The 57,087-nt window shown below is 65.4% G+C and carries 51 protein-coding genes and 3 pseudogenes (1 of these 54 cut by a window edge); 21 read left to right on the forward strand and 33 right to left on the reverse strand.

Annotated features, from left to right (window positions below; translation table 11 throughout):
- A protein-coding gene (locus PSR88_RS38230) for an integrase (protein WP_237723850.1) crosses the window boundary here: on the reverse strand, positions 1-503 show its 5' end (the start). It extends 592 nt beyond the left edge of the window; 503 of the gene's 1,095 nt are visible here — the first part of the coding sequence; its start codon is at positions 501-503; its stop codon lies off the left edge, out of view.
- A gap of 1,697 nt (positions 504-2,200) precedes the next feature.
- Between PSR88_RS38230 and PSR88_RS38235 the strand changes: the two genes are divergently transcribed.
- Entirely contained in the window at positions 2,201-3,121 is a 921-nt protein-coding gene (locus PSR88_RS38235) for a ParA family protein (protein WP_011599367.1), read from the forward strand.
- A gap of 380 nt (positions 3,122-3,501) precedes the next feature.
- On the opposite strand, the gene PSR88_RS38240 is transcribed toward PSR88_RS38235, so the two are convergent.
- From PSR88_RS38240 to PSR88_RS38255, 4 genes are all read right to left on the reverse strand, one after another.
- Positions 3,502-3,807: a hypothetical protein gene (locus PSR88_RS38240; RefSeq protein ID WP_157180073.1), complete on the reverse strand. Its 306-nt coding sequence runs from the start codon at positions 3,805-3,807 to the stop codon at positions 3,502-3,504.
- A 1,003-nt stretch (positions 3,808-4,810) separates the two neighbouring features.
- Positions 4,811-5,668 carry a ParA family protein gene (locus PSR88_RS38245; RefSeq protein ID WP_005571224.1) on the reverse strand — a complete coding sequence of 286 codons (858 nt, stop codon included), beginning with the start codon at positions 5,666-5,668 and terminating at the stop codon, positions 4,811-4,813.
- A 110-nt stretch (positions 5,669-5,778) separates the two neighbouring features.
- Positions 5,779-7,392 carry a ParB/RepB/Spo0J family partition protein gene (locus PSR88_RS38250; RefSeq protein WP_237723851.1) on the reverse strand — a complete coding sequence of 538 codons (1,614 nt, stop codon included), beginning with the start codon at positions 7,390-7,392 and terminating at the stop codon, positions 5,779-5,781.
- Positions 7,393-11,477: 4,085 nt separating this feature from the next.
- Positions 11,478-11,705 (reverse strand): hypothetical protein, encoded by a 228-nt coding sequence (locus PSR88_RS38255; RefSeq protein ID WP_005262432.1) that lies wholly within the window; start codon positions 11,703-11,705, stop codon positions 11,478-11,480.
- Between the two features lie 3,647 nt (positions 11,706-15,352).
- On the opposite strand from PSR88_RS38255, the gene PSR88_RS38260 reads away from it, so the two are divergent.
- The 3 genes from PSR88_RS38260 (at position 15,353) to PSR88_RS38270 (ending at position 17,030) form a co-directional block, all read left to right on the forward strand.
- Positions 15,353-15,490 carry a hypothetical protein gene (locus tag PSR88_RS38260; RefSeq protein ID WP_016880596.1) on the forward strand — a complete coding sequence of 46 codons (138 nt, stop codon included), beginning with the start codon at positions 15,353-15,355 and terminating at the stop codon, positions 15,488-15,490.
- Between the two features lie 217 nt (positions 15,491-15,707).
- On the forward strand, positions 15,708-15,845 hold the full coding sequence (locus PSR88_RS38265; protein ID WP_237723853.1) for an ABC transporter: 138 nt from the start codon (positions 15,708-15,710) through the stop codon (positions 15,843-15,845).
- 408 nt (positions 15,846-16,253) lie between these two features.
- Complete coding sequence (locus PSR88_RS38270) at positions 16,254-17,030, forward strand: VOC family protein (protein WP_016880598.1); 777 nt, start codon at positions 16,254-16,256, stop codon at positions 17,028-17,030.
- A 222-nt stretch (positions 17,031-17,252) separates the two neighbouring features.
- Here PSR88_RS38270 and PSR88_RS38275 read toward each other — a convergent pair.
- Positions 17,253-17,481 (reverse strand): annotated as a pseudogene (locus PSR88_RS38275) (cold-shock protein).
- Positions 17,482-17,658: 177 nt separating this feature from the next.
- On the opposite strand from PSR88_RS38275, the gene PSR88_RS38280 reads away from it, so the two are divergent.
- Genes PSR88_RS38280 through PSR88_RS38290 form a run of 3 tightly spaced genes read left to right on the forward strand, consistent with a single transcriptional unit; the run spans position 17,659 to position 20,309 of the window.
- Positions 17,659-17,928, forward strand: coding sequence for a hypothetical protein (locus PSR88_RS38280; RefSeq protein ID WP_157180074.1), 270 nt, complete (start codon positions 17,659-17,661; stop codon positions 17,926-17,928).
- A 21-nt stretch (positions 17,929-17,949) separates the two neighbouring features.
- The gene (locus PSR88_RS38285) at positions 17,950-19,512 is read left to right on the forward strand and encodes a hypothetical protein (RefSeq protein WP_037196026.1); all 1,563 of its coding nucleotides are present in this window, start codon (positions 17,950-17,952) and stop codon (positions 19,510-19,512) included.
- A complete protein-coding gene (locus tag PSR88_RS38290) occupies positions 19,512-20,309 on the forward strand; it encodes a hypothetical protein (RefSeq protein WP_005567517.1) in 798 nt (265 codons plus the stop codon). The genes PSR88_RS38285 and PSR88_RS38290 overlap by 1 nt, the downstream gene beginning before the upstream one ends.
- Before the next feature lie 199 nt (positions 20,310-20,508).
- Here the strand turns inward: PSR88_RS38290 and PSR88_RS38295 are convergent, their stop codons facing one another.
- The 3 genes from PSR88_RS38295 to PSR88_RS38305 all read right to left on the reverse strand — a co-directional run bounded on the left by PSR88_RS38295 (position 20,509) and on the right by PSR88_RS38305 (position 23,703).
- Positions 20,509-21,000: a helicase associated domain-containing protein gene (locus tag PSR88_RS38295; protein ID WP_016880601.1), complete on the reverse strand. Its 492-nt coding sequence runs from the start codon at positions 20,998-21,000 to the stop codon at positions 20,509-20,511.
- A gap of 361 nt (positions 21,001-21,361) precedes the next feature.
- Positions 21,362-22,315: a hypothetical protein gene (locus tag PSR88_RS38300; protein WP_016880602.1), complete on the reverse strand. Its 954-nt coding sequence runs from the start codon at positions 22,313-22,315 to the stop codon at positions 21,362-21,364.
- Positions 22,316-22,530: 215 nt separating this feature from the next.
- Positions 22,531-23,703, reverse strand: a complete 1,173-nt coding sequence (locus tag PSR88_RS38305) for an ATP-binding protein (RefSeq protein ID WP_016880603.1) — start codon at positions 23,701-23,703, stop codon at positions 22,531-22,533.
- Positions 23,704-23,972: 269 nt separating this feature from the next.
- Here PSR88_RS38305 and PSR88_RS38310 point away from each other — a divergent pair.
- Positions 23,973-25,201 (forward strand): annotated as a pseudogene (locus PSR88_RS38310) (IS256 family transposase).
- Positions 25,202-25,638: 437 nt separating this feature from the next.
- Here PSR88_RS38310 and PSR88_RS38315 read toward each other — a convergent pair.
- From PSR88_RS38315 to PSR88_RS38330, 4 genes are read right to left on the reverse strand one after another with little or no spacing between them, the layout of a single operon-like run.
- A complete protein-coding gene (locus PSR88_RS38315; protein ID WP_016880608.1) occupies positions 25,639-26,673 on the reverse strand; it encodes a TniQ family protein in 1,035 nt (344 codons plus the stop codon).
- Positions 26,670-27,707 (reverse strand): ATP-binding protein, encoded by a 1,038-nt coding sequence (locus PSR88_RS38320; RefSeq protein WP_016880609.1) that lies wholly within the window; start codon positions 27,705-27,707, stop codon positions 26,670-26,672. Before PSR88_RS38320 ends, PSR88_RS38315 begins: the two co-directional genes overlap by 4 nt.
- On the reverse strand, positions 27,704-29,806 hold the full coding sequence (locus PSR88_RS38325) for a Mu transposase C-terminal domain-containing protein (RefSeq protein ID WP_016880610.1): 2,103 nt from the start codon (positions 29,804-29,806) through the stop codon (positions 27,704-27,706). The genes PSR88_RS38320 and PSR88_RS38325 overlap by 4 nt, the downstream gene beginning before the upstream one ends.
- Positions 29,803-30,585 carry a TnsA-like heteromeric transposase endonuclease subunit gene (locus PSR88_RS38330; protein WP_016880611.1) on the reverse strand — a complete coding sequence of 261 codons (783 nt, stop codon included), beginning with the start codon at positions 30,583-30,585 and terminating at the stop codon, positions 29,803-29,805. Before PSR88_RS38330 ends, PSR88_RS38325 begins: the two co-directional genes overlap by 4 nt.
- 380 nt (positions 30,586-30,965) lie before the next feature.
- Here PSR88_RS38330 and PSR88_RS38335 point away from each other — a divergent pair, with 380 nt between their 5' ends.
- Both PSR88_RS38335 and PSR88_RS38340 read left to right on the forward strand, forming a co-directional pair.
- Entirely contained in the window at positions 30,966-31,949 is a 984-nt protein-coding gene (locus PSR88_RS38335) for a histone-like nucleoid-structuring protein Lsr2 (RefSeq protein WP_016880612.1), read from the forward strand.
- A gap of 1,417 nt (positions 31,950-33,366) precedes the next feature.
- A complete protein-coding gene (locus PSR88_RS38340) occupies positions 33,367-33,576 on the forward strand; it encodes a hypothetical protein (RefSeq protein WP_157180076.1) in 210 nt (69 codons plus the stop codon).
- Positions 33,577-33,820: 244 nt separating this feature from the next.
- Here the strand turns inward: PSR88_RS38340 and PSR88_RS38345 are convergent, their stop codons facing one another.
- From PSR88_RS38345 to PSR88_RS38355, 3 genes are read right to left on the reverse strand one after another with little or no spacing between them, the layout of a single operon-like run.
- The gene (locus tag PSR88_RS38345; RefSeq protein WP_016880616.1) at positions 33,821-33,982 is read right to left on the reverse strand and encodes a hypothetical protein; all 162 of its coding nucleotides are present in this window, start codon (positions 33,980-33,982) and stop codon (positions 33,821-33,823) included.
- Positions 33,983-34,008: 26 nt separating this feature from the next.
- The gene (locus tag PSR88_RS38350; RefSeq protein WP_237723855.1) at positions 34,009-34,266 is read right to left on the reverse strand and encodes a hypothetical protein; all 258 of its coding nucleotides are present in this window, start codon (positions 34,264-34,266) and stop codon (positions 34,009-34,011) included.
- Positions 34,259-34,621, reverse strand: coding sequence for a WhiB family transcriptional regulator (locus tag PSR88_RS38355; protein WP_016880618.1), 363 nt, complete (start codon positions 34,619-34,621; stop codon positions 34,259-34,261). The genes PSR88_RS38350 and PSR88_RS38355 overlap by 8 nt, the downstream gene beginning before the upstream one ends.
- Positions 34,622-35,063: 442 nt before the next feature.
- Here PSR88_RS38355 and PSR88_RS38360 point away from each other — a divergent pair, with 442 nt between their 5' ends.
- Positions 35,064-35,327 (forward strand): LuxR C-terminal-related transcriptional regulator, encoded by a 264-nt coding sequence (locus PSR88_RS38360; RefSeq protein ID WP_016880619.1) that lies wholly within the window; start codon positions 35,064-35,066, stop codon positions 35,325-35,327.
- Between the two features lie 204 nt (positions 35,328-35,531).
- Here PSR88_RS38360 and PSR88_RS38365 read toward each other — a convergent pair whose 3' ends face one another.
- The gene (locus PSR88_RS38365; protein WP_083853020.1) at positions 35,532-35,762 is read right to left on the reverse strand and encodes a DUF2188 domain-containing protein; all 231 of its coding nucleotides are present in this window, start codon (positions 35,760-35,762) and stop codon (positions 35,532-35,534) included.
- Positions 35,763-36,437: 675 nt separating this feature from the next.
- Here PSR88_RS38365 and PSR88_RS38370 point away from each other — a divergent pair.
- Positions 36,438-37,115 carry a hypothetical protein gene (locus PSR88_RS38370; protein ID WP_237723858.1) on the forward strand — a complete coding sequence of 226 codons (678 nt, stop codon included), beginning with the start codon at positions 36,438-36,440 and terminating at the stop codon, positions 37,113-37,115.
- On the forward strand, positions 37,061-37,612 hold the full coding sequence (locus PSR88_RS38375) for a hypothetical protein (protein WP_342338974.1): 552 nt from the start codon (positions 37,061-37,063) through the stop codon (positions 37,610-37,612). The genes PSR88_RS38370 and PSR88_RS38375 overlap by 55 nt, the downstream gene beginning before the upstream one ends.
- Before the next feature lie 154 nt (positions 37,613-37,766).
- Here the strand turns inward: PSR88_RS38375 and PSR88_RS38380 are convergent, their stop codons facing one another.
- The 3 genes from PSR88_RS38380 to PSR88_RS38390 all read right to left on the reverse strand — a co-directional run bounded on the left by PSR88_RS38380 (position 37,767) and on the right by PSR88_RS38390 (position 40,110).
- Positions 37,767-38,111: a hypothetical protein gene (locus PSR88_RS38380; RefSeq protein WP_016880622.1), complete on the reverse strand. Its 345-nt coding sequence runs from the start codon at positions 38,109-38,111 to the stop codon at positions 37,767-37,769.
- Positions 38,112-38,648: 537 nt separating this feature from the next.
- Positions 38,649-39,854, reverse strand: a complete 1,206-nt coding sequence (locus PSR88_RS38385; protein ID WP_051004112.1) for an ATP-binding protein — start codon at positions 39,852-39,854, stop codon at positions 38,649-38,651.
- Positions 39,855-39,882: 28 nt separating this feature from the next.
- On the reverse strand, positions 39,883-40,110 hold the full coding sequence (locus PSR88_RS38390; RefSeq protein WP_016880624.1) for a hypothetical protein: 228 nt from the start codon (positions 40,108-40,110) through the stop codon (positions 39,883-39,885).
- Between the two features lie 597 nt (positions 40,111-40,707).
- On the opposite strand from PSR88_RS38390, the pseudogene PSR88_RS38395 reads away from it, so the two are divergent.
- Positions 40,708-40,842 (forward strand): annotated as a pseudogene (locus PSR88_RS38395) (hemin transporter); the annotation flags it as partial.
- 439 nt (positions 40,843-41,281) lie between these two features.
- On the opposite strand, the gene PSR88_RS38400 reads toward PSR88_RS38395, so the two are convergent.
- Together PSR88_RS38400 and PSR88_RS38405 are read right to left on the reverse strand one after the other, a co-directional pair.
- The gene (locus tag PSR88_RS38400) at positions 41,282-41,566 is read right to left on the reverse strand and encodes a hypothetical protein (protein ID WP_016880626.1); all 285 of its coding nucleotides are present in this window, start codon (positions 41,564-41,566) and stop codon (positions 41,282-41,284) included.
- Between the two features lie 140 nt (positions 41,567-41,706).
- Positions 41,707-42,324 (reverse strand): carbonic anhydrase, encoded by a 618-nt coding sequence (locus tag PSR88_RS38405; RefSeq protein WP_016880627.1) that lies wholly within the window; start codon positions 42,322-42,324, stop codon positions 41,707-41,709.
- Between the two features lie 207 nt (positions 42,325-42,531).
- Between PSR88_RS38405 and PSR88_RS38410 the strand changes: the two genes are divergently transcribed.
- Positions 42,532-43,026, forward strand: a complete 495-nt coding sequence (locus PSR88_RS38410) for a MarR family winged helix-turn-helix transcriptional regulator (RefSeq protein ID WP_016880628.1) — start codon at positions 42,532-42,534, stop codon at positions 43,024-43,026.
- A gap of 316 nt (positions 43,027-43,342) precedes the next feature.
- Here the strand turns inward: PSR88_RS38410 and PSR88_RS38415 are convergent, their stop codons facing one another.
- From PSR88_RS38415 to PSR88_RS38425, 3 genes are all read right to left on the reverse strand, one after another.
- Positions 43,343-43,816, reverse strand: a complete 474-nt coding sequence (locus tag PSR88_RS38415; RefSeq protein WP_016880629.1) for a hypothetical protein — start codon at positions 43,814-43,816, stop codon at positions 43,343-43,345.
- Between the two features lie 633 nt (positions 43,817-44,449).
- Positions 44,450-44,965: a DUF5994 family protein gene (locus PSR88_RS38420; protein ID WP_029538049.1), complete on the reverse strand. Its 516-nt coding sequence runs from the start codon at positions 44,963-44,965 to the stop codon at positions 44,450-44,452.
- A 158-nt stretch (positions 44,966-45,123) separates the two neighbouring features.
- Positions 45,124-45,978 carry a GTP pyrophosphokinase family protein gene (locus PSR88_RS38425; protein WP_016880631.1) on the reverse strand — a complete coding sequence of 285 codons (855 nt, stop codon included), beginning with the start codon at positions 45,976-45,978 and terminating at the stop codon, positions 45,124-45,126.
- 64 nt (positions 45,979-46,042) lie between these two features.
- Between PSR88_RS38425 and PSR88_RS38430 the strand changes: the two genes are divergently transcribed.
- Complete coding sequence (locus PSR88_RS38430) at positions 46,043-46,831, forward strand: HTH domain-containing protein (RefSeq protein WP_016880632.1); 789 nt, start codon at positions 46,043-46,045, stop codon at positions 46,829-46,831.
- A gap of 324 nt (positions 46,832-47,155) precedes the next feature.
- Here PSR88_RS38430 and PSR88_RS38435 read toward each other — a convergent pair whose 3' ends face one another.
- The 6 genes from PSR88_RS38435 to fdxA form a co-directional block, all read right to left on the reverse strand.
- The gene (locus tag PSR88_RS38435; RefSeq protein ID WP_016880633.1) at positions 47,156-47,566 is read right to left on the reverse strand and encodes a DUF952 domain-containing protein; all 411 of its coding nucleotides are present in this window, start codon (positions 47,564-47,566) and stop codon (positions 47,156-47,158) included.
- Positions 47,567-47,660: 94 nt separating this feature from the next.
- Positions 47,661-47,972: a dsRBD fold-containing protein gene (locus PSR88_RS38440; RefSeq protein ID WP_007300308.1), complete on the reverse strand. Its 312-nt coding sequence runs from the start codon at positions 47,970-47,972 to the stop codon at positions 47,661-47,663.
- Positions 47,973-48,048: 76 nt separating this feature from the next.
- On the reverse strand, positions 48,049-48,624 hold the full coding sequence (locus tag PSR88_RS38445; RefSeq protein ID WP_016880634.1) for a group III truncated hemoglobin: 576 nt from the start codon (positions 48,622-48,624) through the stop codon (positions 48,049-48,051).
- On the reverse strand, positions 48,612-49,058 hold the full coding sequence (locus PSR88_RS38450) for a hypothetical protein (RefSeq protein ID WP_029538052.1): 447 nt from the start codon (positions 49,056-49,058) through the stop codon (positions 48,612-48,614). The genes PSR88_RS38445 and PSR88_RS38450 overlap by 13 nt, the downstream gene beginning before the upstream one ends.
- A gap of 193 nt (positions 49,059-49,251) precedes the next feature.
- Positions 49,252-51,000 carry a cytochrome c oxidase subunit I gene (ctaD, locus tag PSR88_RS38455; protein ID WP_016880636.1) on the reverse strand — a complete coding sequence of 583 codons (1,749 nt, stop codon included), beginning with the start codon at positions 50,998-51,000 and terminating at the stop codon, positions 49,252-49,254.
- The gene (fdxA, locus tag PSR88_RS38460) at positions 50,997-51,383 is read right to left on the reverse strand and encodes a ferredoxin (RefSeq protein ID WP_020476740.1); all 387 of its coding nucleotides are present in this window, start codon (positions 51,381-51,383) and stop codon (positions 50,997-50,999) included. The genes ctaD and fdxA overlap by 4 nt, the downstream gene beginning before the upstream one ends.
- Before the next feature lie 60 nt (positions 51,384-51,443).
- On the opposite strand from fdxA, the gene PSR88_RS38465 reads away from it, so the two are divergent.
- Positions 51,444-52,133 carry a helix-turn-helix transcriptional regulator gene (locus tag PSR88_RS38465; RefSeq protein ID WP_016880638.1) on the forward strand — a complete coding sequence of 230 codons (690 nt, stop codon included), beginning with the start codon at positions 51,444-51,446 and terminating at the stop codon, positions 52,131-52,133.
- Positions 52,134-52,205: 72 nt separating this feature from the next.
- Complete coding sequence (locus PSR88_RS38470; RefSeq protein WP_016880639.1) at positions 52,206-52,742, forward strand: DUF488 family protein; 537 nt, start codon at positions 52,206-52,208, stop codon at positions 52,740-52,742.
- A 141-nt stretch (positions 52,743-52,883) separates the two neighbouring features.
- Here PSR88_RS38470 and folE read toward each other — a convergent pair whose 3' ends face one another.
- Both folE and PSR88_RS38480 read right to left on the reverse strand, forming a co-directional pair.
- A complete protein-coding gene (gene folE / locus PSR88_RS38475) occupies positions 52,884-53,480 on the reverse strand; it encodes a GTP cyclohydrolase I FolE (protein ID WP_016880640.1) in 597 nt (198 codons plus the stop codon).
- 128 nt (positions 53,481-53,608) lie between these two features.
- Complete coding sequence (locus tag PSR88_RS38480; protein WP_007300316.1) at positions 53,609-54,091, reverse strand: DoxX family membrane protein; 483 nt, start codon at positions 54,089-54,091, stop codon at positions 53,609-53,611.
- 91 nt (positions 54,092-54,182) lie between these two features.
- On the opposite strand from PSR88_RS38480, the gene PSR88_RS38485 reads away from it, so the two are divergent.
- From PSR88_RS38485 to tal, 3 genes are all read left to right on the forward strand, one after another.
- Positions 54,183-54,893 carry a helix-turn-helix transcriptional regulator gene (locus tag PSR88_RS38485; RefSeq protein WP_016880641.1) on the forward strand — a complete coding sequence of 237 codons (711 nt, stop codon included), beginning with the start codon at positions 54,183-54,185 and terminating at the stop codon, positions 54,891-54,893.
- Positions 54,894-55,186: 293 nt separating this feature from the next.
- Positions 55,187-55,861 carry a hypothetical protein gene (locus tag PSR88_RS38490; protein WP_016880642.1) on the forward strand — a complete coding sequence of 225 codons (675 nt, stop codon included), beginning with the start codon at positions 55,187-55,189 and terminating at the stop codon, positions 55,859-55,861.
- Between the two features lie 110 nt (positions 55,862-55,971).
- Positions 55,972-57,078, forward strand: a complete 1,107-nt coding sequence (tal, locus tag PSR88_RS38495) for a transaldolase (protein ID WP_016880644.1) — start codon at positions 55,972-55,974, stop codon at positions 57,076-57,078.
- Positions 57,079-57,087 lie beyond the last annotated feature (9 nt).

A 57,087-nucleotide genomic window follows, 5' to 3' on the forward strand; every position in this document is an offset into this window, starting at 1 on the left:
CGGCGACTCGTATCGACAATTCCCTCGACATCGTCGATACGAAGTGGGTGCGCCCGCTTAGTTGGGCGGTCGCCGTTCTGCCTGTATGCCTTACGCGCCTGCGCGAGCGCATCTTTGACGCACGGCGACCGACCGGGCAGGGGCAATCCAGATGCGCGGTGCCAATAGTTGATGGACGCCACCCACCGACTCAATGTCGCAATGGAGTACATCCGATCGCCCGCCTCGGACCGCGTCTCAGCGTTCACACGCACATAATCAGCGACAGCACGAGGATCGGTGGGCATCAATGAAACTTCACGGGGCGCACACCAACTTGCGAACCTGATCCAGTCCTGACGGTAGTTTCTCGCGGTACTGGCGGATTGCAACCGCTCGAGGTCAGCGACGATTCGATCGTCAACTCCCGGCAGCAACACCGACGTGTCGTCGCCCGACGGAACAGAAGGCATTGTCTCCGCTGACGTCGGGTTTGCAGGGCGTGACGCATCGTGATTGCTCACGTGCCCATCATTCCAGGCATAGTCGTCAATTCGTGGATACGCTACGCCGTGCCGCGGTGGCATTAGCTGCGGCCGTGACCGCCTCGTGTGCCGGGTGTGGTGATGCACGGTGCATCACCTACGAACACGCGGCTGACCGAAGTGTGCCCGCCCCACCATCACACAACCGCTCCCCGACGCTTCCTCCTGCTGTGGAGTCAACTCAGGACAGCCCCCTGCAACCCCTCGGTCGCAACTTCCAATGCTGGAGTGGCACCTATACTCTTGGAAGGGGTCCTGACCTGGGGACTCTTCCGCATATCGAGTTCTGAGTGCCTTTTAGCGTGGGTCTGATATCAGATTGCGGAAGCGACTGGGCGTAGCGTCCTTTCGGCTCTGTTTTCGTAGGATGCTTGTCGCTCACTGAGGAGCAGACGGACGTAGATCCGCTGCACCAGGCCACACCCGAACGTACTTGACCTGCAGTTTTGTTGTCACCAGACGCAGAGGCTGCGGTCCCGCACGACCTGTGCGGCGCTTCCCGTTTTGCCGCCATAACGCGATCACCGGTGGAGGCACTATGCCCACGTCATTGCGCTCGTTGACTATCGCGTTGCCAATTTCCTGACACTCCTCTTCTCGCTCGGCGCATCGATACCCGTTAGAAAGCGGCCGTCTCACCTCACCTGCGTGGTCAAATGTTTCGAAAGCAAAAGAACGAGCCCCTTCCGGAATTTCGTCAAGTGACGTAACCCAGGAGGGGGTACGGCTGGCCTAATGCGGGTCGGATCCCGGCGTCGCACCGGGCATCGGAGCGGATTCCACGACATTTCTCGGGACACGCTTCACTGATGTCCGACCAACCGAAGGCTTCCATAAACAATCATTCGCACGGCCAGTGATATGGCCTTGCATATGGCCTTAAGTAAGGTGTTCGTGGCCGCCAAGTCGGGCAGGTGAACACGGACGCCGATCGCGCGCCGATCGCGCTCGTGGTGGCGCAACAGTGGAAGCCGCAGCCGGCCCCAAACCCCCTCCCCCGGTCCGAGCAGGCCGGAGCGAAAGCCTTCTGACCCTTCTGAACAGGGGGTTCACGGGCCGCTCTCCACAAACCCGCGCCTGACCACGCGAACCTGCCGTCCGCACGACTGGATACGTACTTCGCCACTAATGCGTCGGAGAACAACTCACCGAGCCCCGCACACCAATGCCAAGCGGGCAGAGTCCGCTCCCCCACCGCGCAATTTCAGGGCCACAAGAGATTCGAAATTGCCACAAACTGCGACGTTCGGGGCCGCCTAGTCGAGCGTCAAAAATGTCCTTTGAACTGGCCTTATTTCTATGGCCTTAATTATGGCCTTGTCTACGTCCTTAATCATCACCGTCGAACCTGCGTGTGGCAGGATCGTCATACAAACCGCGTTAACGACCTATCAAATCACCATCTCAAGAACCTTAACCATGTCCTGGCGCATCACCCTTCGATAGGCCGTGTGCATGATCATCGACCCGACCTTTGACACGATGGCCGATGAGACCCGGGCCATCATCGCTTACTAAGGCCTAGAACAAGGCCTATTGCATCACCGTCGTAAAGGCTGTCGAACACGCCTGATAAGGCGCCCTACCAACGGCGATACCCATGACTTGTTGCACCCCCTTAGACAAGGGCGTGTCGTTGGCCATCTCGCCGACCGGCCAGCCGTACCCTCCTAGGCATGTCACCAACGCAGCCCCCGCGCAGTGTGCTTATCGCCAATCAAAAGGGCGGTGTCGGCAAAAGCTCGATCGTCGCAGCTGTCGCGGGCATGGTCTCAGCGGCCGGACGCCGGGTGCTCGTCGTTGACGCAGACCAGCAGGCAAACGTCACTTCCTCGGATCTCGGAGTCGAGGGGGACCGCGGGAAGGGCCTCAGCATGGCCCTTCAGTACGCGCACCCGCTCGAACCCACCCGAGAAGTCCGACCGAACCTCGACCTCATCCCCGGAGGGCCGGCACTCGCGGTCATCGGCGCGATCGCAGCGACCGCCGCCCAGTCAGGAATGGATCTGCGGGGCAATCTCGTCTCCACCCTCAACGATTTGCAGTCAGTCGAACACTACGACCTGATTCTGATCGACTCGGGCCCCGGAGACGCCCCATTGCTCGACGCACTGCTGGGCACCGCGCGGTACCTCCTCGTACCGACCAAGGATGACGATGCAAGCCTGTCGGGTGTGGAGCTCCTCGCTGCCCGCTACCTTCGGGCGCGTGAGAACGGTTCCCTCATTCAACTTCTCGGTGTCGTTCTCTTTGATGCGAACCCACGCGCGACAGCGCGGAACCGTGAGGTTTTCGAGCAGGTTGAGGATCTGCTCGAAGGTAGTGGTGCTGCGCCGTTCGAGACCTTTATTCGGTCCGATCGTGCAGCCGCTGTTGATCTCCGGATCCGTCACCTGACCCCGGCGGAACTGGTCGCCGCCGCCGAGGATCAGCTGAAGAATCGGATCCAGCGGCTGCGCGACAAGAAGCGCCTCGGTGAGCGTTTATGGTCCCGAGACCCGTCCGGTCTCGCGAGCGACTACCAATCCCTTACCCGAGAAGTTCTCAGCCGGTTGGCGTCGGCGGAGAAGGACGAAGTCTCCGGGGGAGTGGCGTGAGTGCACGGCGCCGGAAGGCTGCATTCGATCCCGGAGCTCTCGGAGACCTCGACGATTTGCTCCCCACGCTGAGCATTGTCGCCGAAACGGCCGACGAGACGCCAGCCCCGCAGCCCGCACCATCATCGAACGACCAACAAAGCGCGGAAGCGGAGACCGTACCGGAACCGTCACCCGTAACCTCGCCCGATCCTCCCGAGACGGACGACGCGACGCCAGAATTGACGGACGCTGAACCTGAAGCCCCCCAACCGCAGTCCGACGCCTCAAAGCCGATAGTCGCGACCCGCCGGAAGCCCAAAACACGCAGCGACAGCAGCCCCGTGCCGATCCGGACCGCCCCTCCCGAGGTCTATCTCCCCCCGGCGGTGTACACAGCCCTACGCCAACTCACGCTCGAGGAAAGACAGCGTGACCGCGCAACGGCGCGCCCCTACGGGCAAGTGGTCCTCGACGCTGTTGAGAGGCACGCCGGCGAACTTCAACGCCACTGGAGCACCGCAGAACCTCAAGCAAGCGCTGGTCTGTTCAAGCGGCGCGAGGCAGGTGCGCAACCGCGCCGCCGGCGGCACAGCGAGATTCAGGCTCGTGTTCCTCTTGCCGGGATCATCGCCTCCGATACCGCCACACTCGATGCTCTTGCCGAAGAGTGGTCCGCGGGTAGCCGTAGCGCGCTGGTCGAGCACGCACTCCGCCTGTATTTGGATGTCAGACCTGACTGAGACTGGCAACCGCGCTTGGACACGCGCGAATCGATGATCGAACGGGGCGGGGAACCGGGGGAGGGGCGTCCCGTCGTGGAGAGTGCGCGGCGCCCCTGGCCGTCGTCACCTCAGCAAAGTGGCGGTGGCGTCCCCAGCCCGTCGGACACCACATCGAATGCAGACCCTCCGGGAAAAGGTCGGCGCTGCGGACGCCTGCCCCGATATGGTGACGCGGTGGCCGAAACAACGTTCTCCCGAGACACGATCGTGGGTCTGGTCGTACTTCTCATGGTCGGTCTCGCGGCACTGGTGCCCGGTCTCTCGATGGGCTGGAATTGAGTCAGTGGCCATGGCGCCACGTCGACTACCGGGATCTTGTTTCTGATCATTCTGATCTTCGGCGGCAGTGCGGCAACCGCGTACGCATGCCGCGGACTGTGGAGCTGCTGCCGTCCATCACGCGATTGACGGCACCGGCCGGTACGGCACGATGAACTCGAAATCGATCCGCCCAGCTGCATGAAACGTGACGATGGGCCGCGTCGGGCGACCACACCGACTTGGCTCCATACCAATGCGCGGCTGGTGACACTCGCTTGGTAGCCCTCGCTAGCCTGTGACGATCCAGCAGAGGGCTCACCGCCCGGCGATTGCATCGATGGCTTGTCCCAAGCCCTTCCGGGTGCCCCGGGGCCTCTCCACGCCACCCGCCCTGCCTCACACCGCCTTACCAGGCTCCAGCGGCTCGGCGTCGGGCTGAATCGCGCGACCATCGTTGTAGGTCTCCGCAATCACTCTCAGTTGCGCTGCGAACGCCTCCTGTGTGAACTGCATAAGCGAGTACGGCCGCCCGGTCTTACGGCGTACGAGGCGTACGGCCGCCCGGGCTAGTGCGTGCAGATCATGGGGCACATTGACTGTGCTCGTCCCACGTGAAGGCCGCATGTGCCGCCCAACATCGTTCACCACAGGTGGCCTCCAGTCCCTACGCGACCACTGCCCGTTGTCCGAACAGCCCCAGCTTCTGCATGTGAGTCAGCGCAGCTCGGTAGTCGCTGGTGACCGTCTTTGCCCTGTAACCGTAGATCGGTACCGGAACATAGTTCGTGTAGGCCTCATCCACGATGCTCGCACGACGGATCGGGGGCGTCACCCTGTCCTCGTATTCACTGAGCAGATCATCCATCTGCTCACGGTAAACGTCGCCAATCGGGGGGACTGCGCAGGGGACGATAGACAGCAGCGGAACGTCGACGCGGTAGGTCCGCTTGATCTTCCGCAGTTCCTGCTCCAACGCCGGGATGCCTTCGTTCTCCTTGCCGGATGGCTTCGTGCAGGTGATCAGGCCCCACGATCCGTACGGCCCTTCCTCATCGACAGTTGTCGCGAGGATGCCGGCGATCACCAAAACATTCAAGGAGCCGGGGGAGTCAATCAAGGTGACGTCGACAGGATCCGCTTCCTCAAGCGCGTCACGCAGATGAAGGACACCACCCGTTACTGCGGGCAGCTCCACGATCAACTTGTCGAGTGTGTCGCGAGCGGCGGGGACGATTGTGAGGTTGGGGATCTCCTCGTACACGGGTTGGTCGGCTTCGTCGTACCCCCGCAGCACCCGCGCTGGGCGTTCGACTTCCTTGATCGAAGCGTTGCGCCGGAGGACGTCGGCCGCGGTCTTTCCGGAGGCTTCCGGGTATCCGAGCCAGGTGCTTGCGTTTGCCTGACTGTCCATGTCGAGAACACGGACGCGGTATCCGTCCTGGGCGAGCAACGTGGCGGTCGACGTGACCGTCGTCGTTTTGCCGGCACTGCCGGACAGGGTTGCTACTGCGTAGGTAGCCACGGGAACTCCTTGCGGTTTGAATGTCCTGGATTAATTGATGTCCGCTTCCGGGTGATGCACGGTGCATCACCCTGCGGCGTGGGAGGGTGATGCACCGTGCATCACCGACGTCAATCGGCGAGAGACAGTGCGCGGCGCGCAACGTCGAGGCGGGCTTCCTCCCACGCGGTCGGCTTGTAACCGGCACGCTCGGACAGCAAGTCCAAATACACGAGATCAGAACGGCCCCACTCCCGTGAGGGATCCGCCGCCGCAAGTTCGTAACCTGCAACCGCGCACGCCCAGGCAATCTCACTGCGGCGCTTCTCGTCGCCGTTCTCAGCGCTCACACGGAACTCAGTGGGGTCGAGACCTTCCAACCGCACAAATGCCTGCGCCAACCTCCATCCCTCCTGGCTCGTCGCCAGCGCGGAGACGCCAAAGGCATACTGGTCGATTAAGAAGGTCACCAACTTCTCTCGCGACGGAACAGAGGCCGCGAGCTTCTTGCCCGCTTCTCGACGCGCTTTCGCTGCCGCCGACCGCGCTTCCGCTTCTCGTCTCGCGGCCAACTCGTCGGCATCGTCGATTTCACGCGAGGGTTTGTCGACTGCATAGTAGACAAGCGTTCCCTGGCCGGGGTCGATCGCACCGACGACGTTGGCACTCGTGAGATCGACATCGGAAACCTCGAAAAGTCGATGCTCATGAAAGCTCTCACCGAACCGCTCCCGAGGATCCACGACATCGAGCCCCGCAGCCGATGCCTGCTCCCGAGACTTCCGCTCCGTCAACACACGTTCAGCCGCACGTGTCGGGCTCATTCCGCGTTCAGCAATCAGCGTGAACGCCGCAAGTTGCTCAGAACGACGAACATCCGTGCCCTGAGCCGGATCCGGCTTCTTCTGCCAGCTCCGCGCGGGACCATAGGGGAGCGCGCCAGCCAAAGCGGCCCCCTCGGCGCTACGAATCGCATCCTCCGCAATCGCGGCCTGAACCTCCGGCGCAAGGAGCAACAGCGACAGCCGCCTGGACACGGTCGCCTGATCGACACCTAGCTTCTCCGCGATCGCTCGCTGCCCCATCCCCAACTCCGAGTACCGAGCGAACATCCGGGCCTCGGCGATCTCTGAAAGGTCCTGGCGTCCGAGATTCTCCAACGTCATGGCGTCGAGGTCGCCGTGATCGTCCATCACGGCGTCATCAATTACCGCCGGAATTGTCGCCAAGCCGGCGGCAATGGCGGCCGCACGGCGGCGGTGGCCGTAGATGACTACATACTCGGCATCGTCGCCAAGAGCGTCGGCGAGCTCGGGTCGTTGCGCGAGGAAGCCCTCACGAGTTACCAGCAACCCCGGAACCTTGATGCCGTTTGCCCTGGCCCCGTTGACCAGCTCATCCCACTTCGGGTCACCAGCCTGGGGCTTTGACCTGTCCGGGTCGTTGAACGGGTGCGGTACGGTCTGAAGTACCGGAACGTGCACAACGGTTTGGCCGTCGGCGGCAGCTAATCCAGCAAGCGCTGCCGTAATGCCGCCTGTATTCGCGTCGCCGATCGTCTGCGTAGTTGCACCAGAAGAGGCTGCAGCCGCAAGTTCCTCGCTATCCTCGCCGCCAGCGTACTTTCGGAACCGACTAGCAGTCTTCCTGCCCGCCGGTTTACGCGCGGCCGGCTTGCGCTTGCTCGCAGCCGGACTGGTCGATGAGCTGGTGGCCACCATTTCGGATGTCACTCCGGCGCTCATAATCCTCCATTCTCTACGCATGCTTTGCATGTATTCAGAAGGAGCGTACTGGGAACGAACTGCCTGCTTTGGCATCTCCAGCGGCGTGTCGTGTTCGGGTGATGCACCGTGCATCACCCGGAAGGTTCCACCCATGGGCAAGTGCAATGTCCACCGCTGGCAGGCCAGGCCGCCACCAACAGTCCCGCAGCGCTCATGCGCGAGTGCAACCCGCACTCTCTCGACGGGGGTGATTCACCGATCCGACCCAGCACGGATGACCACGTGGGGTGAGTCCGCGGGTGATGCACGGTGCATCACCCTGAGTGATTTACCTTCATTCGAGCGTCATCGAGGCGGACGGTCCTTAGCCTCGCGGACACACACCTCCACGCAACACCGAGGTGATGCACGGTGCATCACCTCAGCGTGACAATGTGGGTGATGCACCGTGCATCACCCGCGGACAACCTATGCCCGGATCGGTCACCTGACGTGAGCGCAGGGCATTCAACGAGCTGCCACACAGGCTGGTGCGTACTGTGCCGCGTTCGACATCAAGGTCCATGCTTGGCGGGTCGCCAACATCCAACCCGCGTCGCGATCAGGCAGCATGGCCAGCGAACCGCGACCGCTCATGACGACGGCGCCGGGTCGGCGCGTGATTCACGCTTTGTTGCAAAACGTCAGAACCTAAGTATTGCTGCGTGTCCCGACACGCACATCGGTGCACGCGGTCGATGCAGGCGTCCCCGAAGGTGGTCACCGCGAAGGGGGTCGGGGTTGGGGTCCCGTCCTTCGCGCATGTTCCATCTGTTGCGCAACACCTTCGAGCGCCTACTGCACACCTACGGAAGAGCGCGGCAGTCGACCGAGAGGTATCGACGTTTACGTCGATCCAACTGCGCAGGGACGCGCACTGCCTGGCATGACAACACCCCAGTGAGTTTGTGCCCTCCCGCGACTTCGGCTGGCGACATGCAGATCGCCTGCACGGCCAGCCCGACCATGCCTGGGACTGCATGCAGGCGACGCAGGCGTGTACACGTTTGCCGGCTACCAGGCCGGCGCTCAAACGCTGCCGCCGTTCCATGGTATCGATTTCGCCCTGTGGGTGATGCACCGTGCATCACCCACAGGCCTAGCTGGATGGGAGCGGGCAGTCAAGCACCTACACGCCGAACTTCGAGCTCGAGGAAGCGGTCGACGACCAGCTGACCTCGTCGCCTCTCTACCGCAGGAAGGCTCAGCGCATTCGATGCCACGGCCGATCCGAAAACTGGTGAGATGGACAACTTCGGCGAAGATGACTGGTGGTGCGGATAGGTGCCCCGAATCGGCAGCGGGTTCCTAGGCGATCGGCGTGGATCTCCCTCACACCGTGTCCGCCGGTAGATCGGGGAGATACCAATAATTGCCCGGGAAGCGTCATCAGTTTCCCGCGGAGCCGTACCGGCGACTCCCACGACGCGACAAGTTTGTGCAGGAGTGGTGCATGGATCGGCGAGTGGATCCGTCGGCGCCTTCCTGGGTGCATCGGTCGATGTACTGATGGGGTGGGAATGAAGGTCGAGTCGACAGGAGCGTCCTGCCCCTTCGGCCCATCACCGACACGATTGTGGACGAGCCCGGATCCTCGAGACCCCGGAGACGGTCGGAGAAACGGTGGTGTGAGTTTCGCGGCATCCCGAAGTCGAGCACCTATCCCGATGGTGCGACCTCACGACCGGCTAGGACTGGGCCGTTGGAGGATGCCAGCAATATCGAGTCGCACACCACTCGCGTGCGGCTCCCGAGCCACATTTCCTTGCCCCGGGCCGAATCACCTAGCAAGCCTCGACACGGCACCCGCGGACGACCCACTGAAACCTGGTCAGCCACACCCTTAGCCGGCACCATTGCCGTTTCATTCGCGGGAAGGTCCGCCGCGCTCCTCGCCACCTGGTAGGACGCATTCTGACGTACACCTCTATCCCGCAGCGAGTTTGTACCGCAAAGTTGCACCCTTCGTCGACATGCTGGGGAACGCGCCCCTGGTCGCGTTCGCATGACGGCATGATCCCGACCGCGTACAGGATTGCTCTGTCGCCGCACGTCGGCAAACCGTCGGAGCCGGGCCGTGCACGGACGGCTTCGCCAGCAGGTGCTCAGCGAAATGTCGGCCCTATACCCGCAACAAAGCTAGCCTGCACCAACATTGAGGGTTGAGGTCCACTGCTCCGACACGATCGCGGACATTTCTTTTACGTCTTCGTCTCCAGCCGTAGGGCTCGATTCATGACCGAGGACATCCGGGTGACCTACCGTGCGGCGCTCGATGGTCGAAGCCAGCTCCGTTGAGCCCCATCGCCCTTCGTAACGCTGGTGCCGGGTTAGCGACCGTCATGCACCTGGTCACATCTCAGCGTCAGCCTTCTGCCGGTGGTTCAGTGTTGCTGCAAGCGCTTGTCGGCACCGCTGACGGTGCTCTGCAGACGCAATCAGGGCATCCCGGCGGCTGAGACGCGTATCGCGGTCGATAATGCGCTGACGGGCCTCCTGGGCCGCTTTTTCGGCCATCTCGGTCGGTGAGGGTCGAGTCCAATCGATGTGTGCCAGCCTCCAACGGAGAAATCCGACAGGTCGCTCGATGTGCGTCGGCCACGTCCAGCCTCGCTGCTGAGTATCACGCGTCAGTTCAGCAGCGATGTCACGACCACGCCACCGATTCGCATCAATGCCGGCATTTGCGAGTGTCTCGCAAATCAACCCCACATGCCCGGCTGAAGCGAAGACCGGGGCATGAACAAGCAGCTCAGCGGCGGTGCGTTGCAGTTCGATTGCCCGAGGCTGCGGCGGCGGGGTCTTCGAATTCTTCGATTGCTCGCCCGTGCGCGTTCGCGCGCGCGTTGGTGATAACTCTCTAACAAGAGATAACAACTTAAATCCCCTAGAAGGGGATAGGGGGCCACGAGAACGCAACTGGGGATAACTCGCGAGAGCATCATCCTTCGAGCGACGAACCTTCTTCGCCAGCTTCTTTGTCGCCACCTGTGCCGCGACGACGAGGGATTTCGGTGATGTCAGCGCCCACACTGACGCTGCACGGCGTTGAATCCGCCCATGGTGGGATTCCGCAGCGTGTGATTCTTCAGCTCTCAAGTACCTCCCACGCACCATCTCGCGAGCTACCGAGAGCGTGTGAAGTGCCCTTCTCGCGCGTTTCACAACCGACACACTGACTCCGCTGCGGTGTGCGATCGTCTCTCTGGAGGCGCACACACGACGGCCCGTTGACCGCTCAGCGAACGAGGCCATCGTCACAGCTACGGCGAATACGAACTCAGTGCTGACCTTGAACCATCGGCACACTCCTCGCCCGGTGGGGGAGTTCAACACTTCGCGGACCTGGCGCTGCCAGGCAGCGCGCCCGGTCCATGCTGGAGTCGAAGCCTGCCGGCCAGGATCTACGGGTAACGACCACGAACGGCCTCGCTGGTCGCTCTCGGCGTTGAGCCGTTCGACACGGTTGACTCGCTCGACAGCGGCCGAAACCAGAGCATCCCACTCGGTGTCATCGGTAGAAGAAACCTCACCGACCGGGGTAATCGGAACATGGTTGTCTAAGAATTCGGCCGCATTCGCGGCGGATCCGGGGTGCATGACGCGCCTTTCACGCGCCCTTCACCAAGATGTTGCCGTGAGTCGCTGGCATCACCAGCGGGACATGGCTTACCCTGACAAGAGCGCACGGTATCGACACAACTGCTCGCGGGACTGCCAATCACAGGAGCGGTCGTGTTGGAACGGCCAGATATGTTCGGTGGGTCTCATCCGTAAAGGGTGGGACCCACCGACGTTTTTGCTAGTGGAGTGGGCACCTCCTCACGGGATGCGTGAACGCCGGAAGAGCCGGCGACATGAGGTCAGCGCATACGGAATCGTCACGTTGGCGTAAAAATGAGAGGTCGCGAACACCAATATCACGCCGTGTCGCGTGCGCACGACGAATCGCGCGTTCTATACTCATAGAAGGCAGACCTCCTCCCTTGCGTGGTGGTTTGTACGACGAGCGGAACCCCCGGAGCTGGCGAGCGAAGGGGGGTTTCGCCTTTTCTGGGCTCTGTTCAGCCCGTCATTGGCAACTCTTCCTGTCTGGCTTGCGCCGGAATCGCTGGCTCGTTCTCGAGTGCCAGCTGAACAAGCGCGATCATTCGATCGGTGATTGTCTTGACCCGACCATCGTCAACCGGTGCGAGAATCCGATCGGCGATCTCCGCGGGGAACTCAACCCCGATATGGCGAACGGCGACGTCGCGGGCTGGGCGCCCGCCCCGACTTTTCCGAGTTGTCATGCCTTAAATCCTGCTCTTTGGGTTTAACTAAACCGCGCAGCGACACGCCGAGTTAAATAAAACTCGAAAAGTGCCCCAGAGAGCCTCCTCCGGCCACGAATCTGGCTCCGAATCGTATGCGAACGACCGCCGGCATTCGGCAAAAATATTTGATCAAACGAAACGCAATCTGCGTAGGCAATCACACCACCCCAGAAACGTCACGTGATGAATCAAAATCTATGTGAGACATAGAGTTACACCGCGAGAAGCGGGATGGGGAGAAGCTTCACAATCAGAGAGCGAGCCCGTCGGAGACCCCTCTGTCTGACCTGTCCGATCACTCATCTGCGTCGCTTCACAAGAAGACCGCACCCGGGCCGATCGGAGGGATTCAATGCCTCAGGGAAGTTCATCCGCACTGCGGCCAGATATCGCAAAGTCCAGATGACAGTTGACCTATATCGGAAAACTGCAGGTCGAAGCGTCCAGGAGCATCCGACGCGCTAGAACATTGATCGGCTTCAGTTCTGCGGCACAGCCCTAGGGCGGCGACTGCACGTTGACGGACCGGCTGAACCCGAGACCCCGACGCCCAGACCGCAAGAGCGGGTTCCTCATACACCTGGGGCAATGGGCGCACGACCACCTGCATTGCGCACAGCCAACACCTCCGCTCCGCCGTGACAGGAGCAACCAGCGAGGGAACCGACTCCAAAAGAACGACATCTCACCCGCCACCACAAGACTCCCGAGAGGGTTCGCCGGCGTCTGTAGCCGAACTTTGCGGAGACCAGCGGAGTATCTGGATGCCGATGGGACCAGCAATATCCGTCTTTGGTCATACACACGGTCACCATTCAGGGTTCCCGCGCATACCAAGAGGGCACAAAAGTCGACACAAAGATCAACATCAAGGAAGCAGTCGCCCCAATTGCCAATCGCGTCGATCGAGCCGCCATCGAAAAACGAAATGAATCGGAATCTGCGCCGGACTACATGGGCTGCGCCAGCTACGGCGAAGCCAGGCAAATCCACGCTCACAAGTTTGCTGGAATCCGAACACGAGATGCACCGGATCTGGAACCTCTCAACGTCCGAGCCCGACGGCATTTCGAGAAGCACCGCACATCGCCTTCAGGGTCTCGTGACTACCTCCGCGACCGACCAATTTCATCCCCATCAACCCTGCGTTGGTGTTGAACACGCCACAACGCGGCGCCGAGAGGCCGTGCCGCCCCAGGAGGCCTGCGAGAACATGTGGGGTGTCATTGGCCGGAGGGTGGCGCGCGTGCCAACGACCCGGAGATTGATGGATTCCACTTCGCAAACCGAGAGGTTCACGTTGCCGGAATCTCTCACACCCCCCTCATAATGGTACGAGCACCGGATCTCACACTCACAGCACTCGCTACGTAAGTAGGTAGTCGCGCGGAACGGCCATTGCCGAAAGTCTGATGTCGCGTTCAGACCCAAAAGGTTCATGAGTCTGTAGCTAAATCGTGCGAGCATCGACCCATTTGTGTACACGCAACGGATGCAGTGGAGATGTCACACACGGGCATGACGTTTCATGAGCCGACGATCTGAAGCGCTTACCTCATGGCCCCGCTAATCTGTAACCCGCGCCGTGTGATGCACGGTGCATCACACACGGAAAACCGGTGATGCACCGTGCATCACCACAGGTCGTAGCAAGGTGAGGTCCGCTCCAACTCGCGGACATTGAGGTGCAAAAGCTGCCCTCGATGGTTGATGGTCAAGGGTGGAGCCAGCAATTGCGATCACCGCTTCGGAGCCTCGGTGTCGCATATCCCGAGAGGCTGAGATCTCGGCACCAAGGTCGTCTGCAACGCCGGCGTCTGGGGAACGTGGGATTGATGGCGGCGAGCAATCGGTGCGGCGACTGTCGCCAGTGCTGTACCGGATCTCGGGGCCCACCGAGCGCGCAAACGCAACTGACACTTTCGTCTGAGGAGCAAGAGGATTCGTCCGCGCCGAGATCGACCACCGTACTGTGATCAGTCGGCGCGCTGGAGGATTCCGAGTTCTGCCCTGTCCGCCTGCCCGGCGGCCACCAGATCATCGGCACGAAGAGGACTATCCGCAGCCGCGGCGTTGTGCGCACCCACCCGACGAACTCTGGCCGCATAAGGATTCGGCAATGCCCGAGCGGAGATGACCAATTGGGGTCAGGGTGGATGCCGCCTCACTACGGGGGCGAGCCGGGCTGCCGCACATGCTTTGACGACATTCGCGAGATCGTGCGGGAGACCCATACCGTCGATGAGAATAACGGCATCGAAGGGGGAATGGGAAGGGTGATGCACGGTGCATCACCCGGAAGTAGGTGATGCACCGTGCATCACCCAAGTCCGGGGCGCCGGGCGGCGATATAGGTGGCCAACTGCACCGCCGGGTCAGTGTTATTGCGGGGGTGGCCATTGGGGGTGCAACTCGTCCCACGATGTTGCCCCAGCAAGATTGGTCGGGCACGTGGGAGCCTCACCCCTTGAGTAGGTGCACGCCTTACGTCAATCAGAGGAGGGTCGTTCCACTGGTGGATGTAGTTGGAGGCTGGCTCTCGCTCGTCAGCGCGAGGCTTCAGAGTCACATTGGAGCTGACACAGCGCGGGGCGGCGCGCTCGAAACCCTTCGGTCTATCCGTGCGGAAGATGAGAACAACATGCACCCTTGGTATCTGATGCGCACGGCCAGCGAAATGCGGCGAAATGACGTTTGGCCGGATCTGTTGCGTACCTACTGTGGTCACCGAGATGGTCGGCTATCGGCCACCCGGTATCCCCGACCGGCGGGGGACAGTGGCAGATGGGTTCACTCCGGCGCTTTGTCCGAGTGATGTTCAAAGGGGTGACGATTCGAGGTTGTCCCGCGCTTGAGTGCAGGGTGAGGAAGTGTCAGCCCTCGAGGCCGCCGCGGATCGGCGACAGAGAGTGTATTCCATTGGTCAGGTATCACTCATCAGTATTCGAGACACTCACGAATCGCCAATACATCAAGCAGCTTTCGTTGTTACCCGCTGGTAACAGGTGTCGAACCCGAAGGGATGCGTCGATAACGTTGTGCAGTACGAAACCTGCACACGTTGAGACGGCTGATTGTGGTGCAGGACAAGTCCTACTACCGCCGGGCGTACTCTCACCCTGGACTAGAGATAGCCGATTCGTGATGAGTGCGGCGTAGTCACGGCACCGATAGGTGTCTTCAGTGCACAAACGTATAGAGCCCCAAAGCTATTGTCACACATCGCCACCAGGGCCCGTTCCTGGTCGCTCGCTGAGCGCCCTCCACTTCGAGTAGCCGGGCTGGCATCGCCATAGGGTGAGGACAAGACTGCGAAACCCCGCCGGAGCTGGCGGACGGCGGGGCCGCTACACCAGCAGTCGAGTATCGGTTGCGCAATGCGAACCCAACCAGCTACTAGGGTCCAGCTGACGGGCGGGACACCGACAACCTGCACATGGGATCAGCCGGTGCGGAACAGATCGTATGACGCCGACCACCTATGTCCCAAAAGTGTGGCGTACGACACGCTCACTTTCTTGCGGCAAACGCGAAGGCTGCACTTGTATATCCGCGGGATCGGAGTCCAGACGGTGTGTTATGCCTACTCAACTAACAGTGCACGCCCGAACGCTCAGGTTGCCGTGAGGCGTTCAGCGCCCGCCTATCGGTACGACCTCGCCGGTGTCCTGGACCCCTCCACCGGCAGCATCGACCATGGTGCCGCCGCTGCCGGGGTCGCCTTCGTCGGGCAGGAAGTCCCGGCGTGGGATCCCGACTGACCGCGCAGGAGCGCTACGACCACCACATCGGAAGCCTCGAGCATCACGACAATGTGAAACCCCTACCCTTGGCGGCGACCGCCCTGCTGGAGAAGCAATCACGACAGACCCCGGTGGGAGGCTCTCACAGGGGCAGCAGCGTAGACTCCATCTCGCCATGTAGTTCGCCTCCCGCCCCGTGCTGCTCATCTGCGACGAACCCACGAACCACCGGTCGGTGTCCCTGGTCGACGACCTCACCGCCGCACTGTCGGACACCCCGGCCGCGGTCCTTGTGGCTACCCATGACCGGCAGATGCTCACCGATCTCGCACATTGGCCCCGCTTGTGCCTGAACGTCGACCCCGCCCGGTGACACGTGTGCGATGCCCAGCGTGAGCATGCCGAGCAGCCATACACGTTGGGGGTGGCGCACCGGAAGACGCTGACCGCCGACGCCGCAACGCGCGGCAGACAAGCACCGGGCGACGCTGAGTACGTCCCGGCCGAACGTCTCTCGGGCGGATATTCCGGCGCAGCAGGGGCAACCGTTCGAGGCGCGTCGGATGGCCGACCGACTGATTACCCGGTACCCCGCTCTCGGTGACCGGAAGGACACCCTGGCGAGGTGAACCCAGGCATCTGCCGCGCTGCGCCTGCGGACTTTCGTCCTGTCGATTGCAGAGCGGGTTCGCGGAGCGGACAGCGAATCCCATGGCTCTGCCGTCGAATGTCGGTGCCGCGGGCTAGCGTCGAGTGGGTACCCGACAGCTGAGGAGCAGCGATGAGCGCGGTCACGACGAATCAACCACTCGGCACCCCCACCTGGATCGACCTGGGCATCCTGGATCTCGACCGGGCGATGACCTTCTACGGGTCGGTCTTCGGTTGGGAATTCGACGTCGGTCCCGAGGAGTACGGGCGGTACACGATGTGTCTGCTCGGCGGCAAAAAGGTCGCCGCGCTGATGCCGAATCCCGACGAGAACGCCACCGAGTTCTGGTGGAACGTCTACCTGGCGACCGACGATCTCGATGCGACGGTCGCTCGGTCCGCCGCCGCGGGCGGCACGCTGCTGATGGAGCCGATGGACATCGCCGACCAGGGTCGGATGGCGATGGTGCGGGATCCGTCCGGGGCGCAGTTCGGCCTGTGGCAGGGGCGGGCACACGTCGGCTGCGAGCTCGTGAACGAGCCAAACACGTTGTTACGCAACGACTTAGTGACCCCGAATCCCGGCCCGGCACGGGAATTCTACGCGGCGGTGTTCGACTTCACCCTGGACGGGAACGACGACCTGCCCGGCGTGGACTTCACCTTTCTGCGCAGACCGGACGGGCACGAGATCGGTGGCATCGTGGGCGACCCGGCCGCCTCCGCGTCCTCCTGGGGCACGCTCTTCCAGGTCGTCGATACCGACGCGGTCGTCGCCGCCGCGCGGGCGAACGGGGGTACCGCGGACGATCCGACGGACATGCCGTACGGGCGGACCGCGGATGTCACCGATCCGTTCGGTGCGACGTTCACGGTGGGTTCCCCGCTGCCGGGCGGGCAGGGGTAGAGGGGTCCGGAGACTAGCTATTCGGCCGGGCACCTCGGTGGCGGTCGTAACGTCAGCATCCGGGTTCAATGGCTCTGAAACGTCGTGGTCGTCACCGGATGGCGGGCGGCGGGTTGCCCCTGCGCTCCTCGTCGCCGCCCGGGCCCCGCCTTACCGCTGTATGTTTCCCTGCGCGCCGCACATCGGACAACGAGGCGGCTCCTGCCCGTCGGTGTGCGGTGCTTAGGTGGTCTGCACGTTCTCGGCCTGCACGCCTTTCTGTCCCTGGCCGACCTCGTATTCCATGTGTTGTCCCTCGTCCAGGGTCTTGAAGCCCGCTGCCCGCGATCTCGGAGAAGTGGACGAAGAAGCCGCCGTCGGGGGCGGTGAACCCGAAACCCTTCTCGCCGTTTCCAGGTCTCGGGGATGTGGAAGTAGATCCACAGGTTGGCTCTCCGCACGGTGCTTGCATTTGTGCGTGCATTGTTGCGAGCAAAGATGCGAGCACGTGGTTTAATGGCCTTGAGCGGATGTTGCTCTGTAGCGACCGAGGCCGATGACCCAGCGGTCTGGCCGGCACACCTCAACGCGGAAAGGACAACTCGCGATGCCCAATCCCCGTGGTTCTCAGAGGCCTGAGGGCGCGTTCATGCCACCCGTGCTGTCGCCCGCCACCGAAGACTCTCGTCCGGGCGGGAAGGCGACGACACCTCCTGTTGTCGCCACGCTGGAACCCCTATCGCGAGAGGACAAGGAGGCCTTGAATACCCGCGTGCCGGCGAGCACTGCTCGGCGGCTGAAGTGGTTCACCAAGCATTACGAGTACACGGTTACCAATGTCGTTGATGTCGCGCTGCAGGAACTCTTCGCGCGCCACGGCGTTCCCAACATCGACTCCAACGGTGAGATCGTCGAATAGATGAACCGGGGAGGGCGATCGATGACGGGTGAGGACCAGTACGCGCTGTTCGAATTCGATGATGCCACTTCAAAAGTGGACGAAGATGCTGTTCCCTCCGAATCCATCTCCGACGAACAGTCGGACGGCGCCGAAGAAGCCTCAACCGCACAACCTCCCGAGGACGACCGTGGCACAACCAACCCACCGCCATGGGAGAGCCTGCCGGTAGGTGTCGAGGCGGATGAGCATGCGCTGATCGTGACCGCCGCGGGAACGTACACACCGTCCGGGCATGAGTTGACCGGTCCGGTCGATTCGGTGGAGAAACTCGACAAACTGGTTCGCTGGGCCTCCCTGAAACCGCTGGGTGCGCCGCCGCAGGTGTGGATCGTCGGACAGGGCGCGTGTGAAGCGTTGGGGTGGGTGATCGACCCGGGCAACGAAGAGGACTTCGACGACATGGAGGCACTGCGCACCCGCGCCGCCGCCGACCTGACCGCGGTCCTGCAAGCCGCCCTCACCCCGATGCTCAGCGCTGGGTGGGAGTTGCGCGGCGATCCGGGACACGTGGTGCACCTGTCCCGCAGCATCGGCAAGTTCACCTCCATGGTCGATGTGGTCATCGAGCCGTACGTGTGGACATACTGGAACAAGGACTTCGGCTGGAACAACCGGGTCGGCGAGATGGGCATCCTCGGCTCACCCACCGCCGGAACGTATCTCCCCGACGACGACCTACCAGCCGCCCGTGAACTCGGCCGACGGCTGGCGTGGTCCGCGAAACACCTCGGCGTGCTGCCCGGGCCGACCCCCGCGCGCACCGGCGCCGCGATCCTCGACAAGATCAAGCGCGAACGCACCCGATCGGGGAAGGGCATTGTGGTGGCGACCGCCGGCCCGGTACCACCGCTCGATGGTGCTCCCCGCAAGGAGCTCGAACCCGCGGTCGGCTGGGTCCGAGTGCCCGACGGGGAGGATCTCGACGGTGTAAGCCGGTTGGTGTCCATCGACCAACGGGCCGCCTACCTGGCGTCGGCCGGGATGCTCGAATTCGGGTACGGGCAACCCACACATCTGACCGGTGCGGCGGCCGCGGCGGCGGTGGGGGACAAGGGTGCCCCGTTCGGGCTGTGGCGGATCACCCTGCCGCCCGGGCAGACACTGTCGCTGCCCGAGAAGCTGCCGTTGCCGCACCCGCACATGCTTGCGGACCAGCCGGTGCAGACGTGGGTCACCTCGGTCAGCCTCGACGGGTTGTGCTCACCGGTCGCGGATGGGGGGATCGGCGCCGACCGGGGCGACCTCGACATCACCGAGGCCTGGGTCTACCCGCAGCAGAGCCGCGTACTGGACAAGTGGGCGAAGATCCTCCGCGAGGCCCGCAAGACCGCTGTTGACACCGAGGACGCCGCAATGAAGAGCTTCATCGGCTCCTGCTACAAGGGCTACATCGGGCGGATGGTCAACCCGGACATGTGGACTGCCAAGCAGATGCAACACCACCACCAACCGCTGTGGCGTGCGGACCTGGCGTCGGCGGAGGACATGCACGATGTGAAACTAACGATCAAAGCGGCATTCGCCGAGGAAGACGAGGACTGATGGCCCTGCATCTTCCCAAGCCCCGCACCACGAAGCCGCCGCAGCAGGCGGTCGGTCTCGATGGCCTCAAGGTTTCCGTCGCCAGCGCCGCGACCAGCGGTGTGGAGAAGTCGAAGCAGGTCAAAAGCGGGGGACTCGCGGGTTTAACCAGCAAGGTCTCGGTGAAACAGTTGCGTAAGGAACTCGGCAACGAGGGCCTGCGGCAGGCCGCAATCGATGCCGGCCGCACACCGCCGTCCGCCCGCACGTTGCGCCGGTGGGCGCAACAGGGCCGCATCCCCCACCCCGATGTTCTCGAGCGAGCGCAACGCCGTGCCGCGATCGAACGCCTCGGCGGCATCGACGCTGTGGCCACCAAGATCGGCCGATCCCGCTCCGCCGTCTCCCGATACAGGTCCGGTGAAACGAACGAGCTGCGCGCCGACGCCAGCAAGAAACTCAAGAACGTCAAAGCCGAGGACATCATGAAACGCGCCGGCGTACTGCGCCCCGACGGAACACCCAAAAAGGCGGTCATCCGCGTCAAGGGCGGCGTCATGGTCCGCAACGGCGCCGACGAGGGCTACGACTACCGCATCCGCACCCTGGACTTCGCGAACTCCGACACCCCGTTCACAAGTGAAGAGTCCCGCGAACTCGCCGCCGCACTGGCCAACGACGATCACGCCCGCGTCGTCGCGTTGCTCGAGCGGCACGCCACCCTCGACTACCCCGAAAACAAAGGCTTCGACACGTACAGCGACCAGTTCGGATTCCACTTCGACCACATCGACTCCGTCCATATCGACTGGATCTAAGAGTCCTCCACGTACCTCGGCTGGCCGCGCCGAAGCAATCCACAGGGCTGCTAGATATTTCGGGACGCTGTGTCCCTCACGTCGACGTGTGCGTGGCCGGCCGGGACAGGGGTCTGCCCACCAAGTGGGTCAACTACCACTGTCCGCCGGATGAAGGGGCGAGCGCCCATTGTCCTCCGTAGACAAGGGCGGAGGATGTCTATCCGACAGGCTGTGGTGATATTCGTGGGCCCCGTGGACGTGGGCTGGGGGAGACCCCGAGGGCAGCAAGTGGACGCCTCTCGTCGTCGGGCAATGCGTTGGCTCGCCACTTCTTCACCGCCCGGTAGAGCCACTGGCCTACCTGTTCACCGTCGGCGCTGACATAGTTCGCGGGGACGAGTGCGTCGCCGTGCTCTTCGCGGTAGGCGGCAATTTCAGAAAGCATCCGTCGCCGCTTGCCATCGGCCGGTGACACGGCAGGAAGTGGAATATCGTCATCACTCCACACGAACCCGATCGCATCGAGTTGCGCAATGCGTTGGGGCGGAAGGGTGCCGAGCATACGGGCAACCCGCTGGCGGTCCTGCCACAGTCCCAGTCGAAAACCGCATTCGGTGACATAATCGACGGGCACCACGATTCGGGGATGATGGCGGCGAAACGCAGCGTAAAGCTGCAGAGGTGAGGCCGAGGACCGGTTTGCTCGCATCGAAATCACATCCTTTGTGAAAGCTGTCAAGCGTTGCCCGGATAGTCACTAACTCAAGTATGTCAACCTATTTGACGATCTGTCACGGAAGTCGACCCACGATGGGGTGCAACTTGTGCGCAGCTCGTGAGAGCCAGTGCAACTCACAGGTGAGCGCCAGCGCGAAGGGCCCGTCGCGCTCGCCTACGGGAATACCGAGGTCCTTGGACCGGTCCCCCGGTACAGGGAAGCGCGCTCCCGCGTCCTGGCGTTGGCCTGATATCACTCCAGCCTGTGCCGCGGCGATGTCGGTACGCCGTCACCCTCGGGGACATGGCGTATTCACAGGTCAAGGATGGAAACGTGCGGATCGGTTCTCGGTTCAGAGGTTCCAGAGTCGGAGCAGCGCGGCCCGCAGGCTGGCGGAGACGATGCGGTGGTCGGTGCGCAGCCGGGGATTGGGGTGCCCGACGTCGGCGAGCCATACTTCCGCGTCGGTCACCGCGATCGGCTCCAGGTCCACTCGGGTGCGCAGTTGGTACGCCACCGCTCGGCGGGTGTGCGGGATCGCGATCGGGTCGGAGTCCACGACCGCGGGCGAGTAGAGCCATTCGTTGTCGGCGGTGACCTGGAGCAGGACGTCGCCGCGCTGGAGCCGCCCGCGGCCGCCGGGGGTGTCGATGCGGAACCATTCGAGCTGGTACTTCGCCGCCGGCCCCGCAGACGTACGGCGGCGGCTGGTGCGGGCCGCCCGCTCGTGTTCTTCCGCGGCGCCGGGTTGGTAGTCGGTGATGTGCCACAGGAACATCCGGGTTACCGGGGTGGGGAGGAAATCGGGCTCGGCACGGTTGCGGCCGCCGATTCCGGGCAGGGGGACGGCCCGACCGATCTGCCAGATGGCGGTGGCGCTGTCGAGGAACACCTGGTCGACCTCGGTGATCTCGTCGATGCCGTCGATGAACTTCCGCACGGCGGCGACAATGTCGGGGTCGTCGGTGATGACCACGGCCTCATCGGCGATGGTGGAGCTGTACGAGGCGTTGGCGGAGCCGATGACCGCCCGCCTACTAGTGGCGATCACGTTCGCATGCAGGTTCGGCGAGGACAGCACCCTCACCCCGGCGTCCACATAGTGCGTGAGCGCGATCGGGGAGGTCGCATGTGCACGTACCGCGGCGCGGGAGGCGTTGACGACGAGGACATCACCGGCACGCAGCGGCAGCAAGGTGGGTGCGTCCTCGCCGAGGTGGGCGATCGCGGCATGCCGAGGTCCCCGCGTTCGGATGGCGCGGGTGATGTACGGCCACGGGCTCGGCCCGTGGAAGGTGGTTCCCATACCCGAAAAGGGTAGCGGGGATGACCGCTTCGGCCGGTCGGCCCCGGATGACCCGGCGCACAAGCAAGGCCACCATCTCGCTCGTGAAGTGCGGGTGACTGCTGTAGAAGGACGTTTCGGCCGGGCTCGGGGTGGAAGTCTCAGCGATCATTGTTTTTCTTTTGCAGAGTGCTGGCATGCGCCGCGAGAGCCGATGGCGTGTGAGTGCAGGAGTTTCAGGCGGTGGGCTGGCGACGAATGAAGTCGGCCATTCCCGGGACGGTGAACGCGATGCGACCGTGTTCGGGTGACCAGATGAGGCCCTTCTTGATGGCGGAATCCCGGACATCGCTGACCGCGGTCGTCGCCACCCCCATGGCTGCGGCGACCTTCCCGGACCGGGGAGTGGGCTCCCCGGTTTCGGCGATGGCGCGCAGGTACCGGCGCTCCCGATCGGTGGCCCGGGTCCACCGAGACGGAAAGAACCCGTCGTCCAACGCTCGACGGCCCTCCTCGACCGCGAGGTGGGCGTCCTCAGAATCAAAGAGGGAGGTAGGGGCGGTGTGCCAGATCGCCTTGCCGAACTCTTGCAGGAAATACGGGTAACCGCCGCTGGCTTCGACGACGATCTCGAGCGCGTCCGGGGTGAACGCACCCCCGTGCGCCTCGACCGGGACCCGAAGCGCATCGGCGGCATCGGCCGGGGAGAGCGGTCCGATGGTCCGGTAGGAGAATTGCCGTTCGGCGTAGGAGCGGCTGTCGGCGAGCACCGCTGGCAGGCTGGGCAGACCGGCTCCGATGACGAAGAACGGCCATTCACGTTGGCTAGCGCGGTGCTGCACCGCGAGCAGGGCACCGAGCAGGTCTGGGTCTAGGTCCTGCATTTCGTCGATAAACAGTCCGAACGCGGCACCCTTCTTGCCCATGACGTCGCTGATTGCTTCGACCAACTCCTCGAGGTCGAGGTCGATGTCGCCGCTGGCGGCCCGCCCACCGAGGGTGACTTCGATCTTGGCCGGGCCGAGGCCGACGCCGAGGGTGAAACCCCTCGCGAGGGAGACGAGGTCGTCGATGACCTTGTGCCGTTGATGTTTGCGGCTGAAACGGCGCAGGCCGACCGCGAGTTCGTAGCCGAGTCGGGCGCGGACCGCGGCGATCCCGGCCTCGTTCGGCCGGGCCTCGATGCTGATCGCCAACCATCCCTGCCGCTCGGCGTGCTCGGCCAGGGTGTTGAGCAGGGTGGTTTTTCCGACCCCGCGGAGCCCGGAGAGCACCATGCCGCGGTCGTAGTTGCGTTGCTTGCTGCGGGCGACGAGCAGATCGAATTCCTCGCGCTCTCGGTCCCGGCCCTCCAGAGCCGGGGGTCGCAAACCTGAGCCGGGTTTGAACGGGTTCAACGCGGGATCCATATCGACAACTATAGACACTTATAGGACAGAGTCCATAAATACCTATAAATAGCTATAGCTGCCCATAGGGCGGTCCGATTTCCGCTGCGGGTGCCATCGACAACGGTGGATCCGTTGTCGGTTCTTGAGCGATCTGGCGGATTCTGGAGTAGGTGTCCCGTGGAGTGGTGGGGTTTGGGGCTGAGCGGCGCGGCTCCGACGTAGAGAGGGCCATCGGCGGGATCTTCGGTGTGTACGGCCAAGCACGCATCGAAGAAAGAGGTCCACCGATGGCCCTGTCCCAGTCTGCCCTGTCCGAGCTACTCGACGCATTCCGTACCGGAGACGGAGTGAATCTGATCCGTGAATCGGTCCGGATGGTTATGCAAGAACTGATCGAAACCGAAGCGACCGAACAGATCGGCGCCGGCCGCTATGAACGCACCGAGGCCCGCACGACCGAACGCAACGGAGCCCGGTCCCGGCTGGTGGCCACCCAAGCCGGCGACGTCCAATTGCGGATCCCGAAACTGCGCAAGGGCTCGTTCTACCCCTCGATCCTCGAACCCCGCCGACGGATCGACCAGGCACTGTACGCGGTGGTGATGGAGGCCTACGTACACGGAGTTTCCACCCGCAGCGTGGACGACCTCGTAGCGGCTCTGGGAATCGATTCGGGAATTTCCAAGTCCGAGGTGTCGCGGATCTGCGCCGGCCTCGACGAGGTCGTCGGCGCATTTCGCACCCGCTCGCTCGACCACACCGCGTTTCCTTACGTCTACCTCGACGCGACCTACCTGCACGTACGCAACTCCTCTTCGCAGGTGACATCGATGGCGGTCGTGGTCGCCACGGGGATCACCGCCGAGGGTGCGCGTGAGGTCCTCGGCCTCGATGTCGGGGACAGTGAGGACGAGGTGTTCTGGCGCGGCTTCCTCGCTTCGCTGAAGAAACGCGGCCTGTCCGGTGTCCGACTGGTCATCAGCGATCAGCATGCCGGCCTGGTCGCGGCCTTGCGGCGCTCGTTCCAGGGCTCGGGGCACCAGCGGTGTCGAGTGCATTTCGCGCGAAACCTGTTGGCGCACGTCCCCAAGTCGCACTCCGACATGGTCGCCGCCGTGTTTCGCACGATCTTCGCCCAGCCCGATCCCGCCACCGCGGCCTCCACGTGGGACGAGGTCCGCGATCAGTTGGCCGGCCGGTTCCCCAAGATCGGTCCCTTGATGGACCAGGCGAAGGCGGAGGTCTTGGCGTTCAGCACGTTTCCGCGGGCACATTGGTCGAAGATCTGGTCGACCAATCCGTGGAGCGGGTAAACAAGGAGATCAAGCGCAGAGCCCGTGTCGTGGGCATCTTCCCGAACGAGGCGGCCGTGATCCGACTCGTCGGTGCGGTCCTGGCCGACATGCACGATGAGTGGCAGTCCGGCGAGCGCCGCTACCTCTCCGAGGGGTCGATGGCGTTGCTAGATCCCAGCGGCGATACTGGGACCATCGCCGCGATCAACCGTGGCGAGTAGGCACCGAGGATTCGACCTCAAAGCCCACCACCCCACGGGGCTCTATCATTCTGGAGACAGAAGCATGAATCGGCGCGACTGCAACATGTGGAGTTGCGGTTCCGCCACTTCGGCCACTTCGGATGAGGAGCCTCGCCACATGTGTGAGAACTCCCGCCAGATCAGCCGAGAACCGACACCTGACCCGGTGAGGAACACCGCCTCGGGCTCGTCATCTGCACGGCTCAACTGCGCAATCTCTCCCAGTGCCGAGTCATCATGCGCCACCCAGGCGAGAAACTGCGCCAACGCCGCGCCACATATATGAGAAACGCGCCAGATCGACCGAGAACCGACATCCGGTTCCGTATGTCGGTTCTCGTTTGATCTGGCGCGGCTGACCGGGCTTGACCTGGCTTGCGCCAGTTGGGGGTGGTGTTGTCATTGGTCATCGCTTCTCACTTGAAGTGGCGGATTGTCGGGAGGATGGCGTTGCTGTAGTGCGGGTCGTAAGGGCGGTGGCTGTTGACTCGTTTCCAATGCTTCGCGCGGACTGTTCGAAATAGTGTCCGATGCTTGATGACCCAGCTCTTGAGTGGTTCGATCCAGGTGGAGTAGGACAGCCGGTCGCCGAATCGCTCAGGTTGTCCGAGGCGTCGGCCGACGTGGTGATAGAACGGGGCCACGTCGTGGTCGTCGTCGGCCATGGCGACATGGCGTCTCCATTCGAGATCACAAAGGATCTCGGCGAGCGTGACGATTTCGGGCATGACCACGAGTGTGGTTGCGATCCGGGATCGGGGCAGGGTGGCTGCCCGTTTGTCCCATCGGGTGTGCAGGTTTCTGAAGGCGTAGTAGCTGGGGCTGAAAGGGGCGCGGGCGAGGTGCCAGTCCAGGACGATCCAGCTCGCGTGCCTGAGTTGTGCACGAACCCAGGCATGGTCACCGACAGTCGAGCGCAGTCGGACGAGTCGGCGGTGGGCGGTGATGATCTCGATGTTTTCCGACAGGTCGATCTGGTCGGGGAGATAGCTAGTGGTTTCGATCCAGCGGCGGTGTCGTCGGCAGATGGACGGTGCGTCGCGGTCGTGAACGCGGACCTGCGGACGGCCGGGGATTCGGGCGATGCAGGCGTGGCAGTGGTCGCGGATGGCGGCGCTGCGGAAGACGCGGATCGTCGGGCCGGTGTGGGGCAGTGGGTCGGCTGTGGGATTCGACAGGCTGGGTAGTGCTTTGCGCAGTTGATCGGCGGGCAGGCCGGTGAAGGTTTCGAGCCGGGCCAGTGCGGGCGCGTTGAGCGTGACGTCGCGGTTGTGGATCATCGGCGCGGAGGGGGTGCCGTTGATGGGTTCGCCGAGGGCGCGCAGCAGGGTGGTCGGCCGGGCCAGCGCGTTCGCGGCAGCGAGTCGGAAGACGTAGGACACCAGGGTTTCCCCGCCGATCGGACGGACTCGGACGGGCAGGAGTTGGGCGGGTTGCTGCCATAGCGTCATCGGGCGCTCCCTGGCCGGTGCTGCTGGAACTGGGCGACGGCTGCGCCGTCGAGCAGCACGGCGTCGAGGTGGATATTGGTGATCTTTTCGGTGCCGTCGGTGATGGCATCGTTGGCGGCCTCGTAGATGAGCTGGTCGAGACTGCCGATCATGCCGCCGGTGCGGGCGTGCAGATAGTCGGCCCGCTCGATGAGAGTTCCGGCTTGGTGCTTGTGCAGCCGCAGGGTCTGCTCCATGCTGGCGACGAGCTTGACCCAGTCCTGTTTGTCCTGGTCGGTGCGGTAGGCAAACGGTCCTGTCTTGATGGGGACGAATCGGCCGAGGATCTGACGGCCGCGCATCCCGGACAGCAGGTTGGACTCCTCGAGGTCCAGGCCCGAGTACACGAACGTGGCCGAGATCGCGTCGAAGAAGTATTTCAGCTGGTCGGAGGAATTCTTACCTTTCCTGGTAGTCAGGTCGAGCCGGTGGATCTCGTCGACGAGAACCATGCCGGTGCCGACCCGGCGCATCACCTCGGCGACGGTGTGGGCGATCGACTGGTGGTTGTCGTACCTGCCGATCGGTAACCCGAGGAAGGCTGCCATCTCCCGGGCCAACGATCGTGGGTCCGCGTCCGGTGGGACGACGATGTAGACGACCGGGATTCGCTCAGGGTTAGGCGGATAGCGGCGTTGCAGGTCGATCTGGAACTTCCTGCCCAACTGGGTGATCGAGGTCGACTTGCCGGTACCGCTGGCGCCTGACACCAGCAGCCCGCGTCGGCCGAGCTGCTTGCCGCGGTTGTTGGCCACCAGCTTCGATCCGTAGTGGATGACTCTGCGGATGTCCGGCGTCGCGATCAGCAGCAACGCCGAGTGGTAGTCCTGGCGGGCCTCGTTGTAGAGCTGGCGCTCCAACCCGTCCAGGCGCTTCCAGTCGTCCCTGGGCAGCAGGCGCGGCGGCTCGGGGTTGGGTTGGCTCGCGAACGAGGCCCACCCCTGCTTGGTCGACAACGGGTGGCGGATCTCGGGTTCGGTCGGGGGGATGGTCACGGGCGGACCCCCGAGTCGTCGGCGAACGGGTCGAACATCCCAAACGGCACCACCTCGTCCACCACCGCCTCCAGCGCGCCGGACTCCTCACCGTCGCCTCTGTCATCGGCTGCGGTCCCGGCGGGCAACGCCGAGACCGCAGCCGCCGACGGCGGGACAGTCAGTTCGGCGGGCAGGTGGTTGGTCATCTCGTGGGCAGTTCGGGTGCGCGCCACCACCCGATCGGCGCCGGGGCCGGTGTCCGCGCGGCGCAGCAGGGCCGCGAGGATCACTGCGACGGCCATCTCGTTGGTGTCGTCGACACCGCGCTGCGCGGCAATCTTGCGGGAGGCCCGCCAGGTGAAGTCGGCGAACGGCTGGCCGACCACCATGTGATGGGTCCACGGCGCGGTGATCCAGCCGTGGCCGTGGTGGTTGCGGACCCAGACCCGTGAGACGTCGTAGGGGTCGTGGTGGACCTCCCATCGGCCGCCCTTGGCGGTGACACCGGAGCTCTGTCCGGCCCATCGCCGCAACTCCGCGCTGTTGTAGGTGCGGTACTCGATCTGGATGCCGGTGTCGGTGATCGCCCGCCAGTCCGCGGGGAGCAGTTCGATGTAGTCCTCGCCGGTCAACGCGACCGGGACGTAGCCGGCGGCCGCGACCAGTGCCGCGTAGGCGTCGTTGGGCGAGGTCGCCTGATCGGGGTTGAACGGGTGGCGAAGGCCGTCGTGCGGACGGGTTTGCCACCCGCAGATGACCCACTCGTCGAACAGCTCCTGCAGTTCGGGCAGCGACCAGACGGCCCGCTCGGCGACATCGGCACCGCGGCGGGTGACGTCTCGGCCGGTGTAGCCGGCGACGTGCTGGCAGAACAGGGAATTGATCGAGGCGAAGGTGCGCTCGACGATCGCCTTGTCGGTGGCCGTCTGCTGGTGGGCCGGCTGCACCGAGATGCCGAGGGTGTCCGCGGCCCGCAGGAACACCTCCGACAAGAACACGTTGCCGTGGTCGATCACCACCGTGTCCGGCACGATCACCGGCTTGGCCGCCGCCATCGCCATCCGTGCGTCCAACGCGACCAGACGCTGATGCGGGATGCGGGAGGCTGTCATCGCCAACGACTGATCCCAGCCCGGCCGCATCGGCTCCGGAACCGTGGACCGCGCCAGTAGCAGCGCGGCGTCGACCGCCTTCGCCCCGACCGGCCGCAGCACCCCCGCGCAGATGGTGCGGGTCGCGATATCGATCGACAGAACGAGCTCCGCGCGCCCGATTACCCCGTCGTCCATCACCGCCATGACATCCAGCGGAGTGGCATCGAGCTGCACCTGCTCACCGGGCCGCGCCGCGGTGGTCGCGGTGTAGGGGCGGTCCGGTTTGTTCGCGGTCTGCCGCCGCGTCACCGCCGAGGAGAACGTGTGCCGCCCCGCCGTCAACGCATCCAGCAGCCGGTAGAGCGTCGCCTGCGACGGCAACTCGACCTCACCGGGCCCATGTTCGGCATCCAGACGCTCCCGAATTTGGCGGATCACCCGTGACCGGGTGCCCGTCGATGTATTGGTCTGCGCCGCGACCACCACCCGCGCCGCCTCCACCACCCGCTCATCAGCGCGGCCGTGCGGGGTGGACGTGCGCGTATAGCGGGAATCCACCAACCCCCACAGGCCCTGATCCCGGTAACGTGCCCGCATCCGCTGCACCGTGCGCACACCAATCTTGCGTCCAGCCGCGGTCAGCTCCGCAGCCTTGGCCTTCTCCCGCGCCCGGACTCCCTGCGTGCGCGGGTCGTACTCGGGTCTCGGCCGCGCATTCGGCGTCGCGTCCGTCGGCAGCCCGGTCTCGACCTCGACCACATGCCGTTCCCACTCCCGCGCCGCCGCCACCACGTGATCGGGCATCACCTCGAGCAACCCGACCGGATCAACCTTCGGTGGCGCCGGAATCGTGCCGATTAGCTCGAAGTCCTCGGCCGCCAACAGATACCCCAATGCAACTACCGTGGTCTGCCCGGAATCGGCCAGCAGCCGGATCATCGTGCCCGACAACGCCACCACCGCGTGCGACTGGCCAGCGAAGACCACACGGTCACCGATCCGCACGACACCGTGACCGATCACCGGACACCACCGCCAACCAGATCCTGCGCCGAATTCGCCGTACTGGCCGTCCGCACGATCGTGCGATGCGACAGCACCACCGCCAGATCCGCCACCAACAACTGCTTCCACAGCAGGTGGTACAGGACCGGCAACGTGCCCAACGGGTCTCCGGCCATCTCCGCGCCGTCCATCAACGGTCTCGGCGTGGTGAACACCCCGAGCAGTCGGGTCGCCGCCGTCTCGTCGAAGCAGCGGGGATGCCGATATCCCGCCAGCCACCGCTGATTGGCCACGACCACCGCGTCCATCCGGTCCCACACCGCATAACGCCAGCCCACAGTCGCGCAGGCACGGCCGGTTGCGTCGAACGCCTCCCGGTCACGTTCACTGATTGAATGCAGCTGCCGCGAGTCCAGCACCGCCACCGTGCCATCGGCCGAACGCACCACAAAGTCCGGAGCGTAGCGGCGCGACTTGCCTTCCGCTGACGTCCACAGCAGCCAAAACGGTTGCGACACGATGCCCACCACCGAGGCGTCGAAGTCCAGCGCCACCAGGTGATCCCGCTCGACCCACGACTCGAACCCGATCAACCGGCCCACCGTGCAAGCCCAGTACCAGCCCGGATAGTTCCGCTGCCCGCGATAGGACGGGAACGACCTCACGGGTCGTTCCAGCTCGTCGACCACCTCCGGTAACCACCGCCACGGCACCCGACGCTCCACCCCGCGCCCGGTGAGGAACACGGCCTCGAACTCGTCATCGGCTCGGCTCAACTGCGCAGTCTCTCCCAGCATCGAGGAATCATGCGCCACCTAAGTGAGAAACTGCGCCAACGGCGCGCCACCTGTGTGAGAAACGCGCCAGATCGGCTGAGAACCGACACGACAGGCGGGGCCGAACCCGATTTTCGCCCGAAATCGGCCACCGTGTGGGGAGTGGGGGAGTGGGCGGAAAACAGCTGGTCAGAAGGATTATCCTCGCCCTCCCAGGTGGGGAGGGGGGCGGAAATGGGGTGCCGAACTGAGTGTGAAAGACACTAGACCGGGGGTCTCGCTTCGAGGAATCGTGTCGTCCGCCGATGTGGGGAATGCGCACCGCCCCACGCTCTGGAGGACGGGGAAACTCCGGGCGGAGTTGTCCGGGACATTCGTATTCCGGCCGTTATCCTGACCGCATGCCCGATGACCTCCTCATCGCCCGCAACCCGGAGGAGGGCTCGTCCCTCCCGTATCTGGTCCGCGTGCCGCTCGGGGACGACGGGATCGTGGTCAAGGCCAGATCGCCGTGGCCGCGGGAGGCGAAGGTGTACTGCCACCGCGCCGACGGCTGGCCCGCCGACGCGCAGATCCTCGACCGCCTGCCGGTGCGCTCGTGCACCCGCCGCGGCGCGGCGATCGACCTGGTCCTGACCCGGGCCCGGGAGAATCGGTCCCAACTGGTGCTGACCCGGGCCCGTGGGCGGGAGATGATCTTCTGGCAGTCGCCCCGCACCGCGAAGCAGGCCCGCCCGGCGGTGAGCGTCCTGGCGGCGCGGGCGCACGGCCGGGTACTCGAGATCGTCGTCGACACCGCGGAGAAGTACCCGTACACCTTCGGCAAGCAGCAGGCCAGCACCGTCCGCCGCCGGCTCCCCGCGGGTGACTACGCGGTGCAACTCCACGGGGATGTCGTCGCGGCGGTGGAACGCAAAACGGTCGAGGACCTGGCGTCGAGCCTGCTGTCCGGGCGGATGACCTACGCGGTCGCGGAGCTGGCCACGCTGCCGCGGGCGGCGGTGGTGGTCGAGGACCGCTACCGCCGACTGTTCCAGTTCGAGCACGTCCGCGGCGCCGCGGTCGCCGAGGCATTGGCGGAGCTGCAGGCCCGGTTCCCGACCGTGCCGGTGACGTTCTGTGAGACCCGGCAGTTGGCGCAGGAGTGGACCTACCGGTGGCTCGGGGCCTGCCTGCACGAACTCGACACCGCTGACACGACCCGCGGGCTGGAAACTCGCCGCCGCGGGCCCATCGCAGAAATCGCGGCGCCCATCGGCGCGGAAGAGGATCGGCCGCGCCCGGCCGTGGTGCGCGCGTGGGCGCGGGCACAGGGCCTCGCGGTCTCGGACAAGGGCCGGATCCCGGCCGAGGTGACCGCGGCGTTCCTCGCCGTCACGAGGTAGCACCATCTGCCCGACGCGACACAGAAGAGGATCGGCTCGGGCGCACCGCCGACGACGAGGCTGGTCGCCTCGAGTCGTTCGCCCGTTGACGTTTCGGCGAACCTCGACGATTGTCGTGGACCAGACCCGGATAGTGCTGCGCCACCGTGCCGGCGGTGGCACATTGCAGGCCATGCCGAAGTGCAAGGTGACTCTGCGCAATGGAGCCTCGGGTGACAGAATCTTCGCCTCGGATTTTCAGGCGATCAACGAGACCCACCGGCCCACAGCATCTCCTCGGGCGGGCATCGTCCGGATCGACCGCTACCAGCAGGACGGGAGCGAGGCCGAGGTGTGGCCGGGTTCAGTCACAGGCCGATGATCCGAATCTAGTTGGTCATCGACCGGCGCCCGGAGATGGCGGCGCGAAGGTGAGGTGCGTCACCGGTTGTGTATCGGTGAACCCGATCCCGTGGCCGGGCCGTCGAACGGTGATGGTGATGGGGTGCACAGGAATTCGACGTCACCGGGTCCGTGGTGCTTCAGGGGAGAATCGCAGTCTTGAGCAGGAACGGCGGCGACAGCCTCCGGCACCGTACTGGGTCGTCGAGCCTGCGACCCCCGGCACCGCGCGCCGGAAGCCGGCGAGGGCGACCGGTGCGCCTCGAAGTCCGCGACCCCAAGCCTGCAAGACGCAGCCGTCAAGGCCGTGTACCTCGCCCAGGGAATCCCGAGCACCTTCCTCGCGGCCGACGCGGCGCACCCCCGACGGTGCCACCTCACAGATCGACTTCTACCGGTTCGCGTACCCGCTGATCGATCGGGTCGCCGAGCGCGTTGGGCCGGTGTCGGCGTCGGGGCCGGTGAGGCCCGAGATCGGGCGACGTAACGAAAGACGGTCGGGTGAGTAAAATCGGCGGTAGTGAGTCCCGAAGAGGTGGTGATCCGCGTGATCCATCAACAGATCCGGGATTCGGTCGCCGAGTTGATGCGACTCGACGTCGCGACTGCCGGCCCGCTGAAGTGGCCAAGGTGGACGAGGTGACCGCGCTGGCGGAGATGCGGTACGTGCGGCACCTGCTGAGCCTGCCCGGGTACCGGCCGCCGGTCGGGTGAGAGCCCGTATGTGACCGCCCAATCGTCGACCCGCCTGGGGCCTCAGGATCGCCTGTAGTGCGTCGGGGTCGACCCGGCGCTCTACCTGACGTCGGTCGGCGGGCATAAAATCGTGTGGGTAGAGGTAGATTCGCGATTCGCGGAGGCGGGTGGTCGTTTGGATAGCCACATTCCGGACAGAACATGACTGATCGACCCCCGGCTGCAGCTGGCGCCTCCCGGGTCAGCACCTTGGGGGTCGATCGCTGTCTGCACTCCGCCGCAGACGTCTACCGAGTCGTGTCTACCGGATATTTCGGCCGGGTTCGGGAGGCGGAAGCCCATGAGGCGCGTGCAGCGCTGCAGCTGTTCGTCAAGAAATTGGGGACTGGAAAAGGGCGCGGTGATCCCCGATGCCGAGGCATCTCAGGCAGTCGCTGCCGTGGTGGCACTTGTTGCGGACCGGTGGCTCGTGCTGCTGATCGGCACGGCTTTCGTGGTCTGGCTGATCGCGTTGGTGTTGATTCTGTATGCCGCGATGACGCTCGACTAGAAGATGTCGGACCCGGGTTGTTGCACCAACTTTCATCCACCGGCCCCTGCTATGACACATCACGGCAGCTGACCGGCGAACTGTTCGATGCCGTGCTCGGGGCGCGCACGGCAGGGATGCCCGAGCACAACAAGGATCTACCCGACCTCGATGGCCCTGTCCTCCGACGGGTAGGCGCGGAGGCCGATGCAGAGCGGGGAGATCGTCGGGTGGGACGCAGCGGGGGCGGGGCGTCCGTGGCTCGTCAGGCGGGGTTGGGTCTGTGCGGGTGGTGACGGCGCCGGTGTCGGGTGAACCGGGCGCGGTGGCGCATGTAGGCGATGGCCTCGTCCTGTTGGCGGCGGCGCCGGCGGGCGAGGGTGAGTCGGGCGGCGGCGGTCCGGCGGCGCAGGGTGTCGTCGAACACGAAAGAGGGTGACAGGACCGTGGTCGTCAGCGCACGCCGGCGCTGACGAATACCCGCATCCCGTCCCGGCTGGTGTCGCCGCCGGCCAGGTGGACGGACATCCCGGCGTCGCGGACGGCGGCGACGCTGCGGACGTACCGGGCGGTGAGCCGTTGCAGCTGGGAACGCCACACGCCACGATCGGGGTCCGCGTCCTGGCCGGTCAGGAAGGTGAGCAGATTCGCGTGGGCTTCGAGCAGGGCACCCACCTCCGGCCGGGCTCCGACGTCCAGGCCGTCACCCACGACGATCACCGCCCGTGCTCTGCGCGGCGAGGCCCGGTCGCCCATGACCGAACGTTCGCCGGGGCGTGTCCCGGCGCCGGGCCGCGTGGCGGCGGTCGTGTTCGGTCAGTCCACCCCAGACGCCGTACGGTTCGCCGGCGGTCAGGGCGTGCGCGCGGCACGACGTGAGGACCGGGCATCCTTCGCAGATCGTCCGTGCCCGCGCCTCCCGCCGGGCCCGGGCGTGGCCGCGTTCGGCGTCCGGGGAGAAGAACACCGACAGGTCCGTCCCGCGGCACGCGGCGCGCTGGCGCCAGGACTGCGGACCGGGCGACGCCTGGTCGGGCGGGGACAGTGGGGTTGGGGCGGGTGACACGGTGACTCCTTTATCGCTCCCGAACCTTGACCGGCGCGTACACCGGTTCCGGCACGGGAACCGTTCTTCCTGTTCGTCGGGGTATCAGTTACGTCAGGTTGCAAATAACATACCGGTCTCCCCGTTTCCGGGAGGGTATCCCGGGGCCCGCACCGCCGCGGCACCCGGTCGCCCGGTCCGCAGGATCTCCGGCCACATCCCGTTCGGGGCACACGCGCGGCGTGCGCCGGGGACCGGGTCGGCGAGGTCGCCGCGCACCGGCGCCGGCGAAACCGCGCATACCACCGCGTCCGTGAGCGGTCCGCGCCCACGGTGGCACTCCCCGAAGCGGGGTTCTACCAGGCGTTTGTCGCCACCGCCCGCCACCGCCGGCCATCGGATGGTGGCGGACATCACTGCCCGCGCGGTAACGGCGACACGGTCGCCCACGAATGAGGGGGTTATGGCATCATTTCCCGCTCCCACGCACCTCCGGCCGACCCTGACCCGGCGGGAAATCGAGGTGCTGCATCGGTGGGTGCGCAGTGAGTCGAAGACCGCGGCCGCGACGAAGCTGGGAATCGGCTTGGGCACCGTCAACACCCATTTGAGCCGGATCCGGAACAAGTACGCGCAGGCGGGGCGGCCGGCACCGGACAAGGCCACACTGCTGGTGCGAGCGCTACAGGACCAGATCCTCACCCTGGCCGAACTCGATGGCGTGTGAACCCGGAAGGGTCGTCACCCTGAGAGCGGTGGGCTCTGGTGCCCGCGCCGGTGACGACGCGGACGAGCACCGGTGGATCCATCTCGGCCGACAGGCCCGGTGCCGCAGCGGTGGCCAACCGTCTCACCGGCGTCCATCCGGTCCTCGCCGGCGTGCGGCCCGGGACCTCCGGGTCCGGCGCGGGCACCGGTCGGGACGCCGGCGTCAGTAGGTGAACTCGCGGTAGGCGAAACCGTCGGAGGCGTGCAGCACCACCGTCGCCGGGTGGTGTGTTCGCGCCTGTTCGCGGGCGGCGGCGATCGCTTCCCGCTGGGTACCGAAGTAGGTGTGCTGGCGGGTGCCGTGCTGGTGCATCTCCCAGCGCTCCGCGGGATCGCCCTCGTGCGGCAACACGTCGTAGGTCCGCAATCTCGTCGATGGTGTTGCCCGCTTCATGACGGCCTCCTGAGCGTGTGCTGACTACCGGGGCGGCTCTCGGCACCGGTGCCGACCCGGGGGCACGGGGGATCTGCGACTCACTCCAGTGAACGCCCCGCCGGCAGCCGGACACAACCACGGTCGGGGGCGGCAGCCGGAGGCGTGGTGAAGTCGACGCTCAACGCACAGCCGCCGAGAGCGAGTTCGGAACCGCCGCGGCGGCACGGATCGGGGCCGAACAATGGCAGGGCAGTCTTGCCGACACCCGCTGCTGGGACTCGAGCACCGCGGCCGATGCCTCAGTTCGTCGATCCGGGTGGTCACCGTGACCAGGGAAGTGTTGGTGTACTTGGGACACCCATGCTCAGCCAAACCGGCCCACCGAACTCTTGGTTGTTTCGGACGAATCAGCCCGGCCCTGACCACCACTGCGACTGCCGCGCAATGATCGCGTACCTCCACGTGTCCGGGATCGGCATGTACCAGACCCAATGATCCATCGGTACTCACCTCTGCTCTTTCGACTGAACCCCACTTCGCTCGACTGTTTCATCGTTTCGTCGCACCCTGAGCATTACCTCGAGCGTCCGATGTTCGAGGTCGGCGGTAGGGGACGGAGGTACAGGATGCAGGGAAAGCGACCCGGATTCGCGTCTGTAGCAGCTGCCCGGAGAGAAGCCGGGTGGCGACGCGATGGCCGCTGCCTCGCCGCCGATGACGGTCACCGAGTTGGTGGCCCGCAGTGGGGACCTGAAAGGTGAGCTGCTGGACTTCGCTCCGCATGCCCGTTTCGGCAGGCAGTTGACCACCCTGATTCGGGCCGCGGCTGATCTCGGCCCGCTGGACGAGGGCATCCTCGTCCGCAGCCTCGATCATTTCGTCCTGGAGTACCGGCTCCGCGACGGCGGCACGGTGGTGGAAGGGTTCGTCGCGCAACAGCGGCCACGCCTGACCGAGGACGAGTCCCAGATGCTGCTGGGTCGGCGCGATGTCGTCGAGGGCTACTTCGAGGTCCACCCGGCAGGCGACGGTATCGGCACCGCCGTCTTTCACAACCTCGTCGACGACCTGCGGCGTTATCGGGTGCACTCCAACATCGGACCCGACGTGTTCGCCACGGTGCGGCCGGGGATGTTCGTGTACGGCCGGATCGTGCCCGTTCATCCCGCCACCGGCCACTGGTTGATCAGCGGTCACCTGGTTCCGTTTCCGGCCTCCGTCGGCCCGCCCGCTGGCCCGGGGCCGCGATGGAGGTGGTGGCCGCCGACCCGGGGTTGCTGCGCCGCAATCGCGATCTGTACGAGCGGGCCTGGCAGTTGCAGGCCGACGACCGTGCCGCATTCGTCGACCTGTTCGGGTCCGATCTGGTGATTCTGCCGCCCACCACGGCCCGGGCACGGCTGATCGAACACTACCGGCGCCGCCTGGCTCAGGTCGGTGCCTCCGTTGAGGCCGACGGTACGCCCACCCACCCGGTGGCGCCGGGCGCCCTCACCGCCGAGGAGATGGGCCGACTGCCCGAGGAATACCTCGACGCGGACACCGTCGGGTTGATCTACGACGAGACCGAGGGCCTGAACTATTACCGCGACTTCGGCCGTCTGGATGCGATGTTCGCCGATCCCGCGTTGGCCGGCGACCACACCCACATCACCGTTCTCCGCGGATATCTCGACGACGATACGGTCTCGGCCCTGCCGCTGCGCCGACTGGCCGGGCGCCACCTCGGCGGCGTCGACCCGGTCTTCCGGGTCCTGCTGCGCAGGGCCCGGCTTCTCCTGGCAGCGCGACGGAGAAGACATGCTACGCACCCGCAAGGGGGAGTTCTTCGGGCAGCCGGCGCCCCCGAGCTTTACCGTCACCGGTGACCGCCTCGCCGAACTCCTGTACACCCGGAGGGCACTGTCGCGTCGACGGATGGTCGATGGGTCTGTCGGTTATCAGTGTGACTGACTGACGTTGTGGTGGTGAGATGTTCAGACGCCCGCCGAAGGTGCTCTGGACGGCGTTCAACACGTTCGATCAGGGTGGGGTGTGTGGGTTCGGTGGGTCGCCGGGGATTTGGGTGAGGGTCCAGTCGCGGCGTTCGGTGAGGGCGCGGTGTAGGTGTTGCGTCCAGCGGCGGCGTTCGTCGCCACTGCGATCGTGGGTGATCGTGATTCGCCTAGTCCACCTTTCGGGGATCCCGCGGTCGTTGATTGCCAGCCCGATGACGACCCGAAGATCGGGATCGGGGGCTCCGGTGACCACGATGCGGCCGGGTTCGCCGCCCATCTCCATCCGGGCGCCGAGCACCGCGGCGACCGCTTCGGCCACCTCGAGCACGGACTGCGCCCCGACCACGTCGATGTAGTCGACTTCGGTCATCTCTGTCCTCCATTTCCGTACCGGCGGGGCCGTACATCGCCGGTACCGTCGACCGAATCACATCACGCACCTCGGTCGGTGGTCGAGCGGCACCGGCGGCCCGCGCATCGGGCCGATCAGACGACGTAGCCGCGGCGAGCGGGCCGCCGTTCCCGGTGGGCGTGGTCAGGTCGAGTTCACCGCGCGTGCGGTGGAACGGCTCGCGGCCGACGGCGAGGCGATCGACTGGTGGGAACGCGCCACACCTCGCCGCGGGGAGTAATACATGTCCGCTGCCGCGAGCGTCGGTGCGAGCCGGGGACGGCGAAGACCTGCCACCGTATTGTGGTCAGCGCCGCTCGCTCCCATTTTCGGAGGCCTCGACCCGTCGGCCAGTACACAGTGCGACCCGCGATTGGCCGACGGGGCAAGGGCCAGTACGCCCGTTCACAGGTATTCACCGGCAGTGAGGGTGACGGCGACGATCGCTGCGGCGGCCCTCACTGTGACCGAACACACCGCCCGTGGTTACTAAAACTAAACACTCGCAGTCTCAACTCAGGTGCGGGCGTGACCGGCGATGTCCTCCGTGAACGCCTGCATCATCTCGGCGGTGAGGGTGGGACGCACCGTGCCGATCACGTCCAGGTAGTCCTGGGTACCGGCATGGCAGCGTCCCCCCGAGTCGACGCCGCACTCGAACGTCGCCTGCGCAACGGTCCGTGCCGCGTGCGCGACGTCGGCGGGCGTGTAGCCCTCGGTCGCGGCGACGAGGGCGGACACGTCGACCTGCTCGTTGCCGAGGTACCGCTCCCACAGTGCGTGCCGGGCCTCCGCGTCCGGCGCGCCGATCGGCAGCACATAGTCGAAACGTCCGTGACGTAGGAACGCATCATCCAGTGCGCGAACGGAATTGGTGGCGCACACCAGCAACCGTCCGCCGCGTTCACGGAAGTGGACGATCGATTTCAGCAGTTCGTTCACCACCCCGACTGACTGCGATCCGGGCCTGCGCCGCGTCGCCACCTCCTCCACCTCGTCGATGAAGACGACGACGTGCTCGAGTTCGCCCGTCGACGTGAACGCCTCTCCGAGACCGGCAGCGAGACCGTTCTCGCCGGCCGCGAGCCGCGACGGGAACAGTTCGACGAACGGCCAGCCGAGCCGGCTGGCGATGGCACGCGCGAACGTCGTCTTCCCGGTTCCCGGTGGTCCGAACAGGACCACGGCGCGCGGCGGTGCCACGCCGTGGTCGGCGGCCAGCGCGGGCCGTGACAGGGGGAGCACGATCTTGCGTTCGATCAGCGACTTCTCCCGGGACATGCCGGCGACCTGTTTCCACAGTCCGGCGGGCGGTACCGCGCCGCCGAGCGTCGCCAGGACCCCGGCCGTACGGGGCGACACCGTTCCGAGCTTCTCGTAGTACGTGATTCCGCTGCGGGCGGTGAATCCGGAATTGCTCAGCGCGGTGGCACCGGTCTCACCTTCGGGGAGGAGTGCGCTCACCCGCCGCACTCCTCTGGCGAGGAGTTGGTGCTCGAGCTGCGACAGCAGGGCGCTGCCGAGCCCTTGGGCACGCCATTCGGGATCGAGGGAGAGGCGCATGACCCAGGCGCGGTCCTCATCGACGCGAGCGACCGCCGTCCCGATGGTGAGACCGTCCTTCGTCGCGACGACCGCCGCGTGACGGTTCAGCAGACTTCCGACCACGTCCGAAAGCGCGAACAGGGGCGGTTGGTCCGTGGTGGTGGAACTGCTGTCCATGCGCACGACGGACTCGAGATCCTCCGATTCAACGTCTCGGATGCTCCAGGCGCCCTTCCTGAAGTGGATGGCGGAAATCCTCAGCGTACGTCTGCGGTGCGTACTTGTTAACCGCGCGCTCCGTCTTTCGCTCGCGGAATTGGACCGCGGTGACGGCCAGGGTGACCACGAGAACGGCGGCGGAGACGTAGATCATCGCGTCGCCCAGCTGGGTGTGGGGTGCACGGTAGCCGACGATCGCCGTGCATCTCGCCATTCCCAGGCATCGGTGGTCGGCGGGGTCCAGACGGAGGTCACGGCGGCGAGAACGAGAGTGGGCGGTGGGCTCCGCCGGCTGCCGTAGCGTCCGATTGGTGGTGTGGGGATCGATGAAGCGTGTGCGTCGGCGGGAGGGTGATCGTGGTCAGGGTCGTGCTGGTGTCGGCGATGGTCGTGGTTCGCGGTGACCACTGTGGGTTCTCACGGCGGAGTGCTGGTTGCTCGTGCTCACTCTCGTCGACCGGAGTCGCCGCAGGTAGCTCCGGTGGTCGGCGGTGCTTCGGCTGCTCCGAGCGATCAGGGGTAGGAGGTCGAGGATCGTGTCACCGATGCGAGTGCGGACGCCAGGTGGCCATGGATCGAACGGGTCGACTCGTCACGTGGGCACCGAAATGTTGGCGGAGAGGTGCGGCGCACGGGATCGACCCGGGGAACGCGGCGCGCTGCCCGGTGGGTGGCGGGCGTGTCGGCGATGACGTCGGCTTCGTTCCCTGTGGGTGGCGAGTGGATCCAGATCGACCCGGACTGTGTGATGTGGGGTGAGGCGGCGTTCCAGCACCACATGTACGCCAGTTTCGGGGGTCTGCTGATCGAGACAGACGTATACGAGTGCACGCCACCCTTGTTCATGCTCGGCATGCGCGAAGCCTTGCTCGACAAGGACGTCGCGGCCGACAACATCCACTACGAAGTCTTCGGCCCGGACAGCTGGGCGGCCGTTCCGGCGTAAGCCGTCGACACCGGCCTCGCCGTTCGTGCGGCCCTGGGCGGAACCGCACGAGATCGGCTGTCCCGACGACGACAAGGAGGTCAGGGCAGCGGTACGTCGGCGCGCTTACCCAGATCGGTCTGCTCGTCTTTCGCGTGCTGAACAGAATCGGGAGGGCCAGGTCAGGACCGCGACGATGACCGCGTTCGCGGCGCCGGTGGTGCAGGACGGGCTCGGACGCTGCTCATTCCGACTGAGTTGACCCAACTGGCCGATATCGCGATCGCGCATCCACCCGAAACCCGGACGCGGTCAGTGGTTTTTGCGGTCGTTCCGGCTTCGTCACTGCCGCTGGGCGAGGAGGCGTTGCTGGTGCCAGTCCGAACGGTCCCATGGGCACTTATTGGCCGCCTTCTTCTGCCCGCTTCCACTGACGTCGGGCTGCGGAAGGATGAGCCCGTCATTCGTTTCCGGATTCCTTCCTCTGGCGGTCGGGCACGAACCGCGATCTTATGGTCAGGAGAAAACCTATCGTCATCACGAAGACGGAGGCGACGATCTTCCACCAGAGGGGTTGACCGGACAGGACGGCTCCGGCTATCCAGCATAGGGTGCCGGCCACGGCTAGAGATGTCGACCACGTGTGTAGGCCATGGTGAGCGGTCTGCCTCGATCCGCGGAGCAGGTCGCTCAGTCCGCCGATGCCGATGAGGCTGATTCCGACGAAGTACAGCGCGACGGTCAAGGCGGACCTCCGATCGGTTCGACACTGCCGATGCTCGGGCTCGACGGGTCAGTGTGCGCGGCTCCGCCTCGTCGGCGCCCCGCTCACGCTTCGTTTCCCGGTCGTGCAGGATGGGTGTCGGAACGGACGGGAGTCTGGGGTCAGTCGCCGAGTTCACCGATATCTCCCACCACATCCCGCAGGTGTATTCGGCCGTCGGACAGCGTGTAGGTGACGCCGGCGATGGCGCAGGTACCGGCCGCGACGTGTCCGGCGATGATGCGTGAGCGCTGCGCGAGGAGTGCGCCGGTCTCCACTACGTGGCGGGCTTCGAGTTCGTCTGCCGTATGGAGGCCTTCGCGACGTCCCGTCATGACCGTCGGTGCCACGCGTTCGACGACCGTGCGAATGAATCCGCTCGGCACCGTGCCGGTGTCGAGCGCGTCGACCGTCGCCTGGACGGCACCACAGCCGTCGTGGCCGAGCACGACGATCAGCGGAACGTTCACGAGTTCGACGGCGTACTCGATCGAGCCGAGAACGGCGTCGTCGAGGACGTGGCCTGCGGTGCGCACGACGAACACATCCCCGAGGCCCTGATCGAAGATGATCTCGGCGGCGACTCGCGAATCTCCGCATCCGAACAATACGGCTGTGGGGTGCTGACCGTCGACGAGCGTTGCGCGGTCCGCGATTCCCTGGTTGGGATGCAGTGGGGTTCCGTTGACGAACCGCTCGTTTCCCTGCCGCAAGATCTTCCATGCGGCCGCCGGGTTCATACTCTGCGAGGAATCTGTGTGCACTGAGGCCTCATTTCGTCTCAACCGGGCTGGGTACTCGCTGTTGCTGCGCCGGAGGCCGTATCGGTCCGAAGCTCGCACATCACTAATGAGGTCACAGGCTCGGCGCGGCGCGGTGGTCCAGTACCCACCAACCTACGCAACTTCTTGCATCATGCAAGGCTTAGCTTCTGCAATACTTGAGCTATGCGCAAACGCGACGGTGGCTACGAGTCGGTGAGCACGAGTCCCGAGGATCTGCGAGCATTCGAAGTCGCCATCCGAGATCTCGTGGGTGTGGCGCTGCGCAGCATCGGGGGAGGCGACGTCGAGGTCACGTTGCCGCAGCTGAGGCTGCTGATGGTATTGAACGAGGAGGGCACAGTGAGTTCGAGGCAGGCGGCGCGAGCATTGGGTGTGGCCGCATCGACGGTCACCCGCCTCGCGGATCGTCTGCTCGCCTCCGGGCACCTCAGACGAGGCGCGGATCGATCGAATCGCAGCGTCGTCACCCTGGAATCGACGGCGCGGGGGCGCGCCGTCGTCGAGCAGGTCAATGCTCGACGGCAGGACGAGTTGCGTCGCATCCTCGACCAACTCGACCCCACCGAGCGGTCCGACTGCGCGGCCACCCTGCGTCGCATCCACGAGTGCCTCGACGGAACGTCGACACCACCCGCGCTCAGTGCGCTCTTGCGGTGAACTGCCCGCTCCCGTGGTGACCGGCTGGTGCGATACGCCACCAGGTGTGATCCGCTGGCGCATCGAGCACGGCTACCGGGAACTGAAAACCTGGCTCGGGTTTACCATTACGACGAGCCCTCCTGGCTCGGCGAGCACCACCACGCCACCGAAGGTCACCGCCGCCCATCTCTTCCTCAGCACCCTGCGACTGACTCATCCAGGATCGGTTGGGCAGGACTGGCCCTCCGCGCCACTGTCCGCGAACTTCAACGCGCACTTGTTCGTTGGATCGGCGCCTGCCCACTGTGCCACCAACCCTCCTGACACAGTCCTATTAGGGGAGTGCGTGGGGTACGGGGCCGATCTCGATGGTCGACGACGTTGCCGCCAGGCCGATCCGGGCCCATTCCACGGTCACCGTGAGCGACACCGGCGTGTGGATTCCGCCTATCCAGTACCGCGGCGTGGTGCGGAAGTCGATCAAGCTCGTCGTTCCGGTCGACAGGATCGGGGCCTGGTACGGGTCGGCCTCGCCCGTGAGATCCCCGGCGCGCACGTGTGTCCGGAGGAACGACCACCGCGGCGACGGGTCCCCGGGGTCGGTCAGCGGTCGTGTTTCATAGCGTGCCTGCTGGGCCGCGTGGCCGTAGGCGGTGAGGGCAAGGCGCAGTTCCACCCCTGCCGGGTAGCGAAGAAGGTCGATGAGTTCGACGGTGATCCCGAGGTCGGCTGCGAGAACGGAACGCCCGTGAACAATACCTACCCCGCGCCACGCGGGTGGGGGTGCGGCCGGCCAGCGTCTTCGCATACTCGTCATACTTCCACTGAGACAGCACCTCGATGTGAGAATTCCATCGGAGGAGGACTTTTCGCGTCCCACGGCACGCAAACGACGTTGGTATCCGTACCGTGGTGTGCACGACAATTGTATCAAGCAAACACCTGCTCCAGCGGTCTGTCTCACCTGTGTGCTCGGTAGTGTGAGTGGGCCGGAACGACAGTGCCTCTCGGCTATACGACTGTTGGTGGCGGGGGGGTGCGCTGGAGGGGTAGCGCCAGCACCAGACGGTGGGTCATCCTGTGCATGTCGAACTTTGGGTTCCACCAGCTTCGGTGAGGCCGTCGGTCATGCGCCGAACTACCCGCGGACATGAAGAGGCACTGACCCCACCGTCTTGCGTTCCTGCGGGCACGTGCCCAAATTCACTCAGTGGTAGGGACGCTTCTGTGCCGTGGAGTCGTCTCTCAACAGGTGAATGGTGGAACGTGATGGCCACGCGCACGACTTTGAGCGTATGCGGAACTTCGCGTCCGGTGGACACCGTTTCGGTCGACGGGCGTTGTCCAAGAGGTCGCTGGGTGCTGTCACCTTGACCGCCATTGTCGAATATCACTGTGGCGATACAACGGTGGATGGAAGATGTGCGCCCCCGGGTCTCACTCAGCCTCGTCGCATCCCGCCGCTGTCGCCAGTGCTGCGCGGCCGCACAGACTTGTCTTCACGGTGGCATAGCGCCCCGCCTTCGGACTCCCAGCGGTGTTGTGCGCGCATTGCCAACCGGCGATCCTCGGCCTCGCGCGCACCGATCGCCAGCAGTTCGTCTGCGGTGGAGACGTCGCGCGGACTCGCCGCAGTCATTATGGCCGTGTAGGCGAAGACCGGGTCGGTGTAGGGAGGGACCACCAGCAGGACCAGCCGTCCGAACTTCTCACCGGTGATCGCCAGTGTGTTGCTCGACTGGTCGCTGGAGCTTCGCAGGGCCACCTTGTTGCCTGCGTGGTCGATACACGACGGTGCTGGCGCCCAACCGTTCTCGTCGTAGACGATCCGGTCGATGTGACCCAGCCGCCGCGAGAGGGCCGCGAGCAGGGCCGGAAGTTCATCGGTGAGGTGAGGCGATCGCGGCCACCAGGCGCCCTGCACGAATCCACAGGACTGGGCGGGCTTGAGCCGCAATCGCAGTCCTCGACCGGGTGAGGGTGTCGCCTTCGAGGCATCCACCTGCAAAGTTGGTGTGGACATCAGTGGCCTCCCGCCTGTTGATGATTGTTCAAACTGTTGTCGTGAAATTTACGGATTCGGGTTCGCCGGCATTCGGTGGGTGCCGTGCTGGGTTATCCTCGGGTGTTGTCCTGCACCACTGCGTCAGTGACATGTGTGGTGTTTCGGCAGACATCCACACCACCTGCCGGTGGGTATCGCACGAGCGCCCCGACGGTCGAGTTGTGTGGTTTCCCGCAGCGGTTCGGTGAGCGATCGCCATGCTCGATGGCCTCGAGGCTCAATGGACTGTCGTCGGAGTCCACCGCGGACTCGAGACCGGTAACTTCGTTGTGCAGACGCTCCATCTTCCTGTCGAGTCGGTGCGCGACATCGGCGGCCTCGGTCAGCTCCTGCAACAATCGGCGGGGCACGGAGCGCTGGTACTTGTAGTAGATCTTGTGCTCGAGGCTGGCCCAGAAGTCCATGGCGATTGTCCGGATTTGCAACTCGACGGGCACCTGGACGACCCGGTCGCTCAAGAACACCGGGATCTCGACTGCCATATGCAAACTCTTGTAGCCGTTGGATTTCGGCTTCGCGATGTAGTCTTCGACCTCGAGCACGGTGACATCGGGCTGACCGCCGATAAGGTCCGCAACTCGGTAGGTGTCCGAGATGAGACCGCAGGTGACGCGGACTCCGGCGATATCGCGGATGTTCTGACGAATGCGGGCGACCGTGAGCGGGCAGGACAGGCGCTGCGCTTTGGCCATGATGCTGTCGGGGGATTTCACCCGTGATGAGACATGCTCGATTGGGCAGTGTCGATCCAGGTGCGTGAAACCCTTCCGCAGAATGTGCACTTTGGTGGTCAACGTCGCGATTGCGCATTGGTAGGGCAACACGAACTGGGTGAATTCGGGACCGAAGAGCTCGAACTGCGTCGTCATCGATAAGTCGGGATCGCAGATGGTGTCGACCGTCATCCCCTACCTCTGTTGTTGTGAAGCGGTTAATATTTAACGGAAGTATATCCTCTAAATTGGTGGAATGAAAGGTGACGAGGTGGACGAGGCGAGCGATACCCGGGGGCCGCGGCGAAATTTCCTGCCGCGCGACCGGCAACGGGAACGTGTTCTTCGGATGGTGCGTGAACACGAGGGTGCGGTGGACGCCGTCGAACTGGCATCACAGATCGGTGTGCACGTGACCACGGTGCGGTTCCATCTGGACGCGCTGTGTGACGACGGCGCGATCACACGCACCCGAATGAACCGGCCGGGCGCCGGCCGGCCCCGAACCGGCTATCTGGCGATCGAGGAACGCGTGGACTACCGGACTCTCGCCGACGTCCTCGCGATGGAGCTGGGCCAGACGGTGCAGACGCGTGCTCGACGCGCGGAGCACGCCGGGCACGAATGGGCCACGCGAATGGCGGCTTCCCGCAGCGCAGGCACCGGTGACGGCGGGCACACACCGGAACCGGATGCCGGTGATGTACTCGATCAGGCAGCGGCGCGCACCACGGATGCTTTCGCGCGGATGGGTTTCGGCCCCGAGCTGGTCTCGGCGCCGGGCCCGTCGACGCCGCCGTCGGCGGACAGCGGCGGCCCCGCGGGCGACCGTGAACGGATCATTCGCCTGCACGCCTGCCCGGTACGGGATCTGGCCCGGTCGCATCCCGAGGTGGTGTGCGGAGTGCATCGGGGGTTGCTGCAGGGTCTGCTGGACACGTCAGCGACCGAGGGAAACCGAAAGCCGCAGCGACCGGCCCTCTCGGCTCACCTCGAGCCGTTCGTCGAACCCGAACTGTGTGTGGCCAGGCTGGTGGCGGGGTGAGTCAGGTTGCCCGAAACGCGGCGCTGCTGGTGCCAGGGTCGGGGTGATGGTGACGATGCCGGGATGATTATGGCGATCGTTCTCCGGAACGCTCTGTGACACGTTGTTTCCGAGAGTGACTCTGTGGATGATGTTCGACACCTCGCAATCTGTCGGCTCCGGGTTTCTTTCGACCGTATCTGGTGATGTGAGGCACTCGCGCACGCCCGAGCCACACTGTGCGCCACCGCTACCGGTGCGGCCGCGCGCGAATCTGCACAGGTGGCCTCCGTGTCGGCCGCCGTGTGCCGACAGCGGTGATCGGGGTGTACGGGCGGGGGATAGCTACGATGCCGCCTCGCCGACGCTGTACCCGGAGAGGTCGGGGACGGCCCAATTCTCACCGTGTTTCTCGAGCGGGATGGTCGCCACAACGATGTCCGGATCCAGCGGCACCGCTCCCATGATCCGCGGAACCCACCGACCGGGAGTACCCGACGGTCCCGCCATCTCGTCCCATCGAACGTCGACACCGGCATCGCGGAGTGCGTCCTGGTCGATCACAATCACCGCCAGGGGAAGATTGACGTCACGATATACGGTGGCGAGGACGTGCTCGAGTTGCTCCGCGGTCGCGGCGTGGATGAATCCCACCTGATCGAGTGTGTGGGCGCGGGTGGACGCCTCGTATTCTCCGAACCGTGCGGCGCCTTCCCAGTCGTCGGCGAGGGCTATGTGAAAGAGATGTTCGCTCATCGTGATGTCCTTGTGGAGGAATGTCCGCGGGAATGCAGGTGTCGGGCGCCGCCCCGCGCCAACGGGTCGACAGGGGGTTTCGTGCGCGGCTGGTTCAGGCCGACGAACGTCGACGGCCGAAGTCGGCGGCGCGTGCGGAGGTGAGCGCGCTGCGCGTGACCGCTTCCCGCTGCGCGGCCGCTTCGTACAGTTGATGCGACAGGTCTGCCAGGGCGCGGGCAGCGGCCATGTCATCGCTGACCTCCGGGACGTCGGTATGGCGCGGATTGCGCCGGGCAAGTCCCGTTCCCACGAAGGCGGCCCGGCCGCTGGTACGCAGACGGGCCCTCGCGCGTGTCTGGGCGCCGGTCTCCGCCGATTTGTGTTCGTCGATGACGATGTTCACCGACCATGTCTTCTCGTTCACGGTTGATGCACTTCCTTTCGTGGTCTGCCGTCGCGGACGCATCCGGGTCGACGCTGGTGTCCCCGGGGGCCACTGTCTAACCTGCTCGGCGCGAATTAGGGTGGGTTGCCGTAGAATCCGTGGCCTGACCGTGCTCCAGGCGATGCGATGCCGTTCGGTCATCGAGGACCCCGCAGGGGGAGCGATCAGGCGTGTGGTCCTCGCGGACCCGACGGTGAAGTCGGGAGGTGAGGGCGTCGAGTTCGGCGGAGTCGGTGCCGGTCAGGTTACGGTGCATCGCCCGGGCGATCCTGGTGGCGTGGACTGTGGCGTGTTGGGCGATCGGACCCTGAAACATCTGCCCGACCGTGGTGGACCAGAGGGTGAGCCATCGTAGGAAGTGTCGTGCCTCGAGTCGACGCCGGGTGTGGACGCTCCGGTGCACCCGCAGGGCGCTGCCCTGGTAGAGGCGGGCCCCGAACAGGACGGTCTCCCAGAAGTCGCACATGATCGGCAGGTGTGATTCGAGCCCGCTCTCGCGGATCTCGGCGAACGGGCCGGCGAGGAGGTCGTCGACGAGCACGCGCCCGTAGAACCGGCGGAGCAGGTCCTCGATGTCGGTGCGAGTGGCCAGATCCGTGCGCGTAGGTTCGTCTGGTGTCAGTGAAGGCATGAGGCCACCACCCGAAACAGCTGGAAGATCAACGCGATCAGCAATGCGACCTTCGCTACTTCCAGTCCGATGTACACCAGGTGCATCCTCGATCGTGGCAGGTTCTCGCCGGCGAGGATCCGGTCCGATTGTGTACTCAGGGGCGGGCGGACCACCGCGATCTGCACCACCAGCACCACCGTGACAAGCGCGAGCAACGTCAACGCGGTTGCGTCCGGTGGCGCGGCGACGCACGACGCTAACAGCGCCAGTGCCAGAACTAATTCCACCGCATTGAGTGCGAGGAAGACCTTCCGGCCGATCCCGAGCCCGATGGCCAGGGTCACGCCCGGGGCCCGAAATTTGATCGGCGCCTCGAGAAACGAAATCGCCACCACCATCCCGAGCCAGAAGACCGGCAGGAGCAACTGCGTGTAGCGCGCCACCTCGGTCATGGGCCACCCCACCTTGCGAGGCGGGTTCGGGTTCGGGTTCGGGTTCGACGGACGGTGTTCGGTCGGCGGGTGCAGCAGTAGTCGTCGCCGCGGGGTCGGCCGGTCGCCGCCGCTCACGGACCACGACCGTGCATGCATCGCGGCCGCCTCGGCTTCGGGACACCGGAGTGAACTGTGGGAACGATCGGCGGTGTCACTCATCGCCGGCCCGTTTCTCGCTCGGGTCGCGGACTGTGCCCGCGGTGACCGTCACCGACTTGGGCCGTCGGCCGACGTACGTTTCGGCGCGCATCCGTTGCACCATGTGGGGGTAGTGCAGTTCGAACGCGGGGCGCTCGGAACGGATTCGGGGCAGCTCGGTGAAGTTGTGCCGGGGCGGGGGACAACTGGTGGCCCACTCGAGCGAATTCCCGTAACCCCAGGGGTCATCGACGGTGACCACCTGGCCGTACCGGTAGGACTTGAAAACATTCCACACGAACGGCAACACCGAGCCGCCGAGGACGAACGAGCCGATCGTCGAGACCGTGTTGAGGGTGGTGAACCCGTCTGTGGGGAGGTAGTCGGCGTAGCGGCGGGGCATGCCCTCGGCGCCGAGCCAGTGTTGGACCAGGAAGGTGGTGTGGAAACCGATGAACGTGGTCCAGAAGTGCCATCTGCCGAGGCGTTCATCCATCAGCCTTCCGGTCATCTTCGGGAACCAGAAGTAGATGCCGGCGTAGGTGGCGAACACGATGGTGCCGAACAGCACGTAGTGGAAATGCGCGACGAGGAAGTAGGAGTCGGTGACGTGGAAGTCCAGCGGCGGGCTCGCGAGCAACACGCCGGACAGGCCACCGAACAGAAAGGTCACCACGAAACCGAGCGAGAACAGCATGGGGGTTTCGAAGGTGAGCTGCCCTTTCCACATGGTGCCGATCCAGTTGAAGAATTTCACCCCGGTGGGCACCGCGATGAAGAAGCTCATCAGCGAGAAGAACGGCAGCAGAACGGCGCCGGTGGCGAACATGTGGTGCGCCCACACCGCGGTGGACAGTGCGGCGATGGCGATGGTCGCGTAGACGAGGCCGGTGTAGCCGAAGAGCGGCTTGCGGCTGAAGACCGGGAAGATCTCCGAGACGATGCCGAAGAAGGGGATCGCGACGATATACACCTCGGGGTGACCGAAGAACCAGAACAGGTGCTGCCAGAGCAGCGCGCCGCCGGTGGCCGGATCGAACAGGTGCGCCCCCAGGTGCCGATCCACGAGCAGCCCCAACAGTGCCGCGGCCAGAATCGGGAAGGCGATCAGGACCAGGATCATCGTGATGAAGATGTTCCAGGTGAAGATCGGCATCCGGAACATCGTCATCCCCGGCGCCCGCAAACAGATCACGGTGGTGATCATGTTGACGCCACCGAGGATGGTGCCCACACCGGCCAACGCCAGTCCCGTGATCCACAGGTCGCCGCCCACCCCCGGCGAATGCACCGCACTGGTCAGGGGGGAATACCCGGTCCAGCCGAAGTCCGCCGCCCCTCCCGGGGTGAGGAACCCGGACACGGTGATGATCGCGCCGAACAGGTACAGCCAGTAGCTCAGCGCGTTCAGCCGGGGGAACGCCACGTCGGGGGCGCCGATCTGCAGCGGCAGAATGTAGTTCGCGAATCCGAAGACGATCGGCGTCGCGTACAGCAGCAGCATGATGGTGCCGTGCATCGTGAACAGCTGGTTGTACTGCTCGTTGGACAGGAACTGCAAACCGGGGACCGCGAGTTCGGTGCGGATCAGCAGGGCCATCAACCCGCCGACCATGAAGAACACGAACGAGGTGACCATGTACATCAGACCCAGCATCTTGGGGTCGGTGGTGGTGGCGGCCTGGTAGAGGAACGATCCCTTGATCCCGCGCCGTTGTGGGTACGGCCGGACGGGGACGACGTCCACGGTGAGGGGAGTCACGATGCACCGCTGCCGCAGGGGGACCCCTCGCCGGTAGCGGCGGGGTCCGAATGTGGATGCCCACTGACCAATTCGGTGTCGGCGGCGAGCCGGCCGAGCTTGCCCGCCCCTCCCGGCATCCCCAGTGCGGCACTCGCGCCGGGGAGCGGGCTGTGGAAGAACCGGGCGTTGTCGTCGGTGAACGCCTCCCACCGGGCGGGCAGGTCGGCCTCGTAGTAGATGGCCTCCACCGGGCAGACCGGCTCGCATGCGCCGCAGTCGATGCATTCGTCGGGGTGGATGTACAGCGACCGGCCGCCCTCGTAGATGCAGTCCACCGGGCATTCCTCGACGCAGGCCCGGTCCATCACATCGATGCACGGCTCTGCGATCACATAGGTCATGGCCACCTCCGGGAAGCTAACCCTTTTTTAGAGGAATCCCTTCCTCTAAAGTCATACAGTATGGCGATACGAAAAGGAACCGGTGCCGGACGCACCGGGACGCACGCAGTGTTGGCCTCGCGCCGGCGGGTCCAGCTGCTGGACGCCTTGCGGGCCAGTCCGACACCGATGACCGTCGGGGAACTCGCGGCGCTGTGCGAACTGCACGTGACCACCGTCCGCTTCCACCTCGACGCGTTGACCAGCGCCGGATTGGTCTCGGCCGAACCCGAACGGAATCCGGCGCGCGGCCGCCCGCGTCGGCTCTACCGGGCGCTGGCCCCCCTCGAACCGGGGCACGCCGATTCCGGATACCAGGGGTTGGCTCGGGTGCTGGCGGCGCACTGGGCGAGCTCCGAGGACGACCCGGTGGGCCGGGCGGAGGCGGCCGGGCGGGCGTGGGCACTCGACGACCTCACCGGCACCCCCGGGGCACCCCGATCGATCGAGGACGCCGCGAGCACCCTCACCACCCTGTTCGCGGAGATGGGATTCGACCCCGAGCTCGAGTCCACACCCGAGGAAATGCGAATCCGGTTGCATGCCTGCCCGTTCGAGTCGGTCGCCCGGCAGAGCCCGAACGTCGTGTGCGCGCTGCATCTCGGACTGATGCGCGGCGTCCTCGACCGGCTCGGCGCACCGGAAACCGACAATCGGCTCATCCCGTGGGAAACACCCCAGACCTGCGTCGCCCACCTGGCGCGACGCTAGCCGGCCCGGTATGCCCGGCGCCGACCTCGACCGCGCACCGGGGCGGTGCAGGCAGGGGGAGGTGGTGAGGCGATGTTGCTGTCCGTCGGGCACGGCCGGCTCGGTCGGGAGGAGCTGACCACGCTGCTGACCGCGGCCGGCGTCGACGCGGTGGTCGACATTCGCCGGTATCCCGGCAGTCGCCGCAACCCCGATGTCGGCAGCGAGATGATGACGCACTGGTTGCCGGACGCCGGGATCGGCTATCGCTGGGAGCCGCGACTGGGCGGTCGCCGCCGCCTGCCGCCCGGCGAGCCGCGTGAGGACCCGTGGTGGCAGGTCGATCAGTTCGCCGCCTATGCCGCACACACCCGCACCACCGAGTTCGCCGCGGCACTGACCGAGCTGTTGGATCGGGCGGCGCGGCAGAAAACGGCGATGATGTGCAGTGAGAGCGTGTGGTGGCGGTGCCACCGCCGGCTCGTCGCCGACGTCGCAGTCCTGCGGCGCGGGGTGCGCGTCGAGCACCTCATGCACGACGGCCGGCGCACCCCGCACCTCCCGGCGGAGGGCGCTCGGGTGCGGGCCGACGGCCAGGTGGTCTGGGACCGCCCCCGGGCGCGGTCCTGATCGGCAGCCCCGGTGGCCCGCACTCGTGCCCGACGTCCGCTCCGGCCCGGCACCGGGCCGAGACCGCAACGCGGAGCGGCGCAGCGTTCGGCGTGCCTCCGGCCGAAGGAATGACGGGCCGCGGGTCGTCCACCCACCCGGTCAGGCGTGGACGCCGGCGAGGGCGAAGAATTCCTGGCGCGAACGAGGATCATCGCGCAACGCTCCCGACAGAGCGGAGGTGACGGTGGCCGATCCCACCGATTGCACCCCGCGCAGGGTCATGCAACTGTGCTCGGCCTCGATGACCACCCCGACACCCCGAGGATGCAGGTGTTCGTCGAGCCAGCCCGCGATCTGCTTGGTGAGCCGTTCCTGAACTTGAGGGCGACAGGCGAAATGCTCTGCCACGCGGGCGAGCTTGGACAATCCGATGATGCGTTCGCCGGGCAGATACCCGATGTGCACGGTACCGGCGAACGGCAGCAGATGATGCTCACACACCGATCGCAGCGGGACGTTGCGGACCAGGACGAGCTCGTCGTAGTCCTCGTCGTTGGGGAAGGTGGTCAGATCGAAGGCGCGGGGGGTGAACAGTTCGGCGTAGCCGTGGGCCATGCGGCGGGGCGTCTCGCGCAGGCTTTCCGAGTCCAGGTCGATCCCGAGTGCCTCCAGGAACGCCGCTGCCGCCTCTTCGGCCGCAGCCAGGTCTCGTCCTGGTGCCTGATGGAGAACGTGGAGTGTCGCGGTCGACGGCATGCCGGGTTCCTTCCGCAGTGGTGGTGGTGTGGCGTCCACCCGGCGAAGCGCAGCGGCCTCGGGCGGGTGGACGAATGAGGGTGTCGACGTCGCGCGCCCCGGAACGAGGGGACGCACGTCGGTGTCGGCTAGGCGGCACTGAGTTTCGGGGCGAGTGCGGTCCGCCGGTGCCAGGCCGGGTCGTACACGTAGGCCAACCGGCCGAGGGTGAGGGCGGCGAGCATCAGTCCGAAGTCACGCAGTGCGATGTCGTAGAAGCCGGGGTAGCTCAGCAGGTTGATCACGATTCCGGCGAGCCAGGCGGCGACGATGTAGGCCGCATAGCGTGGTTTGATCGCGACGGCGATGCCGGCGACGATTTCGATCACTCCGACGACCAGCATGGTTTGGTGCGCGCTGAACGGGCTGAGGTCGACGATCCACGGCGCCAGGTAGTCCTCCCAGGTGGTGAGCACGTTCGTAAACTTGTCGATGCCCATCACGATCGGGAGCACGGTGAATCCGATCCGCAGCAACAGGAACGCGCCGTAGGCGGGGTCACTGCGAGCGCGTTGCAGGGCTGTGCCGGGTGTGGGTGCGGTCGCCGACGAGTCGGGCGTGGGAGTAGTCATCAGAAACCCCTTTGTAAAAGTAATAGGACTCATTTTTAGAATCTTCCCTCCGCACCTATTTGTCAATACTTTTTGGTGTTACAGTCGGGGTATGTCCACTCCGCGATCCGCTGCGCCGGCGGTGCTGGCGGCGTTGAGCAACCTCGATGATCCGTTGCGGCGCAGGCTGTATGACTACGTGACCGAAAGCGACGCACCGGTCTCGCGGGAGCAGGCGGCCGCCGCCGTCGACGTCGGCCGGACCCTCGCGGCCTATCACCTCGACAAGCTGGCCGATGCCGACCTGGTGACGGTCAGTTACCAGCGGCCGGCCGGCCGCGGCGGACCCGGCGCCGGCCGTCCCGCGAAGCTCTACACCCGGGCCACGACGGAAATGACCGTCAGCGTGCCGCCCCGGGACTATGAACTGCTCGCCCGGTTGCTCGTCTCCTCGGTCGAACAGGACACCAGCGGAACCGTGCGGGCGGCGGTGAACGAGGCCGCGCTCGACGCCGGCAAGCGGGCCGCCGCCGACACCGGGGGAGATCTCCTGGCGGCGCTCCGCGGCTGCGGATACCTGCCCCAGGTCGACGACGACGGCCGTATCGACCTACGCAACTGCCCCTTTCACCATGTCGCCCGTGACCACCTGGACGTGGTGTGCGGGTTGAACTTACGCCTCGTCGAGGGCGCGATCGCCGGGAGCACCCAACACGACGCGCACGCAGAACTGGACCCGCGACCGGACCGGTGCTGTGTCGTGGTCCACCACGCAGCGTCCGCACACGCACACTCGCCCCCGGGCACCACCGCCCGTCCCTGACGGACACGAACCGGCAGGGGCGAGGCGCCGGATCGGCTCGCGCGTCGATCGAAGGACCCGCGCATCCGACCACCGGCATTCCGGCGCATCGCGGACCGCGGCGCGCTCCATGCACCCGCCGCATGCCAGGAAGCGCTCGTCGCGCATCACACCGCGAACCATCGGGACCGCATCTGGAAACCCCCCGAATCGGGGACCCATGAAGCTCACCGTTCGTCACTCTTTTCGGTGACACAGTGGGTCCAGGGCGGTCCGCATCGCTCAAAGCCATATCTCTGCAAGGGATCACATCCATGGGTGTCTATCGAATCCTCTGGTGGGTGGTGACCGTGCCATTGGGGTTGGTCGGCTTCGCGGTCGCGATCTTCACCGTCCACCCCGACGTCCTCGTGTCCGCGGCGTTCGCCGCGGCACTGACCGGCGGCGGCCTGACCGCGATGGTGGCCGACAGGTCCGCCACCGCCACGCCGCGTTCATCGCTGCCGACCGCCGCACTCAACGCCGCCACCGCGGGCGCGGCCCTGATCGGCATTGTCGGCCTGATCGCACTGTCCGGCGCTGCGGCCGTGCCGCTGGTGCTCGTGCTGACGGTCACCGCCCGGCCGGTGGCGCGGCGGCTCCGAAGCTGGCCGCCGTTGGCGCAGTTTCTCTCCCCGCAGCCCTCGGCTCTGTGTGATCCGGACGAGGCGAGCGCTCCGGGTTCCCTGCCGGCGCCGCCGCCGAGCTGTGCGGAATTGTCCGGCGATGCGTTGTGCCGCGGCTGGCGCACCAGTTACGCGGAGCTGCAGAACGCCAGGTCGGTCACCGACCGACTGCGACTTGCCCGGATCCGCCAGCAGTACCTCGACGAGATCGAGCGCCGCGATCCCCAGGGATTCGCGGCGTGGTTCACCGCCGGGGCCCGGGCGGGCAGCGATCCATCGAAGTTTCTCACCACACGAGAACAACCACCGACCGACCGACAGTGACACGGTGCACACGCCGAAAGAGCGGGGAGCCAAGTGGGCGTGGATGAGACGCCCGAACGACGAGAGGCACGACGATGAACAGATTCCCACCCCCACCGGTAGGGGCAGCGGTGAGCCGGTTGCATCGCCTGTACCGCGAGCAGGGACAAAGCCCCTGGTTGGACAACCTCACCCGCCCCTACCTGCGCGATGGCACCCTCGCCGGGTTCGTGGCCGCCGGGATCCGGGGGGTGACGGCCAACCCCACCATCTTCGCGCGGGCCATCGCCGGCTCCGATGCCTACGACGCACAGTTCGCGGCGCTCATCGCCGAGGGACTCGCGGTCGAGGACGCGTATTGGGAGCTCGCCGCGGCCGATGTCGTCGACGCAGCCGCGATATTGCGGCCCGTCTACGACACCTCGGGCGGCACCGATGGGTTCGTCTCGATCGAGGTCGCCCCGGAACTCGCCCGGGACACCGACGCCACGATCGCCGCGGCCGGGCGACTGCACGAACGGATCGCCCGACCGAACGTGTTCGTGAAGATCCCCGCGACCGCGGAGGGAATACCGGCGATCGCGGACATGATCGGCAAGGGCGTCAGCATCAACATCACCTTGATCTTCTCCCTCGCCCGCTACGAACAGGTGATCGAGGCGTACCTGCAGGGTCTGGAGACGCTGGCGGCACGGGGCGGGGAACCGGCCGCGGTGCGCAGCGTCGCATCGTTCTTCGTCAGCCGCGTCGACACGGAGGTCGATCGACGACTCGAGCACAGCGGCGACCCCGAGGCCCCAGGGTTGCGGGGTCGGGCGGCGATCGCCCAGGCCCGCCTCGCCTACCGGATCTTCCGAGACCGCTTCACCGGAGCGCGGTGGGAGGCACTCGCCGCCCGCGGCGCCCGGGTGCAACGGCCACTGTGGGCATCGACCTCGACCAAGAACCCCGACTACCCGGACACCCGCTACGTCGACAGTCTCATCGGCCCGGACACCGTCAACACGCTGCCCGAGGCCACCATCACGGCATTCGAGGATCACGGCACCCTCACGCGCTCCATCGACACCGACCCCGCCGGCGCGGCCGCCGTCCTCGGCGAGCTCGCCGCGGTGGGCGTCGACATGGACGACGTCGGCCGCACCCTCGAAGACCAGGGTGTCGCCGCCTTTCACCAGTCGTTCGCCGATCTGCTCACCGAACTCCACGCCAAAGCCCACCAGCTGGCGCAACGATGACCCCCGGGC

Origin of the sequence: Rhodococcus sp. DK176 (assembly GCF_038447315.2) — a bacterium.
Classification (GTDB): domain Bacteria; phylum Actinomycetota; class Actinomycetes; order Mycobacteriales; family Mycobacteriaceae; genus Rhodococcus_F; species Rhodococcus_F jostii_A.

What these genes read in the sequence shown, in the direction of transcription:
- PSR88_RS38490 (WP_016880642.1), top strand. Translation starts at nt 55,187, where the DNA reads ATGGGTGTCTATCGAATCCTCTGGTGGGTGGTGACCGTGCCATTGGGG.
- folE (WP_016880640.1), bottom strand. Translation starts at nt 53,480, where the DNA reads ATGCCGTCGACCGCGACACTCCACGTTCTCCATCAGGCACCAGGACGA.
- PSR88_RS38270 (WP_016880598.1), top strand. Translation starts at nt 16,254, where the DNA reads ATGAGCGCGGTCACGACGAATCAACCACTCGGCACCCCCACCTGGATC.
- PSR88_RS38480 (WP_007300316.1), bottom strand. Translation starts at nt 54,091, where the DNA reads ATGACTACTCCCACGCCCGACTCGTCGGCGACCGCACCCACACCCGGC.
- PSR88_RS38295 (WP_016880601.1), bottom strand. Translation starts at nt 21,000, where the DNA reads ATGCGAGCAAACCGGTCCTCGGCCTCACCTCTGCAGCTTTACGCTGCG.
- PSR88_RS38315 (WP_016880608.1), bottom strand. Translation starts at nt 26,673, where the DNA reads ATGACGCTATGGCAGCAACCCGCCCAACTCCTGCCCGTCCGAGTCCGT.
- PSR88_RS38470 (WP_016880639.1), top strand. Translation starts at nt 52,206, where the DNA reads ATGTTGCTGTCCGTCGGGCACGGCCGGCTCGGTCGGGAGGAGCTGACC.
- PSR88_RS38290 (WP_005567517.1), top strand. Translation starts at nt 19,512, where the DNA reads ATGGCCCTGCATCTTCCCAAGCCCCGCACCACGAAGCCGCCGCAGCAG.
- PSR88_RS38465 (WP_016880638.1), top strand. Translation starts at nt 51,444, where the DNA reads ATGGCGATACGAAAAGGAACCGGTGCCGGACGCACCGGGACGCACGCA.
- PSR88_RS38235 (WP_011599367.1), top strand. Translation starts at nt 2,201, where the DNA reads ATGTCACCAACGCAGCCCCCGCGCAGTGTGCTTATCGCCAATCAAAAG.
- PSR88_RS38430 (WP_016880632.1), top strand. Translation starts at nt 46,043, where the DNA reads ATGAAAGGTGACGAGGTGGACGAGGCGAGCGATACCCGGGGGCCGCGG.
- PSR88_RS38370 (WP_237723858.1), top strand. Translation starts at nt 36,438, where the DNA reads ATGGCCGCTGCCTCGCCGCCGATGACGGTCACCGAGTTGGTGGCCCGC.
- PSR88_RS38435 (WP_016880633.1), bottom strand. Translation starts at nt 47,566, where the DNA reads ATGAGCGAACATCTCTTTCACATAGCCCTCGCCGACGACTGGGAAGGC.
- PSR88_RS38330 (WP_016880611.1), bottom strand. Translation starts at nt 30,585, where the DNA reads ATGCTGGGAGAGACTGCGCAGTTGAGCCGAGCCGATGACGAGTTCGAG.
- PSR88_RS38255 (WP_005262432.1), bottom strand. Translation starts at nt 11,705, where the DNA reads ATGACAACTCGGAAAAGTCGGGGCGGGCGCCCAGCCCGCGACGTCGCC.
- PSR88_RS38335 (WP_016880612.1), top strand. Translation starts at nt 30,966, where the DNA reads ATGCCCGATGACCTCCTCATCGCCCGCAACCCGGAGGAGGGCTCGTCC.
- PSR88_RS38485 (WP_016880641.1), top strand. Translation starts at nt 54,183, where the DNA reads ATGTCCACTCCGCGATCCGCTGCGCCGGCGGTGCTGGCGGCGTTGAGC.
- PSR88_RS38280 (WP_157180074.1), top strand. Translation starts at nt 17,659, where the DNA reads ATGCCACCCGTGCTGTCGCCCGCCACCGAAGACTCTCGTCCGGGCGGG.
- PSR88_RS38410 (WP_016880628.1), top strand. Translation starts at nt 42,532, where the DNA reads ATGCGCAAACGCGACGGTGGCTACGAGTCGGTGAGCACGAGTCCCGAG.
- PSR88_RS38425 (WP_016880631.1), bottom strand. Translation starts at nt 45,978, where the DNA reads ATGACGGTCGACACCATCTGCGATCCCGACTTATCGATGACGACGCAG.
- PSR88_RS38405 (WP_016880627.1), bottom strand. Translation starts at nt 42,324, where the DNA reads ATGAACCCGGCGGCCGCATGGAAGATCTTGCGGCAGGGAAACGAGCGG.
- PSR88_RS38385 (WP_051004112.1), bottom strand. Translation starts at nt 39,854, where the DNA reads ATGGACAGCAGTTCCACCACCACGGACCAACCGCCCCTGTTCGCGCTT.
- PSR88_RS38390 (WP_016880624.1), bottom strand. Translation starts at nt 40,110, where the DNA reads ATGGCGAGATGCACGGCGATCGTCGGCTACCGTGCACCCCACACCCAG.
- PSR88_RS38380 (WP_016880622.1), bottom strand. Translation starts at nt 38,111, where the DNA reads ATGACCGAAGTCGACTACATCGACGTGGTCGGGGCGCAGTCCGTGCTC.
- PSR88_RS38305 (WP_016880603.1), bottom strand. Translation starts at nt 23,703, where the DNA reads ATGGATCCCGCGTTGAACCCGTTCAAACCCGGCTCAGGTTTGCGACCC.
- PSR88_RS38445 (WP_016880634.1), bottom strand. Translation starts at nt 48,624, where the DNA reads ATGCCTTCACTGACACCAGACGAACCTACGCGCACGGATCTGGCCACT.
- PSR88_RS38285 (WP_037196026.1), top strand. Translation starts at nt 17,950, where the DNA reads ATGACGGGTGAGGACCAGTACGCGCTGTTCGAATTCGATGATGCCACT.
- PSR88_RS38250 (WP_237723851.1), bottom strand. Translation starts at nt 7,392, where the DNA reads ATGAGCGCCGGAGTGACATCCGAAATGGTGGCCACCAGCTCATCGACC.
- PSR88_RS38415 (WP_016880629.1), bottom strand. Translation starts at nt 43,816, where the DNA reads ATGCGAAGACGCTGGCCGGCCGCACCCCCACCCGCGTGGCGCGGGGTA.
- PSR88_RS38365 (WP_083853020.1), bottom strand. Translation starts at nt 35,762, where the DNA reads ATGAAGCGGGCAACACCATCGACGAGATTGCGGACCTACGACGTGTTG.
- PSR88_RS38340 (WP_157180076.1), top strand. Translation starts at nt 33,367, where the DNA reads ATGAGGCGCGTGCAGCGCTGCAGCTGTTCGTCAAGAAATTGGGGACTG.
- PSR88_RS38450 (WP_029538052.1), bottom strand. Translation starts at nt 49,058, where the DNA reads ATGACCGAGGTGGCGCGCTACACGCAGTTGCTCCTGCCGGTCTTCTGG.
- PSR88_RS38360 (WP_016880619.1), top strand. Translation starts at nt 35,064, where the DNA reads ATGGCATCATTTCCCGCTCCCACGCACCTCCGGCCGACCCTGACCCGG.
- PSR88_RS38300 (WP_016880602.1), bottom strand. Translation starts at nt 22,315, where the DNA reads ATGGGAACCACCTTCCACGGGCCGAGCCCGTGGCCGTACATCACCCGC.
- fdxA (WP_020476740.1), bottom strand. Translation starts at nt 51,383, where the DNA reads ATGACCTATGTGATCGCAGAGCCGTGCATCGATGTGATGGACCGGGCC.